General features: G+C 73.1%; 51 protein-coding genes and 2 pseudogenes (1 of these 53 cut by a window edge). 6 read left to right on the top strand and 47 right to left on the bottom strand.

What is annotated here, in order from left to right; genetic code table 11:
- Nucleotides 1–50: 50 nt before the first annotated feature.
- From ACFYPR_RS16625 to pyrR, 10 genes are all read right to left on the bottom strand, one after another.
- A complete protein-coding gene (locus ACFYPR_RS16625; protein WP_354862959.1) occupies nucleotides 51–584 on the bottom strand; it encodes a guanylate kinase in 534 nt (177 codons plus the stop codon).
- A 25-nt stretch (nucleotides 585–609) separates the two neighbouring features.
- Entirely contained in the window at nucleotides 610–927 is a 318-nt protein-coding gene (mihF, locus tag ACFYPR_RS16630) for an integration host factor, actinobacterial type (RefSeq protein ID WP_007458370.1), read from the bottom strand.
- Between the two features lie 178 nt (nucleotides 928–1,105).
- Nucleotides 1,106–1,942 (bottom strand): orotidine-5'-phosphate decarboxylase, encoded by an 837-nt coding sequence (gene pyrF / locus ACFYPR_RS16635; protein ID WP_354862960.1) that lies wholly within the window; start codon nucleotides 1,940–1,942, stop codon nucleotides 1,106–1,108.
- A gap of 65 nt (nucleotides 1,943–2,007) precedes the next feature.
- Nucleotides 2,008–3,282, bottom strand: coding sequence for an adenosylmethionine--8-amino-7-oxononanoate transaminase (locus ACFYPR_RS16640; protein ID WP_354862962.1), 1,275 nt, complete (start codon nucleotides 3,280–3,282; stop codon nucleotides 2,008–2,010).
- A 209-nt stretch (nucleotides 3,283–3,491) separates the two neighbouring features.
- Nucleotides 3,492–4,562 (bottom strand): quinone-dependent dihydroorotate dehydrogenase, encoded by a 1,071-nt coding sequence (locus ACFYPR_RS16645; protein ID WP_387260701.1) that lies wholly within the window; start codon nucleotides 4,560–4,562, stop codon nucleotides 3,492–3,494.
- Nucleotides 4,559–7,906: a carbamoyl-phosphate synthase large subunit gene (gene carB / locus ACFYPR_RS16650; protein ID WP_354862812.1), complete on the bottom strand. Its 3,348-nt coding sequence runs from the start codon at nucleotides 7,904–7,906 to the stop codon at nucleotides 4,559–4,561. The genes ACFYPR_RS16645 and carB overlap by 4 nt, the downstream gene beginning before the upstream one ends.
- Nucleotides 7,899–9,062: a glutamine-hydrolyzing carbamoyl-phosphate synthase small subunit gene (carA, locus tag ACFYPR_RS16655; RefSeq protein ID WP_363938639.1), complete on the bottom strand. Its 1,164-nt coding sequence runs from the start codon at nucleotides 9,060–9,062 to the stop codon at nucleotides 7,899–7,901. The genes carB and carA overlap by 8 nt, the downstream gene beginning before the upstream one ends.
- A complete protein-coding gene (locus ACFYPR_RS16660) occupies nucleotides 9,059–10,336 on the bottom strand; it encodes a dihydroorotase (protein WP_387260704.1) in 1,278 nt (425 codons plus the stop codon). Before ACFYPR_RS16660 ends, carA begins: the two co-directional genes overlap by 4 nt.
- On the bottom strand, nucleotides 10,333–11,259 hold the full coding sequence (locus tag ACFYPR_RS16665; protein WP_007458351.1) for an aspartate carbamoyltransferase catalytic subunit: 927 nt from the start codon (nucleotides 11,257–11,259) through the stop codon (nucleotides 10,333–10,335). The genes ACFYPR_RS16660 and ACFYPR_RS16665 overlap by 4 nt, the downstream gene beginning before the upstream one ends.
- Entirely contained in the window at nucleotides 11,256–11,840 is a 585-nt protein-coding gene (gene pyrR, locus ACFYPR_RS16670) for a bifunctional pyr operon transcriptional regulator/uracil phosphoribosyltransferase PyrR (RefSeq protein ID WP_387260707.1), read from the bottom strand. Before pyrR ends, ACFYPR_RS16665 begins: the two co-directional genes overlap by 4 nt.
- A 289-nt stretch (nucleotides 11,841–12,129) precedes the next feature.
- Between pyrR and ACFYPR_RS16675 the strand changes: the two genes are divergently transcribed.
- A complete protein-coding gene (locus ACFYPR_RS16675; RefSeq protein WP_007458348.1) occupies nucleotides 12,130–12,618 on the top strand; it encodes a transcriptional regulator in 489 nt (162 codons plus the stop codon).
- A gap of 74 nt (nucleotides 12,619–12,692) precedes the next feature.
- Here the strand turns inward: ACFYPR_RS16675 and nusB are convergent, their stop codons facing one another.
- The 5 genes from nusB to ACFYPR_RS16700 form a co-directional block, all read right to left on the bottom strand.
- Nucleotides 12,693–13,103 (bottom strand): transcription antitermination factor NusB, encoded by a 411-nt coding sequence (gene nusB / locus ACFYPR_RS16680; protein WP_193376622.1) that lies wholly within the window; start codon nucleotides 13,101–13,103, stop codon nucleotides 12,693–12,695.
- 23 nt (nucleotides 13,104–13,126) lie between these two features.
- Nucleotides 13,127–13,684: an elongation factor P gene (gene efp, locus ACFYPR_RS16685; RefSeq protein WP_007458344.1), complete on the bottom strand. Its 558-nt coding sequence runs from the start codon at nucleotides 13,682–13,684 to the stop codon at nucleotides 13,127–13,129.
- A gap of 62 nt (nucleotides 13,685–13,746) precedes the next feature.
- Nucleotides 13,747–14,196, bottom strand: coding sequence for a type II 3-dehydroquinate dehydratase (aroQ, locus tag ACFYPR_RS16690; protein ID WP_387260709.1), 450 nt, complete (start codon nucleotides 14,194–14,196; stop codon nucleotides 13,747–13,749).
- A complete protein-coding gene (aroB, locus tag ACFYPR_RS16695) occupies nucleotides 14,193–15,272 on the bottom strand; it encodes a 3-dehydroquinate synthase (protein ID WP_354863182.1) in 1,080 nt (359 codons plus the stop codon). The genes aroQ and aroB overlap by 4 nt, the downstream gene beginning before the upstream one ends.
- A gap of 10 nt (nucleotides 15,273–15,282) precedes the next feature.
- Nucleotides 15,283–16,281 carry a helix-turn-helix transcriptional regulator gene (locus ACFYPR_RS16700; protein WP_387260712.1) on the bottom strand — a complete coding sequence of 333 codons (999 nt, stop codon included), beginning with the start codon at nucleotides 16,279–16,281 and terminating at the stop codon, nucleotides 15,283–15,285.
- Between the two features lie 79 nt (nucleotides 16,282–16,360).
- On the opposite strand from ACFYPR_RS16700, the gene ACFYPR_RS16705 reads away from it, so the two are divergent.
- Nucleotides 16,361–17,089 carry an alpha/beta fold hydrolase gene (locus ACFYPR_RS16705; protein WP_387260714.1) on the top strand — a complete coding sequence of 243 codons (729 nt, stop codon included), beginning with the start codon at nucleotides 16,361–16,363 and terminating at the stop codon, nucleotides 17,087–17,089.
- Between the two features lie 70 nt (nucleotides 17,090–17,159).
- Here ACFYPR_RS16705 and ACFYPR_RS16710 read toward each other — a convergent pair whose 3' ends face one another.
- The 14 genes from ACFYPR_RS16710 to ACFYPR_RS16775 all read right to left on the bottom strand — a co-directional run bounded on the left by ACFYPR_RS16710 (nucleotide 17,160) and on the right by ACFYPR_RS16775 (nucleotide 33,414).
- A complete protein-coding gene (locus ACFYPR_RS16710; protein ID WP_354863179.1) occupies nucleotides 17,160–17,663 on the bottom strand; it encodes a shikimate kinase in 504 nt (167 codons plus the stop codon).
- Nucleotides 17,663–18,841, bottom strand: a complete 1,179-nt coding sequence (aroC, locus tag ACFYPR_RS16715; RefSeq protein ID WP_387260717.1) for a chorismate synthase — start codon at nucleotides 18,839–18,841, stop codon at nucleotides 17,663–17,665. The genes ACFYPR_RS16710 and aroC overlap by 1 nt, the downstream gene beginning before the upstream one ends.
- Nucleotides 18,842–18,944: 103 nt before the next feature.
- Entirely contained in the window at nucleotides 18,945–19,865 is a 921-nt protein-coding gene (locus tag ACFYPR_RS16720; protein ID WP_355067086.1) for a glycosyltransferase family 2 protein, read from the bottom strand.
- Nucleotides 19,862–20,524, bottom strand: a complete 663-nt coding sequence (locus ACFYPR_RS16725; protein WP_354863193.1) for a glycosyltransferase — start codon at nucleotides 20,522–20,524, stop codon at nucleotides 19,862–19,864. The genes ACFYPR_RS16720 and ACFYPR_RS16725 overlap by 4 nt, the downstream gene beginning before the upstream one ends.
- Entirely contained in the window at nucleotides 20,521–20,997 is a 477-nt protein-coding gene (locus ACFYPR_RS16730) for a UDP-N-acetylglucosamine--LPS N-acetylglucosamine transferase (protein ID WP_354863194.1), read from the bottom strand. The genes ACFYPR_RS16725 and ACFYPR_RS16730 overlap by 4 nt, the downstream gene beginning before the upstream one ends.
- Before the next feature lie 215 nt (nucleotides 20,998–21,212).
- Nucleotides 21,213–22,475 carry a hypothetical protein gene (locus tag ACFYPR_RS16735; RefSeq protein WP_387182232.1) on the bottom strand — a complete coding sequence of 421 codons (1,263 nt, stop codon included), beginning with the start codon at nucleotides 22,473–22,475 and terminating at the stop codon, nucleotides 21,213–21,215.
- On the bottom strand, nucleotides 22,472–23,374 hold the full coding sequence (locus tag ACFYPR_RS16740) for a sulfotransferase domain-containing protein (RefSeq protein ID WP_355067124.1): 903 nt from the start codon (nucleotides 23,372–23,374) through the stop codon (nucleotides 22,472–22,474). Before ACFYPR_RS16740 ends, ACFYPR_RS16735 begins: the two co-directional genes overlap by 4 nt.
- Nucleotides 23,375–23,382: 8 nt before the next feature.
- Entirely contained in the window at nucleotides 23,383–25,008 is a 1,626-nt protein-coding gene (locus ACFYPR_RS16745; protein ID WP_387260719.1) for a lipopolysaccharide biosynthesis protein, read from the bottom strand.
- Entirely contained in the window at nucleotides 25,005–26,357 is a 1,353-nt protein-coding gene (locus tag ACFYPR_RS16750) for an O-antigen ligase family protein (protein ID WP_387260721.1), read from the bottom strand. The genes ACFYPR_RS16745 and ACFYPR_RS16750 overlap by 4 nt, the downstream gene beginning before the upstream one ends.
- A 3-nt stretch (nucleotides 26,358–26,360) precedes the next feature.
- A complete protein-coding gene (locus ACFYPR_RS16755; RefSeq protein ID WP_355067082.1) occupies nucleotides 26,361–27,959 on the bottom strand; it encodes a lipopolysaccharide biosynthesis protein in 1,599 nt (532 codons plus the stop codon).
- Entirely contained in the window at nucleotides 27,952–28,503 is a 552-nt protein-coding gene (locus ACFYPR_RS16760; RefSeq protein ID WP_354862968.1) for an acyltransferase, read from the bottom strand. Before ACFYPR_RS16760 ends, ACFYPR_RS16755 begins: the two co-directional genes overlap by 8 nt.
- 95 nt (nucleotides 28,504–28,598) lie before the next feature.
- Nucleotides 28,599–30,566: a hypothetical protein gene (locus ACFYPR_RS16765; RefSeq protein ID WP_387261231.1), complete on the bottom strand. Its 1,968-nt coding sequence runs from the start codon at nucleotides 30,564–30,566 to the stop codon at nucleotides 28,599–28,601.
- A 194-nt stretch (nucleotides 30,567–30,760) separates the two neighbouring features.
- Nucleotides 30,761–32,467, bottom strand: a complete 1,707-nt coding sequence (locus tag ACFYPR_RS16770; RefSeq protein ID WP_387260723.1) for a glycosyl hydrolase — start codon at nucleotides 32,465–32,467, stop codon at nucleotides 30,761–30,763.
- A gap of 98 nt (nucleotides 32,468–32,565) precedes the next feature.
- Nucleotides 32,566–33,414 carry a shikimate dehydrogenase gene (locus ACFYPR_RS16775; protein WP_387260726.1) on the bottom strand — a complete coding sequence of 283 codons (849 nt, stop codon included), beginning with the start codon at nucleotides 33,412–33,414 and terminating at the stop codon, nucleotides 32,566–32,568.
- Between the two features lie 152 nt (nucleotides 33,415–33,566).
- On the opposite strand from ACFYPR_RS16775, the gene ACFYPR_RS16780 reads away from it, so the two are divergent.
- Nucleotides 33,567–34,058: a peptidoglycan-binding domain-containing protein gene (locus ACFYPR_RS16780; protein WP_354862950.1), complete on the top strand. Its 492-nt coding sequence runs from the start codon at nucleotides 33,567–33,569 to the stop codon at nucleotides 34,056–34,058.
- Between the two features lie 199 nt (nucleotides 34,059–34,257).
- Here ACFYPR_RS16780 and ACFYPR_RS16785 read toward each other — a convergent pair whose 3' ends face one another.
- From ACFYPR_RS16785 to ACFYPR_RS16825, 9 genes are all read right to left on the bottom strand, one after another.
- Nucleotides 34,258–34,566 carry a hypothetical protein gene (locus tag ACFYPR_RS16785; protein ID WP_354862949.1) on the bottom strand — a complete coding sequence of 103 codons (309 nt, stop codon included), beginning with the start codon at nucleotides 34,564–34,566 and terminating at the stop codon, nucleotides 34,258–34,260.
- 171 nt (nucleotides 34,567–34,737) lie between these two features.
- Entirely contained in the window at nucleotides 34,738–35,934 is a 1,197-nt protein-coding gene (mltG, locus tag ACFYPR_RS16790; RefSeq protein WP_354862947.1) for an endolytic transglycosylase MltG, read from the bottom strand.
- Entirely contained in the window at nucleotides 35,934–36,392 is a 459-nt protein-coding gene (gene ruvX / locus ACFYPR_RS16795; protein ID WP_354862946.1) for a Holliday junction resolvase RuvX, read from the bottom strand. The genes mltG and ruvX overlap by 1 nt, the downstream gene beginning before the upstream one ends.
- Before the next feature lie 73 nt (nucleotides 36,393–36,465).
- Nucleotides 36,466–39,144: an alanine--tRNA ligase gene (gene alaS / locus ACFYPR_RS16800; protein WP_387260729.1), complete on the bottom strand. Its 2,679-nt coding sequence runs from the start codon at nucleotides 39,142–39,144 to the stop codon at nucleotides 36,466–36,468.
- A complete protein-coding gene (locus ACFYPR_RS16805; protein WP_354862942.1) occupies nucleotides 39,141–39,446 on the bottom strand; it encodes a hypothetical protein in 306 nt (101 codons plus the stop codon). Before ACFYPR_RS16805 ends, alaS begins: the two co-directional genes overlap by 4 nt.
- Nucleotides 39,447–39,475: 29 nt before the next feature.
- Nucleotides 39,476–39,940, bottom strand: a complete 465-nt coding sequence (locus ACFYPR_RS16810) for a DUF948 domain-containing protein (RefSeq protein ID WP_354862941.1) — start codon at nucleotides 39,938–39,940, stop codon at nucleotides 39,476–39,478.
- A gap of 149 nt (nucleotides 39,941–40,089) precedes the next feature.
- Complete coding sequence (locus ACFYPR_RS16815) at nucleotides 40,090–40,785, bottom strand: hypothetical protein (protein WP_354862952.1); 696 nt, start codon at nucleotides 40,783–40,785, stop codon at nucleotides 40,090–40,092.
- Between the two features lie 2,435 nt (nucleotides 40,786–43,220).
- Nucleotides 43,221–44,804, bottom strand: a complete 1,584-nt coding sequence (locus tag ACFYPR_RS16820) for an AAA family ATPase (protein ID WP_355069236.1) — start codon at nucleotides 44,802–44,804, stop codon at nucleotides 43,221–43,223.
- A 75-nt stretch (nucleotides 44,805–44,879) separates the two neighbouring features.
- Nucleotides 44,880–45,092: a hypothetical protein gene (locus tag ACFYPR_RS16825; protein WP_007458297.1), complete on the bottom strand. Its 213-nt coding sequence runs from the start codon at nucleotides 45,090–45,092 to the stop codon at nucleotides 44,880–44,882.
- A gap of 141 nt (nucleotides 45,093–45,233) precedes the next feature.
- Here ACFYPR_RS16825 and ACFYPR_RS16830 point away from each other — a divergent pair, with 141 nt between their 5' ends.
- A complete protein-coding gene (locus ACFYPR_RS16830) occupies nucleotides 45,234–45,974 on the top strand; it encodes a GNAT family N-acetyltransferase (RefSeq protein WP_354856044.1) in 741 nt (246 codons plus the stop codon).
- A 39-nt stretch (nucleotides 45,975–46,013) separates the two neighbouring features.
- On the opposite strand, the gene ACFYPR_RS16835 is transcribed toward ACFYPR_RS16830, so the two are convergent.
- From ACFYPR_RS16835 to aspS, 4 genes are all read right to left on the bottom strand, one after another.
- Nucleotides 46,014–47,297, bottom strand: coding sequence for an MFS transporter (locus ACFYPR_RS16835; RefSeq protein WP_387260732.1), 1,284 nt, complete (start codon nucleotides 47,295–47,297; stop codon nucleotides 46,014–46,016).
- 114 nt (nucleotides 47,298–47,411) lie between these two features.
- Nucleotides 47,412–48,029 (bottom strand): helix-turn-helix domain-containing protein, encoded by a 618-nt coding sequence (locus tag ACFYPR_RS16840; RefSeq protein ID WP_355069233.1) that lies wholly within the window; start codon nucleotides 48,027–48,029, stop codon nucleotides 47,412–47,414.
- Nucleotides 48,030–48,093: 64 nt separating this feature from the next.
- A complete protein-coding gene (locus ACFYPR_RS16845) occupies nucleotides 48,094–48,903 on the bottom strand; it encodes an SDR family oxidoreductase (RefSeq protein WP_387260735.1) in 810 nt (269 codons plus the stop codon).
- A gap of 101 nt (nucleotides 48,904–49,004) precedes the next feature.
- Entirely contained in the window at nucleotides 49,005–50,810 is a 1,806-nt protein-coding gene (gene aspS, locus ACFYPR_RS16850) for an aspartate--tRNA ligase (protein WP_355065763.1), read from the bottom strand.
- Nucleotides 50,811–50,995: 185 nt separating this feature from the next.
- Between aspS and ACFYPR_RS16855 the strand changes: the two genes are divergently transcribed.
- Complete coding sequence (locus ACFYPR_RS16855; protein WP_354856039.1) at nucleotides 50,996–51,712, top strand: DUF998 domain-containing protein; 717 nt, start codon at nucleotides 50,996–50,998, stop codon at nucleotides 51,710–51,712.
- Between the two features lie 90 nt (nucleotides 51,713–51,802).
- Here the strand turns inward: ACFYPR_RS16855 and ACFYPR_RS16860 are convergent, their stop codons facing one another.
- Both ACFYPR_RS16860 and ACFYPR_RS16865 read right to left on the bottom strand, forming a co-directional pair.
- Entirely contained in the window at nucleotides 51,803–52,846 is a 1,044-nt protein-coding gene (locus ACFYPR_RS16860; protein ID WP_354856038.1) for a S1 family peptidase, read from the bottom strand.
- 330 nt (nucleotides 52,847–53,176) lie between these two features.
- Nucleotides 53,177–53,482, bottom strand: a pseudogene (locus tag ACFYPR_RS16865) (winged helix-turn-helix transcriptional regulator); the annotation flags it as partial.
- Between ACFYPR_RS16865 and ACFYPR_RS16870 the strand changes: the two are divergent.
- A pseudogene (locus ACFYPR_RS16870) lies at nucleotides 53,479–53,721 on the top strand (PaaI family thioesterase); the annotation flags it as partial. The pseudogenes ACFYPR_RS16865 and ACFYPR_RS16870 overlap by 4 nt on opposite strands.
- A 141-nt stretch (nucleotides 53,722–53,862) precedes the next feature.
- Here the strand turns inward: ACFYPR_RS16870 and ACFYPR_RS16875 are convergent.
- The 3 genes from ACFYPR_RS16875 to ACFYPR_RS16885 all read right to left on the bottom strand — a co-directional run.
- Nucleotides 53,863–54,804 carry an acyl-ACP desaturase gene (locus ACFYPR_RS16875; RefSeq protein ID WP_354856035.1) on the bottom strand — a complete coding sequence of 314 codons (942 nt, stop codon included), beginning with the start codon at nucleotides 54,802–54,804 and terminating at the stop codon, nucleotides 53,863–53,865.
- Nucleotides 54,805–54,875: 71 nt separating this feature from the next.
- Entirely contained in the window at nucleotides 54,876–56,204 is a 1,329-nt protein-coding gene (gene hisS / locus ACFYPR_RS16880; RefSeq protein ID WP_354856034.1) for a histidine--tRNA ligase, read from the bottom strand.
- Nucleotides 56,205–56,276: 72 nt separating this feature from the next.
- Nucleotides 56,277–56,818, bottom strand: partial view of an MBL fold metallo-hydrolase gene (locus ACFYPR_RS16885; RefSeq protein WP_355065755.1) — the 3' portion only. Its footprint extends 169 nt past the window's final position; the window shows 542 of its 711 coding nt (coding positions 170–711); its start codon lies beyond the right edge, outside the window — the gene reads right to left on this strand; it ends in the stop codon at nucleotides 56,277–56,279.

Raw genomic sequence — 56,818 nt, forward strand, 5'->3', positions numbered from 1 at the left:
GTCTTTCGAGCCGCGCGGACGCGGTGCTGAGTCTCAACGGCGGCCGGCCGTCAGCCGCGTACACGCGACCAGGCCGGATCCGGATAAGAAGAACCGAGTAAGCCTACCAGCTCGTCGGCGACCCGATCGGTGTGGTCGTGCGTCAGGGTGTGCGCGAAGGCGGCGGCCACGGCGGCGTCGGGCCGGTGCCCGGGCGGGATCAGCAGCACCAGCCGCGCGGCGGGCAGTCGCGCCCGCACCAGCCGGGCCCCGGCGACGTCGAGCGGGAGCAGGACCGGCTGCCCGGCGTCGAGCCGGGCGCGCAGCGGCGGGTCGAGGGTGCCCCGGTGGTACGCGCCGATCCGGGACCACTCCAGCAGGTCTCCGGTGGCCACCCGGCGTTCGAACTCGGCCGGGGCGAGGAAGACCCGTTGCTCTCCGTCCACCTCCGGTTCCCGGCGCGGCCTGGTCGTTGCCGGCACCGGGATCCACACGGACGGGAAACGCGCCCGAACGAGCTCGACGACACTCTCCCTGCCGGAACCCGAAGGTCCAGCCAGGACAGTGAGCCGAGCCGCCGGGCGCGCCTCGTCATCCGTGCTCACTGCTTGTTTCTACACGCTGCCAGGTTCAGTTGGCGGCGAACTCTCCAAGCAGTGCCTTGCGCTGCTGCTCGCCGAGGCCACGCAGGCGACGGCTGTCAGCGATCTTGAGCTTCTCCATGATCTGGGTAGCCCGGATCTTGCCGATGCCCGGCATCGCCTGCAGGACGGCCGAAACCTTGAGCTTGCCCACGACGTCGTCGCTCTCGGCCCGCTCGAGGACGGCACCGAGGGTGGTCTTGCCCTGCTTGAGCTGCTCCTTCAGCTCGGCACGGGCCTTGCGGATCTCCGCGGCCTTCTCGAGCGCGGCAGCGCGCTGTTCGGGGGTCAGTGACGGGAGCGGCACCAGTTCTCCTCAGGTCCCTATCGCGGCGGGCGGGGCGCACCGCCGCATCTGTGAAACGTGGTGTCGCTGTGAACCAAGGGGTCCGTGGTTCCCAGCGCGGGGAAAACTAGCGGTCAACGGAGCTTTCGGCAACGTGGGCGCGCGATGATCATCGCAAAGTGACCGAGCCGTCAGTCAGTCACCGGGCAGCCAGAACGGCCCGGCACTCGCCCGCCACCCGGTCCGCGGCGGCCCGCAGGGCGTCCGCGTCCGGTCCCGCCGACAGGACCTCCCGGGAGTACGACGGGAGCACCGAAGCGAGGCTGGAACCGAAGACGGTACGCAGATCGGCGGCACCCGCACCCTGCGCGCCGAGCCCTGGAGCGAGCAGCGGACCCCCCACGCCGGAGAGGTCATGACCGGTGTCACCGATGGTCGCGCCGACCACCAGACCGAAGCTGCCGAGGGGGTCCGCACCCCGGTTGAGCTGGGAAATCTCGTCGATCACGGTCTGCGCGACGGTCCGCCCGTCGGCCGTACGGGCCCGCTGCACGGCCGCGCCCTCGGGGTTCGAGGTGAGGGCCAGCACGAAGACCCCGCCGCCGTGCTGGGCGGCCAACTCGAACATCGGCGCCAGCGAACCTACTCCCAGGTAGGGACTGGCCGTGACCGCGTCGACATACAGCGGGCTGGATGGATCAAGGTACGCGGAGGCGTACGCGCTGACCGTTGAGCCGATGTCGCCACGCTTGACGTCCAGAAGAACGAGCGAACCGGCTTCTCGTAACTGTCGGATAGTTGACTCAAGGATCGCCACACCGCGGGATCCGAATCGCTCGAAAAAGGCCGACTGAGGCTTGACCACCGCAACCCGGTCACCGAGGGCGTCCACCACGGTCCGGGAGAACCGGTCGAGGCCGTCGACGTCGTCCGCGAGGCCCCACCGGGCCAGCAGACCGGGATGCGGGTCGATGCCCACACAGAGCGGCCCGCGCTCGGTGACGGCCCGGTGCAGTCGGGTGCCGAAGCTCTCCATCTGTGCACTTCCCTTCTCGTCCGGGCGGCGGACCGCCTCGGTGCGTACTCGTTGACCGGGACCGCTCAGCCGGCCGCCACCGCCGCCGCCACCCCGGCCGCGATACGGGCCAGGTCGGCGTCGTCGGTGACGTACGGCGGCATCGTGTAGATCAGGTCGCGGAACGGCCGCAGCCAGACGCCCCGCTCGACGGCCGCCGCGGTGGCCGCGCCGAGGTCGACCTCGTGGTCGAGCTGGACCACCCCGATCGCCCCGAGTACCCGCACATCGGCCACGCCCGGGGCGGCGCGCAGCGGCTCCAGGCCGGCGCGCAGGCCGGCGCCGACCCTGGACACCTGCGCCGCCCAGTCCCCGGCCCGCAGCAGCCCGATGGAGGCGTTGGCGACCGCGCAGGCCAGCGGGTTGCCCATGAAGGTGGGCCCGTGGGCCAGCACGCCGTCGGCGGAGATGCCCCGGGCGATCTCGGCGGTGCACAGCGTCGCGGCCAGGGTCAGGTAGCCCCCGGTGAGCGCCTTGCCCACGCACATCACGTCCGGGGCCACCCCGGCGTGCTCGGCGGCGAACATCGCGCCGGTACGGCCGAACCCGGTCGCGATCTCGTCGAAGATCAGCAGCACCCCGTGCGCGCGGGTCACCTCGCGCAGCACCCGCAGGTAACCCGGATGGTGGAACCGCATCCCGCCGGCGCCCTGGACGACAGGCTCGACGATCACCGCGGCCAGCTCGTCGGCGTGCCGCTCGACGGTGTCCACCAACGCCGCCACGTACGCCTCGTCGGGCGGGTCGGTGAAGCCGCCGGGCGGCACCGGGGCGAAGATCTGCCGGGGCAGCACGTCGCCCCAGAGGTGGTGCATCCCGCCCTCCGGGTCGCAGACGCTCATCGGGTGGAACGTGTCGCCGTGGTAGCCACCCCGCCAGGTCGCCAGCCGGCGCCGCTGTGGCCGCCCGATGGCCCGCTGGTACTGCAGGCACATCTTGACCGCCACCTCGACGCTGACCGAGCCGGAGTCGGCCAGGAACACCTGCTCCAGACCCTCCGGGGCCAGCTCGACCAGGGTCCGCGCGAGCTGCACCGCAGGCTCGTGGGTCAGCCCGCCGAACATCACGTGGCTCATCCTGCCGAGCTGGTCGGTCACGGCCGCGTCCAGCACCGGGTGCCGGTAGCCGTGGATCGCCGCCCACCAGGACGACATGCCGTCCACCAGCTCCCGGCCGTCGGCCAGGGTCAGCCGTACGCCCTCGGCGCCGCGCACCACGTACGGCGGGTTCGCCGGTGGCAGCGCGGCGTACGGGTGCCAGACGTGGGCCCGGTCGGTGGCCAGGATCTCCTCGGGCGTCATGCGTGCTCCTTCCAGGCGCCGGTCGTCAGGCCGCCGGTCGGGCCGTTCCTTCTCATCCTTTGCTCTGCTTCAACGGACGCAACGCCCGGTGTCCGGATATCGGACGCCGGCCGTTGCGTGGGTTGAAGCAGAGCAAAGGCCTCGCGGAGGGGGTGGAACCCCCGCCGCAGAGCCGGCGCGGGGCGGGGTCAGCACCGGACCCGGGCCGGTCAACGCCCGGCGACCGGGTCCGGCGCCCCCGCTGTGGCCGCCGCGCGGGCCGCCGCGCGGGCGGCGGCACGGACGGCGGCGCGGACCAGGGCCGGCCCCCGGTAGATGAAGCCGGTGTAGAGCTGCACCAGAGCGGCGCCGGCGTCGACCATCCGCGCCGCGTCGTCCGGGTCCAGCACCCCGCCGACGCCGATGATCGGCAGGGCGCCGGCGGTCTCCCGATGGACGAACGCGACCACGTCCCGGGCGCGGCCGGTCAGTGGCCGGCCGGACAGGCCACCGGCCTGGGCGCCGCGTTCGGAGTCGGCCGGGGCCAGACCGTCGCGGGCCAGGGTGGTGTTGGTGGCGATCACCCCGGCGGCGCCCCGGGCCAGGCACACCTCCAGCAGCTCGGCGATCGCCGCCTCGGTCAGATCTGGTGCGATCTTGACCAGGACCGGCTTCTCCCCCACCAGTGCGGCCAGCAGGGCGTCCAGATGCGCGCGGTCCTGCAACGAGCGCAGGCCCGGGGTGTTCGGCGAGGACACGTTGACCGCGAAGTAGTCGCCGTGCCCGCGCAGCGCCCGGTACGAGGCGAGGTAGTCCTCGACCGCCTCGTCGAGCGGGGTCACCTTGGACTTGCCCAGCGAGATCCCCAGCGGCACCCCGATGGGGCGTGGCAGCGCGTCCAGCCGGGCGGCCAGCGCGGCGGCCCCGGCGTTGTTGAAGCCCATCCGGTTCACCACGGCCTCGCTGGCCGGCAGCCGGAACAGCCGTGGCCGGGGGTTGCCCGGCTGGGCGTGCGCCGTCACCGTGCCGACCTCGACGAAGCCGAAGCCGAGCGCCGGCCAGGCCGCCAGCGCGGCGCCGTCCTTGTCCATGCCGGCGGCCAGCCCGACCGGGTTGGGGAACCGCACGCCGAACACCGTGCGCGGCGCCTGGACGGCGTAGCGGGCCCGCAGGGCCGCCAACGCCACCGGACGCCGCGACAGCCCGGCCAACCGCCGCAGTGTCCACTCGTGCGCGGCCTCGGCATCGCCGCCGCCGAGGCGGAACAACCCCGGCCGCACGACCCGCTCGAACAGGGTCACTGGGCCGCCCGGAGGGTGGCGTGCAGGTCCTGCAGGGGGCGGACCTGCATGTCGCCCCGGATGCGCGCTTCGATGCCCATGACCGCCGCCGCCGCGCCCGGAACAGTGGTGATGCAGGGGATGTCGGCGGTGACGGCGGCGCTGCGGATCTCGTAGCCGTCGGAGCGGGCGCTCGCGCCGGAGCCCTGCGGGGTGTTGACCACCAGGGCCACGTCGCCGCCGAGGATCAGCGACACCGCGTCCTCCCCCTCGCCGGCCTCGTAGTGCTTGCGGATCTGCTCGCAGGCGATCCCGTGCCGGCGCAGCACCTCGGCCGTGCCGGTGGTGGCGACGATCTCGAAGCCCAGGTCGGCCAGCCGCTTGATCGGGAAGATCATGCCGCGCTTGTCCCGGTTGGCCACCGACACGAAGATCTTCCCGGCGGTCGGCAGCGACCCGTACGCGGCCGACTGGCTCTTGGCGAAGGCGTGCCCGAAGTTGGTGTCGATGCCCATCACCTCGCCGGTCGACTTCATCTCCGGCCCGAGCAGCGAGTCGATCCCCTTGCCGGCCCGGGTCCGGAAGCGCTTGAACGGCAGCACCGCCTCCTTGACCGCGATCGGCGCGTCGGCGGGCATCGTGCCGCCGTCGCCCGTCGCCGGGAGCAGGCCCTCGGCGCGCAGCTCGGCGATGGTCGCGCCGAGCGCGATCCGGGCGGCCGCCTTGGCCAGCGGAACGGCCGTCGCCTTCGAGACGAACGGCACGGTCCGCGACGCGCGCGGGTTCGCCTCCAGGACGTAGAGCACGTCGTCCTTGAGCGCGTACTGCACGTTGAGCAGACCGCGCACGCCGACACCGCGGGCGATCGCCTCGGTGTAGCGGCGGACCTCGGCCAGGTGCGACCCCGCGAGGGTGATCGGCGGCAGCGCGCAGGACGAGTCGCCGGAGTGGATCCCGGCCTCCTCGATGTGCTCCATCACGCCACCGATGTAGACCGCGCCGTCGGCGTCGCACAGGGCGTCCACGTCGATCTCGATGGCGTCGTCGAGGAACCGGTCCACCAGCACCGGATGGTCGCCGGAGATGTCGGTGGCCCGACCGATGTAGTCGCGCAGCGTCGGGTCGTCGTAGACGATCTCCATGCCCCGCCCGCCCAGCACGTACGACGGTCGGACCAGCACCGGGTAGCCGATCTCGTCGGCGATCGTCTTGGCCTCGTCGTAGGACGTGGCCATGCCGTGCGCCGGCGCGCGCAGCCCGGCACGGGCCAGCACCGCGCCGAACGCGCCCCGCTCCTCGGCCAGGTGGATCGACTCCGGGGAGGTGCCGACGATCGGCACGCCGGCGTTCTTGAGCCGCTGCGCCAACCCCAGCGGGGTCTGCCCGCCGAGCTGCACGACCACGCCGACCACGCCCGGCCCGCCGGCCGCCCGGCCGGAGGAGTCCTCCGCGTGCCAGACCTCCAGGACGTCCTCGAAGGTCAGCGGTTCGAAGTAGAGCCGGTCGGCCGTGTCGTAGTCGGTGGAGACCGTCTCGGGGTTGCAGTTGACCATGACGGTCTCGTAACCGGCCGACCGCAGCGCCTGCACCGCGTGCACGCACGAGTAGTCGAACTCGATGCCCTGCCCGATCCGGTTCGGGCCGGAGCCCAGGATCAGCACCTTCGGCCGGCCCGACGGCACGACCTCGGTCTCCAGGTCATACGTGGAGTAGTGGTAGGGGGTGGTGGCCTCGAACTCGGCCGCGCAGGTGTCCACGGTCTTGTAGACCGGGCGCACGTCGAGGCGGTGGCGCAGGGTCCGTACGCCGTCCTCGGCCGCCAGCTCCGGACGCAGCGCGGCGAGCTGCCGGTCGGACAGGCCGGCCCGCTTGGCGCGACGCAGCAGCTCGACGTCGAGCACCGGCGCGTCGACGATCTCGGCGCGCAGCTCGATCAGCGCGGCGATCTGGTCCAGGAACCAGGGGTCGATCCCGCCGGACGCCTCGGCGACCTCGGCGATCGACGCGCCGAGACGCAGCGCCCGCTCCACCGTGTAGAGCCGGCCGTCGTGCGGGATGCGCAGCGCGGTGAGGGTGTTCTCCCGCGTCGCGTCGGCCGGGTCGGGCTGCGTCCAGAAGCCGGCGGCCTTGGTTTCCATCGAGCGCATCGCCTTGTTCAGCGCCTCGGTGAAGTTGCGCCCGAGGCTCATCGCCTCGCCCACCGACTTCATGGTGGTGGTCAGTTCCGGGTCCGCGCCGGGGAACTTCTCGAACGCGAACCGGGGGATCTTCACCACCACGTAGTCGAGGGTCGGCTCGAACGCCGCCGGGGTCTTCAGGGTGATGTCGTTGGGGATCTCGTCGAGCGTGTAGCCGATGGCCAGCTTCGCGGCGATCTTCGCGATCGGGAAGCCGGTCGCCTTGGACGCCAGCGCCGAGGAGCGCGACACCCGGGGGTTCATCTCGATCACGACGATCCGGCCGTCGACCGGGTTGACCGCGAACTGGATGTTGCAGCCGCCGGTGTCCACCCCGACCTCGCGCAGCACCGCGATGCCCAGGTCGCGCAGGCGCTGGTACTCCCGGTCGGTGAGCGTCATGGCCGGGGCCACGGTGACGCTGTCGCCGGTGTGCACGCCCATCGGGTCCAGGTTCTCGATCGAGCAGACGACCACCACGTTGTCGTGCCGGTCGCGCATCAGCTCCAGCTCGTACTCCTTCCAGCCGAGCACGCTCTCCTCGATGAGCACCTCGTGCACCGGGCTGGCGGTCAGGCCGTCGCCGGCGATGCGGGCCAGGTCCTCCGGGGTGTGCGCCATGCCGGAGCCCAGGCCACCCATGGTGAACGACGGCCGGATCACCACCGGCAGGCCCAGCTCGGCGACTGTCGCCTCGACCTCGTCCATGGAGTGGCACACCCGGGAGCGGGGCACCAGCCCGGCCGGGTCGTCGACGCCCAGGCGTACGCCGGCCTTCGCCACGATCTCCTTGAACAGCTGGCGGTCCTCGCCCCGGTTGATGGCGTCGATGTTCGCGCCGATCAGCTCGACGCCGTACTTGTCCAGGACGCCGGCCTCGTGCAGGGCGACGGCCGTGTTCAGCGCGGTCTGGCCGCCGAGGGTGGCCAGGATCGCGTCCGGGCGCTCCTTGGCGATGACCAGCTCCACGAACTCCGGGGTGATCGGCTCGACGTACGTGGCGTCGGCGAACTCGGGGTCCGTCATGATCGTGGCGGGGTTGGAGTTGACCAGGCTGACCCGGATGCCCTCGCTGCGCAGCACCCGGCACGCCTGCGTGCCGGAGTAGTCGAACTCGCAGGCCTGCCCGATGACGATCGGCCCGGAGCCGATCACGAGGATGTGCTTGAGATCGGTCCGCTTAGGCATTGCTGCGCCCCTTGCTGTGGGTCCGGCCTTCGATCAGTTCCGCGAAACGGTCGAAGAGGTAGTCGGCGTCGTGCGGGCCGGCCGCCGCCTCCGGGTGGTACTGCACGGTGAAGGCGGGGACGTCCACGGCCCGCAGCCCCTCGACCACGTTGTCATTGAGGCAGACGTGCGACACCCGCACCCCGCCGAAGTCGGTGTCGATCACCTGGTCGGGAACCACCGCGCCCTGCCCCGCACCGGGCACCCGGACCGCGAAGCCGTGGTTGTGGCTGGTCACCTCCACCTTGCCGGTGGCCCGGTCGAGCACCGGCTGGTTGATCCCCCGGTGGCCGTAGCCCAGCTTGTAGGTGCCGAAGCCGAGCGCCCGGCCGAGAATCTGGCTGCCGAAGCAGATGCCGAACAGCGGCACCTCCCGCCGCAGCGCCTCCCGGGCCAGCGCCACCGGGCCGTCGGCCGTCGCCGGGTCGCCGGGGCCGGGCGACAGGAAGACCGCGTCGGCGCCGGTGGCCAGCAGGTCCTCGATGCTCGACGAGGCCGGCAGCACGTGGGTGGTCACCCCGCGCGCGGCCAGTCGGCGCGGCACGTTGCGCTTGATGCCCAGGTCCAGCGCCGCCACGGTGAACCGGTGCTCGCCGAGCGCCTCGACGACGTACGGCTGGGCGGTGGTCACCTCGGCGGACAGGTCCGCGCCGACCATCTGCGGTGACTGCCGGACCCGGGCCAGCAGGCTCTGCGGGTCCTTCTCGACGCTGGAGATGCCCACCCGCATGGCGCCCCGCTCGCGCAGGTGCCGGGTCAACGCCCGGGTGTCCACACCGCTGATGCCCACCACGCCCTCGGTGGCGAGCCGGTCCTCCAGGCTGCCGGTGGCCCGCCAGTTCGAGCCGATCCGGGCCGGGTCGCGGACGACGTAGCCGGCCACCCAGATCCGGCCGGACTCGTCGTCCTCGCCGTTGACGCCGGTGTTGCCGATGTGCGGCGCGGTCTGCACCACCACCTGCCGGTGGTAGGACGGATCGGTAAGCGTCTCCTGGTAACCGGTCATCCCGGTGTTGAAGACCGCCTCGCCGAAGGTCTCACCGACGCTGCCGTACGCCTCGCCGGGGAACGTGCGCCCGTCCTCCAGGACGAGGATCGCGGGTCTGCGCTTGCTCACTTGACAGCCTTTCCGTCCAGGACCGTCGGCTCGCCGCGCAGGAAGGTCGCCACGATGCGACCCGGCAGCGTCATGCGGGCGTACGGGGTGTTGCGACTGCGACTGGCCAGTTCCGCCGGCTCGATGGTGCGGCGGACGGCCGGGTCGATCAGGGTCAGGTTGGCCGGCACACCGGGCGCCGGGTCGACGCCGTGCCCGGTCAGCCCCGCGATCCGGGCGGGGGTGCGGGACATCCGCTCGGCGATCAGGTCCCACTCGGGGCCGAGCACGTCGAGCGCGATGGACAGGGCCGTCTCCAGGCCGAGCATCCCCGGCCGGGCGTACGCCCACTCGCACTCCTTGTCCTCCACGGCGTGCGGGGCGTGGTCGGTGGCGATGACGTCGATGACGCCGTCGGCGAGCGCGGACCGCAGGGCGGTGATGTCCGCGGCCGTGCGCAGCGGCGGGTTCACCTTGAAGACCGGGTCATACGTTGCCGCACGCTCGTCGGTGAGCAGCAGGTGATGCGGGGTGACCTCGGCGGTGACGCGTACGCCACGGGCCTTGGCCTGGCGCAGCACCTCGACGCTGCCGGCGGTGGAGACGTGGCAGACGTGCAGACGGCTGCCCACGTGCTCGGCCAGCAGCACGTCCCGGGCGATGATCGCCTCCTCGGCGACCGCCGGCCAGCCGATCAGCCCCAGCCGGGTGGAGACCTCACCCTCGTGCATCTGGGCGCCCTCGGTGAGGCGGGGCTCCTCGGCGTGCTGGGCGATGATCCCGTCGAACGCCTTGACGTACTCCAGGGCCCGGCGCATCAGCAACGGGTCGGCGACGCAGTGCCCGTCGTCGGAGAAGATCCGCACCCGGGCCGCGGAGTCGGCCATGGCGCCCAGCTCGGCCAGGCGCTCGCCGGCCAGCCCGACGGTGACCGCGCCGACCGGCTGCACGTCGACCAGAGCGGCCTCCCGGCCGAGCCGCCAGACCTGCTCGACGACGCCTGCGGTGTCCGCGACCGGCGAGGTGTTCGCCATCGCGCAGACCGCCGTGTAGCCGCCCAGCGCCGCCGCCCGGGACCCGGACTCGACGGTCTCGGCGTCCTCCCGGCCGGGCTCGCGCAGGTGGGTGTGCAGGTCGACCAGGCCCGGCAGGGCGACCAGCCCGGCGCCGTCGACCACCACGGCGTCCGGCGCGGACAGCCCCGCACCGACCTCGGCGACGACGCCGTCGCGGATCAGCAGGTCGGTCGGCGCGGCGCCGACGATGCTCACGCTGGTGATGAGGTACGCGGTCACCGGTTGTTCCCTCCGAGCAGCAGGTAAAGAACAGCCATCCGCACGGAGACCCCGTTGGTGACCTGTTCGACGATGGTGGAGCGGGGTGAGTCGGCCACCTCGGGGGTGATCTCCATCCCCCGGTTCATCGGGCCCGGGTGCATGACGATCGCGTGCTCGGGCAGGCGGCGCATCCGCGGGCCGTCCAGCCCGTAACGGCGGGAGTACTCGCGCGCGGAGGGGAAGTAGGAGTCCTTCATCCGCTCCCGCTGCACCCGCAGCATCATCACCACGTCGACGTCGGGCAGCACGGCGTCGAGGTCGTAGGACACGTCGGTGCCCGGGGCGAGAGCGCCGGCGATGTCGACGGGGATGAGGGTGGGCGGACCGACCAGGGTGACCTTCGCGCCGAGGGTGGACAGCAGCAGGACGTTGGAGCGGGCCACCCGGGAGTGCAGCACGTCGCCGACCACCGCGACCGACAGGCCGGCCAGCCGGCCCAGCCGGGCCCGCATGGTGTACGCGTCGAGCAGCGCCTGGGTGGGGTGCTCGTGGGTGCCGTCGCCGGCGTTGACCACCGACCCGTCCACCCAGTTGGCGAGCCGGTGCGGGGCGCCGGAGGCGGGGTGCCGCACGACCACCGCGTCGGCGCCCATGGCCTGCAGGGTCAGCGCGGTGTCCTTCAGGCTCTCGCCCTTGGCGACGCTGGACCCCTTCGCGGAAAAGTTGATCACGTCGGCGCTGAGCCGCTTCGCCGCCGCCTCGAACGAGATCCGGGTGCGGGTGGAGTCCTCGTAGAAGAGGTTCACCACCGTCCGGCCGCGCAGCGCGGGCAGCTTCTTGATCTCGCGGCCGGCGACCGTGGCCATCTCGGCGGCGGTGTCCAGGATCTCGGTGGCGGTGTCGGCGTCCAGGTCGGCGCCGGAGAGCAGGTGCCTGATCATGAGGCGGTTCCCCCGTACAACTTGACCTCGTCGGCGCCGTCGGTCTCGGCGAGCGTCACCTTGACGCTCTCGGCGAGCGCCGTCGGGATGTTCTTGCCGACGTAGTCGGCGCGGATCGGCAACTCGCGGTGGCCGCGGTCGACCAGGACGGCGAGCTGCACCGACGCCGGGCGGCCCACGTCGTTGAGCGCGTCGAGCGCGGCGCGCACGGTACGTCCGGAGAAGAGCACGTCGTCGACGAGGATCACCCGCTTGCCGTCGATGCCGCCGCTGGGCACCTGGGTCGGGCCGATCGCGCGGGTGGCGTGCCGGCGCAGGTCGTCGCGGTAGAGGGTGATGTCGAGCACACCGACCGGAACGACGACGTCCTCGAAGGTGCTGATCCGGGAGGCGAGCCGCCGCGCGAGGGGCGCACCCCGGGTGGGAATCCCGAGCAGCACGGTGTCGGCGGCGCCCTGGGTCTTCTCCAGGATCTGGTGGGCGATGCGGTCGACCACGCGCTGCACGTCGGCGCTGGCGAGGATCACCTTCACCGAGGGTTGTCGCGGTGGTGACGAGCGGGCAGCCGGTGGGTATGCCACGGCGGACCTCCTTCCCCGCCTCACGGGACGGGTCGTTAAAGGATGTCGGGCACCTCCGGCCGGCGAGCGCGAGCGAACCCGACCGAGGCTTCACGCCACGTTACCAGTGGTCACCGGGCCGACGGACGGCGGCCGCTGACCACCGGATCAGGCCGACGAAATGGGGATAACTCCCTCGGTGCTCCCCAACGGTAAGGTCACGACCACTTGACCACGTGTCGCATTCCCCGTACCGTCACGCTCCGTAGCGATCGACGGGAGAACCCCGAGCAGCACTGGGAGTGTCCGAATGCCCTCTGAATACGCCAAGTCTCTGGGCGCACGCCTGCGCTCCATCCGCCAGCAGCAGGGCCTCTCCCTGCAGGGTGTGGAGGAGAAGTCGAACGGGCGGTGGAAGGCCGTGGTGGTCGGCTCGTACGAGCGTGGCGACCGGGCCGTGACGGTGTCCCGTCTGGCCGAGCTGGCCGAGTTCTACCGTGTCCCCGTCTCGGAACTGCTGCCGGACGGCAGCGGGGTCCGGCACGAGCCCACCAGCAAGATCGTTCTGGACCTGGAGCGGCTCTACGACGAGGCCTCCGAGGACTTGGCCTACGTCGCCCGCTACGCCCGCGCCATCCAGCAGCAGCGTGGTGACTACAACGGCCGGGTGCTCTCCATCCGCGCCGACGATCTGCGGGCGCTCGCGATCGTCTACGACGCCTCACCGTCGGGTCTGATCGAGCGGCTCACCGAGCACGGCGTGCTGGTGGCCGACCCCCGGGCGTTCTTCGCCTCCTGAGCAGTCGCTGCACCGAAAGAAGGGCCCGTGCCGGATGGCACGGGCCCTTCTCGTCGTGCGGGGTACGCGGCCGCTCAGCGGGTGGCGTACTCGGCGATGCGGCCGAGCACGCCGTTGAGGAACCGCGGCGAATCGTCGGTGGACATCTGCCGGGCCAACTCGACGGCCTCGCTGATCGCCACCGCGTCGTCGATCTCGTCGACGTAGAGCAACTCGTAGACGGCGATCCGGGCCAGGTTGCGGTCGACCACCGGCATCCGCTCCAACGTCCAACCCTCGGCGTAGCTGGCGATCAGCTCGTCGATGCGGTTGAGGTGCTCGGCGACCCCCTCGATCAGGCCCACCGCGTAACCCAGGTGCTCCGGGCGGGGCTGTTCGATGCGCTGGAGGTAGCCGGCCAGGACCTCGACGGGCGGCCGATCCCGCAGGTCGGCCTCGTAGAGGACGTCCAGCGCCCGCTTGCGCGCCTTGCGGCGCGCCGGCATCTGCTGCTTGGGACCCTCAGCCATCAGGCGCGGCCGAGGTAACGGCCGTCGCGGGTGTCGACCTTGATCTTCTCACCGGTGGTGATGAACAGCGGAACCGGAACGGTGGCGCCGGTCTCCACGGTCGCCGGCTTGGTGCCGCCGGTCGAACGGTCGCCCTGCAGGCCGGGCTCGGTGTAGGTGACCTCCAGCACGACGCTGGTGGGCAGCTCGATGTAGAGCGGCACACCCTCGTGCTGGGCGACGGTCGCCTCCGCCTCGGGCAGCAGGTAGTTGGCTGCCTCGCCGACGGTGCCGCCGGGCACGGTGATCTGGTCGAAGGTCTCCAGATCCATGAAGACGAAGTCTTCCCCGTCGGCGTACAAATACTGCATCGTGCGCTTGTCCACGGTCGCGGTTTCGACCTTGGTGCCCGCGTTGAAGGTCTTGTCGACCACCTTCCCGGACAGCACGTTCTTCAGCGTGGTGCGCACAAACGCGCCACCCTTACCGGGCTTGACGTGCTGGAACTCGACGACGGCCCAGAGCTCGCCGTCCAGGTTGAGTACCAGGCCGTTTTTGAGGTCGTTGGTGGAGGCCATTTCCTGCCTTGATCATCAATTGGCGGACAGACCCTAGGAGTCTACTAGCTGCGTCGAATCGCTCAGTCCCCGCTCGGGACGACCCCTGCGCGGGTGGCCAGATGGTGCAGGGCGAGACGGTAGCCGTCGATGCCGAGACCGCAGATCACCCCGGTCGCCACCGCCGAGACCACCGAGTGGTGCCGGAACTCCTCGCGGGCGTGGATGTTGGAGAGGTGCACCTCCACCAGCGGCCCGCGCAGCATGGCGCAGGCGTCGCGCACCGCGTACGAGTAGTGCGACCAGGCGGCCGGGTTGAGCACCACTGCGGCGCCCTCGTCGGCGGCGGCGTGCAGCCAGCCGAGCAGCTCGTGCTCGGCGTCGGTCTGCCGGACCGTCACGTCGAGCCCCAGGTCCCGGCCGGTTGCCTCGCAGAGCGTCACCAGGTCGGCATAGCTGGTCGAGCCGTACACGGCGGGCTCCCGGGTGCCGAGGCGGCCCAGGTTCGGCCCGTTCAACACGTACACCTTCACGGGGTGGCCACCTCGCGGTAGGCGGCCTCCAGCAGCGCGTCGTCCGGGCCCTCCAGCATCGCCGGGCGGGCCAGCGCGTCCAGCACCACGAACCGCAGCCGGCTGCCCCGGGCCTTCTTGTCCACCCGCATCACGGCCAGCAGCCGCTCCCAGGCGTCGGCCGGGTAGCTCACCGGCAGACCGAGCGCGGTCAGGGTACGCCGGTGCCGATCGGCGGTCGACGCGTCCAGCCGGCCGGCGAGCCGGGCCAGCGTGGCCGCGTACACCAGGCCCACGGCCACGGCGTGGCCGTGCCGCCAGCGGTAACCCTCGACCTGCTCGATGGCGTGGGCCAGGGTGTGGCCGTAGTTGAGCACCTCCCGCAGGCCCGACTCGCGCAGGTCGCCGGCGACCACGTCCGCCTTGACCCGGATGGCCCGCTCGATCAGCTCCCGGGTCACCGGCCCGCGCGGGTCGGTGGCCGCCGCCGGGTCACGCTCGACGAGATCCAGGATCACCGGGTCGGCGATGAAGCCGCACTTGACCACCTCGGCCAGCCCGGCCGCCAGGTCGACGGCGGGCAGGCTGTCCAGGGTGGCCAGGTCGGCCAGCACGCCGACCGGCGGGTGGAACGCGCCGACCAGGTTCTTGCCGGCGGCGGTGTTGATCCCGGTCTTGCCGCCCACGGCGGCGTCCACCATGCCCAGCAGCGAGGTGGCCACCGGCACCCAGCGCACGCCCCGCAGCCAGCAGGCCGCGACGAAGCCGGCCAGGTCGGTCACCGCGCCGCCGCCGACGCCGACCACCGCGTCGGTACGGGTGAAACCAGCCGCGCCCAGCCGGTCCCAACAGGCGGCCGCCACCTCGATCTGCTTGCCCGACTCGGCGTCGGGCACCTCGATCGGCAGCGGCTCGACGCCGGCCGCGCGCAGCCGTTCGCCGATCGCGTCGGCCAGGGCCTTGAGCGGGGGCGTGTGCAGCACCGCCGCCCGGGTCGCGCCGGGCAGCAGCCCGGGCAGCGCGTCCAGCAGGTCGCGCCCGACCAGCACGTCGTACGGCCGTTCGCCGCCGACCGGAATCCGGGTCACCTCGTCCATCGCCGGCAGCCTAGTCCAGCGGACGGCGTGGCGACCGCGTCTGTCCACCTGCTGGCCGGGCGGCCCAGTCGGCCAGCAGGCGCGCGTGCTCGGCCACGGCGGTACGCAACGCGTCCGGGTGGCGCACGGTGAACGCGCAGCCCAGCCCGGCGAGCAGCGCCGCCATACCGGGAAGGCTCTCCGCCCGGGCCCGCAGCAGCACCCCGTCGCCGCTGGCGGTCAGCTCGGCCACACTGGCCGGGATGCGCCGCCGGGCGGCGACCAGGTCGGTCTCCAGCAGCACCTCGACCTCGTGCCGGTAGGGCACGCCCGCCAGCGACCGGGTCAGCCACGCCACCGCGTCGAAGCCGTCCGGCACCGTGAACGTCGCCGCGCCGGGCGTCACGGCGCCGATCCGGTCCAGTCGGAACGTGCGCACCTCCCCGCGCCGGTGGTCGTGGCCGGTGACGTACCAGCGGCCGGCGTGGAAGACCAGCCCGTACGGGTCGAGGTCGCGATGCGACAGCTCACCGCGCCACGAGCGGTAGTCCAGGCTCACCCGCTGCCGGTGCCGGGCGGCCGCGGCCAGGGCCAGCAGGGTGCCCGACGCCGGTCGCGCCTGGGGCTCGGGCCGCCGCAGGGTGAAGCCGAGGTGCTCCTGCACGGCGGTCAGCCGGTCGGCCAGCGCCGCCGGCAGCACCCGGCGGATCTTCGCCAGGGCGGTCGCCGTGGCCGGCAGCTCGGTGGCCAGCCCGACCCGTTCGGCGACGACCAGGCCGAGCAGCACGGCCACCGCCTCATCGTCGGTGAGCATCAGCGGCGGCAGCTTGAACCCGGGATGCAGCCGGTAGCCGCCGTGCCGGCCCCGGTCGGCGAGCACCGGGATGCCCAGCTCGACCAGGGTGGCCGCGTAGCGGCGCACCGTCCGTTCGTCCACACCGAGCCGGCTGGCGAGCTCGCCGGCCGTCGCCCGGTGCCGGGCCTGGAGCAGCTCGAGCAGGGCCAGCACCCGACCGGCGGGATGAGACACAGGCCACTCCTTCAAACCGGGCGGATCCTGTCCGGTTTCGATCGTACGGTCGGTCGGTAGCCGAGAGAAGGAGTGACAGATGGCGACGTTCGTACTGGTGCCCGGGTTCTGGTTGGGCGCCTGGGCGTGGCGGGAGGTGACCGGTCTGCTGCGCGCGCAGGGCCACGACGTCCACCCGATGACGCTGACCGGGGTGGCCGAGCGCCACCACCTCGCCGGGCCGCAGGTGACCCTGCAGACGCACACCACAGACATCGTCCGGCTGATCGAGGTCGAGGATCTGCGCGACGTGCTGCTGGTCGGGCACTCGGGCGGCGGCATGCCGGTGGCCCAGGCGGCCGACGTCATCCCGGACCGCATCGCCCGGGTGGTCTACGTGGAGAGCGGGCCGCTGCCGGACGGCACGGCGCAGTTCGACACGGTGCCGCCGCCGGAGCAGCAGCGGCTGCGCGCGGCGATCGGCGACGGGCACCTGCTGCCACCGCCGGCCTGGGACCCGGCGGCCGACCCGACCAACCTGGCCGGCCTGGACGAGCCGACGCTGTCCCTCCTGCGCGAGCGCTGCACCGCGCAGCCCCTGCGGACGGCGACCGATCCGGTACGCCGCACGGGTGGCCGCCCGGTGCCGACCGCACTGGTCGCCAGCACCTTCCCGCTGGCGGTGGTGCGGCAGATGATCGACGAGGGGCACCCGTTCTTCACCGGCCTGGCCGACGGCCAGCTGCACGGACTGCCCACCGGGCACTGGCCGATGCTCAGCGAGCCGAAGGCGCTGGCCGACGTCCTCGACCTGGTCGCTCGCACCTGAGCGGAGGCCCGCACCGGGCGGCGAACGCACCGACCGCCGCCCGGAGGGCCGGTTCCCGGCCGGGCCGGCGTCAGCGCGGAAGCAGGGCGGCGATCTCGGCGACGACCGCCGCCGGGGTCCGGCCGTCGGTGATCACCGTCTCGGTGGCCACCTCGGCGTAGAGCGGCCGGCGCTGATCCATCAGGTGCTTGAGGGTGGCGCGCGGATTGATCGCCAGCAGCGGCCGGCCCGCGCCGAGCCCGACCCGCTTCACCGCGTCGGGCAGCTCCACCGAGAGGTGCACGACCCGATGACCCACCAGGGCCGCCCGGGTCTCCTCGGCCAGCACGGCGCCGCCGCCGAGGGCGAGCACACCGGTGCCGGCGGCGAGCGCCGCCGCCACGGCGGCCCGCTCCAGGGCCCGGAAGTGGTCCTCACCCTCGTCGATGAAGATCTCCGGGATGCTCTTGCCGGCCAGCTGCTCGATGTCGGCGTCGGTGTCCCGGAACTCCACGCCGAGGGTGGCGGCGAGCGCCTGCCCCACGGTGGTCTTGCCGCAGCCGGGCGCCCCGACCAGGACCACGACCGGCGCCATCAGCGGATGACCAACGCGTCGAGGTAGCCGGCCAGGTTGCGGCGGATCTCGGCGACCGAGTCACCGCCGAACTTCTCGGTGGCCGCCTCCGCCAGCACGAGCGCCACCATCGCCTCGGCGACGACCGCGGCGGCGGGCACCGCGCAGACGTCGGAGCGCTGGTTGATGGCGGTCGCCGGCTCGCCCGTGACGACATCCACGGTGGCCAGCGCACGGTTCAGCGAGGAGATCGGCTTCATGGCGGCGCGCACCCGCAGCGGCTCGCCGGTGGTGATGCCACCCTCCAGCCCGCCGGCCCGGTCGGTGACGCGGCGGACGCCGGTGGCCGACGGGATGATCTCGTCGTGCGCCTCGGAGCCACGGGAGCGGGCCTGCTGCCACCCGTCGCCGATCTCCACCCCCTTGATCGCCTGGATCGACATCAGCGCCGTGGCCAACCGGGCGTCGAGTTTGCGGTCCCACTGCACGTGACTGCCCAGGCCCGGCGGCACCCCGTACGCCAGCACCTCCACCACGCCGCCGAGGGTGTCGGCGGCCTTCTTCGCGGCGTCCACCTCGGCGACCATCAGGGCGCTGGCCTCCGGGTCGAGGCAGCGCAGCGGGTCGGCGTCGATGCGGTCGGCGTCGGACGGGGTCGGGCGCAGCCCGGGCTTCGCGGCCACCGGCCCCAGCTCGACGACGTGCGAGACGATCTCGATGCCCAGGGCCTGCCGGATCAGCGCCTTGGCGACGGCGCCGACGGCCACCCGGGCGGCGGTCTCCCGGGCGCTGGCGCGCTCCAGGATCGGCCGGGCATCGTGGTGGCCGTACTTCTGCATGCCGGCCAGGTCGGCGTGGCCGGGCCGGGGGCGGGTCAGCGGCGCGTTGCGGGCCTGCCGGGCCAGCTCGTCGGGGTCGACGGGATCGGCGGCCATCACCGTGCGCCACTTCGGCCACTCGGAGTTGCCCACCCGGATCGCCACCGGGCTGCCCAGGGTCACGCCGTGCCGCAGCCCGCCGATCACCTCGACCTCGTCCTGCTCGAACGACATCCGGGCACCACGGCCGTAGCCCAGCCGACGGCGGGCAAGCTCGCCCGCGATCTCGGTGGTGCTCACGTCGATGCCGGCCGGCACCCCCTCCATCAGCGCGACGAGGGCGGGACCGTGCGATTCACCTGCAGTCAGCCAGCGCAACACAGCGGTCAGTCTGTCACGGCGCGCGACGGGCGCGTCGCGCTGCCCGCCTCGTCCCGCCCTGCGGACGGCCGGGACCGTCCGCAGGGCGGCTCCGCGCGACGGATCAGATGCCCCGGCCGCGCTTGTGCAGGGTGCGCAGCACCGCGTCGGCCCGGACCACCCGACCGGCGACCGCGAGCGCCAGGTAGGCGCGCGGCTCGCGGGGATTGCTGCGCAGGGTGCGTCGGGCCCAGCGCAGCGCGCCCCGGCGGTCACCGGAGGCGGCCTGGGCGAACGCGATCTGCCCGGCGACGCGGGCCGCGCCGGCCGGCTGGGTGGCGAACTCCGGGTAGCGCCGCAGCAGCCACTGCAACGCCTCGGAGATGGTGTCCCAGCGCTGCGCGAAATACGAGCGCTTGTGCCAGCGCACCAGCACCGACGGGGTCGGCAGGTTGATCAGCGGCGCGCTGCGGGCGGCCCGCAGCAGAAATTCGTAGTCCTCCGCGTAACTGCCCGGAATCTCCTCGTCGACCAGGCCGAAGCCCTCGCGCAGCGCCGTCGCGCGGATCAGGAAGGTGGACGGGTGCAGCTCGGTCAACCGGTCCCGCAGGAGGTCGTCGAGGGTGATCCGGTCCTTGTCGAGCACCCGGTCGACGGTGTGCCCGTCGTAGCTGACGCGGATGCCGCAGCAGACGAACTCGGCCGCCGGGTCGGCGGCCAGGGCGTCGACCTGGGCGGCCAGCTTGCCCGGCAGCCACTCGTCGTCGTCGTCGCAGAACGCGATCAGCTCACCCTCGGCGGCGAGGGTGCCGCTGTTGCGCGCCCCGGCCAGCCCCGGCGCGCGCCCGTTGCCGATGACCCGCACCGCCCGGTCCGGCCCGGCGAGGGCCGTCAGCGACTCGTCGGGCGTGGACTGGTCGAACACGACGACCGCCTCGATCCGGCCCGGGTACTCCTGGGCGAGGATCGCCGCGAGGGCGGCGCGCAGCAGCTCGGGGCGGTCCCGGGTGGGCACCACGACGCTGACGCTCGGCTGTCCGGTCATCTGGTCTCCTCCGTACCCTGGCCGGGTCGCGGCCCCCTCCGCCAGCGGGGTCGGCGCCGGGCCGACCGGGCCACCAGGTCATCCACGATCTGCCCGACCCGGGCGACGGCCGCGCGCCGGGCCTCGTGCGCCGCCGGGTCGGCGGCCACCGCGTACCGGGACGGGTCGGCCTGCCCGGCGGCGAGCGCGTCGTGCAGCGCCTCCCGGGTCTCGCAGAGCGCCACCAGCCCGGCCGCGCCGAGCCGACGCGCGAAGAGCTGCTGGTGGTCGTCGACGTGCTCACCGCGCGACGGGTCGCGGGGCACCACGATGGGCAGGTGCCCGTGCCGGCGGGCCTCCAGGATCGTCGCCGGGCCGCCGTGACACACCACCAGGTCCGCGTCGGCCATCGCCTGTTGCAGGGCGTCGTGACCGAGGAAGGGCACCGCGCCCGGCAGGGGCGGCGCCGTGGTGTGGCCGTGCTGCAGGGTCAACCCGACCGGGCCGGACTGCGCGTGCCACTGCGTCAACCAGTCCACGAGCCGGTCGAAGGGGTGCTTGTCGGTGCCGACCGCGACGAGCAGCCGGGTCTGCTCGACGTCGGTGGTGTCGCGCTGGCGCGGCAGCCGGGACGGGTCGGCGACGGTGTCGCGGCGGGCCGTGCCCGTCTCCCCGCTCACAGCAGGGTCCCGACGACGGTGGCCTCCGGGTACTGCCGGCGCTGCTCGTCCCACTGCACGAGCATCGCGGACAGGAACGGCCGGCAGAGCCGGGCGGTCAGCGTCGGGGTGTCGATCCGGTCGTACACCTCGATGTAGACGGTCGGGATGCGACGCAGGCGGGCCAGCACCACGAACGGCACGGCCACCCCGGCGCCGGTGGTGACCACGGCGGCGACCCGCCGGCCCCGCAGCACCCGCCAGGCCAGTCGCGCGTTGCGCAGCAGGTTCGGCACGTTGCGGGTGGTCGGGTGGTGCGCCGGCACCAGATCCTCACCGGCCAGCAGTGACACCGCCTCCGGGGTGTCGAAGGTGACCCAGCAGCGCCGCCACCGTTCGTACCAGGGCCGCAGGGCAAGTAGTTGGGCCAGGTGGCCGCCGCTGGATCCCACCAGCAGCAGCACCGGCGGCTCGTCGTCGTTGTTCGTGTCCACGCGACTCCCCACAAGTCAGCTTGGAATTCCGATTCACGCCAGGCAGAAGCAGATCACAGGTTTTCTGGTCGTTGAATAGCGCGACCGGGCGAGGCGACGATCTCCACTCGGCGTCGTCAGCGCCGCTGTCGGCCCCGCAGCCCATCGATCGTCATCACGACCTGCCATTATGTCGTCACTCTGCGACGCGCACCCGGCGTCGCGTTGTCTCCAGTTCAGTCGCTATGTCGTTTCTCGATGACGTCCAACAGTGCGGGATGCAGCGCGCCGTTCCACCCGGCGCCGGCGTCCGCCAACCGCCACGTCCGCAGCCACATCTCCAGCAGGTACGCGTCGGCCACCAGCCGGCACTGCGCCGGGCCCAGGCCGAGCCGCGCACCATGCCGGCCCAGCTGCCCGTCCACCGCCACGGCGGCCACCGCGGCCGGTTCGGCGCGCAGCACCAGCGACCGCTGGAAGGCGTCGTGCGCCAGGTCGAAGCCGACCGGCACGTCCGGACCACTGTGCTCCCAGTCCCAGGCCACCAGCCGGCCGTCGTACGTGCCCAGGTTCCAGGGCACCCAGTCGCCGTGCCAGTGGCCGAACTCGACGGCCGTGTCGCCGTGCCGGCGGGCCAGCGCGGCGACCGCGGCGACCGCCCGCGCCCCGGCTGGCCCGGCCGCGGCGGCCCGCTCGGCCTGGGCGGCCAACCGGGTCAGGAACGTCGAGGACGCCAGCGGTCGCGGTGCTCCGGCCGGGGCCCCGCGGCGGGCGACCGCGAGCAACGCCGCGATCCGTGGCGGGTCGTCGGCCGGCACGCCGCGTACGTCCGGTGGCAGCGGTTCGATCACCGCGACCGCCTGGCCGGCCCACGCCGTCTCGGTGAGCAGCCCCGGCGGCACCGGATGGTCGACGACGCCGGTCACCGCGCGCAACGCCCGCAGCGCGCTGGCCTCGGCGGTGACCAGCGCCCGGGTGGCGTCGTTCCAGCCGATCTTCGCGTAGCCGCGCGGACGACCGTCGACGGTGAACAGTTGCAGGGTGGGCTTGACGTTCGGGTCCGGTGGACGGACACCGCACGCGGCCAGCAGCGGCGTACCGCCCAGCGCGGCGGCGAGCCGCTCGGTCAGCAGCAGCTCGGTCACGGGCGCCCCCACCGGCACCGAGACGGTCAACGTCGGAAACGGCGCCAGACCCGCCCCGCCGAACCGGGCCAGCCCACCGAGCGCGGCCCGCAGCGCCCGCACCTTCGGCGGCCGCAACGCGTTGTACGCCAGCAACGACGCCGCGCCGGCCCGGGGTGCGCCCAGCGGCACGAGGAACCGCGCCCGGGCCACCGACGGCACCACCGCGTACCGGGCCACCGCCCGATGCCCGGCCGGCAGCGCGCCACCCACCGTCAGGCCGACCCGGTCGTCCGGGAACACCGCGCGGCTCACCCAGCCCAGCCCGTCCACCCGGGACCGGGGATCGGTGGCCGGGGTGACCCCGGTCGTCACGCCGCCCGGTCCGCCCAGTCGAGGTCCAACCCGAGCCGCTCGCGCAGCGCGTCGTTGTACGGGCGGTAGTAGTCGGTCAGCTCGGCGCGGACCGCCGGCTCCAGCGGCGCGGAGCGCCGGTCGTTGTAGACCTTGAAGTTCGGCAGGTCGTACGGGGGCAGCCCGAGGAAGTCGAGGGTGCGCCGGTACGTGGCGCGGGAGTCGCGGTACAGGTCCTCGCTGGGCAGGAAGAGGATCTGCTCGGAGTCGAAGCGTTCCAGCCACGGTTCCAGGTGCTCCAGGTAACGCCCCCGGGCCCGGTACGTGTACCAGTCGTACGCCTCGCTGAACGCCTCCGGCTCGGCGATCAGCCGCTCCCGCTCCCCCGCTGTGCGCTCCGGCTCGGCGGCCAGCGCGGCGGCGAAGTCCAGCGGCTCGATGCCGTGGGTGCGGCGCTCCTTCCAGTGCGAGTACGCCCGCTCGACCGGGTCGCGCAGCAGCACGATCAGCTTCACCGTCGGCAGCAGAGCGGCGACCCGCTGCGCGGCGAGCGGGTGGAACATGTAGAGCGGGGCGGCCTCGCCGACCCGGACCGGCCCGCCGTGCCGCTTCGCGAGGGCCTCGCGCTGCCGCTCGGTCGGGAAGTGCGAGCGGTACCACGCCTCGCCCCGGCCCCAGTGCTCCTCGAAGTAGTGCGCCGACTTGGTGTTCCAGGCGGGAAAGAGCCGGGGCACCAGGGGGTGCTGGATGAGGTAGTTCCACAGGGAGGTGGTGCCGCCCCGCTTGGTGCCGATGATCAGGAAGTCCGGCAGGGGTCGCCGGTCACTGGTGCGGACCCCGTAGTCGACCAGGGACTCTTTCACCCGGGTGGTCACCTGGGTCGGCACCAGCTGCTTGACCCGGTCACGGATGGACGCCACGATGGCCCTCACCTGCCTCTCGTCGATTCCGGGCCGACCCCGGCGGCCGTGGCCGCGTCGTCGGATCCACGGATCTGCCTCATGGTCACCCGGATGCCGGCGCGCACCCGGGGCAACGTCAACAAGCCGACGCAACCGGCCAGCAGCACGCCCAGCGACACCGCCAGGCCCGGCAGGCCGCGGCCCCCGGCCAGCACGCCGATCCCCGCCGCGAGGCCCACACCGCCGAGGGTGGCCGCCGCCGCGCGCAGCGTCGCGGCGTCGACCAGCGGCTCGGCGACCACCGCGCGGGCGAACGCGGCGGCGGTGAGGTTCTCGGTGGCGATGCCGGCGGCCCAGGCGAGCGCCGCGCCCGTCGCGCCGTGCCCGGGGATCAGCCAGAGCCCGAGCGAGACGGTCACGGTGAGCCCGGCCAGCGTGGACACCAGGTGCAGCCCGCTGCGCCCGCCCATCAGCAGCAGGCTCTGCACGTTGCCCACGCCGGTGTTCACCAGCATCGCCAGCGCGAGCACCGTCATCGCCGGCACGCCGGCGGTGAACTCCGGGCCGAACAGTTGCAGGAACGCGAGCGCGAACACCGCGAGCAGCAGGTACACCGGCCAGGACAGCACCAGCCCCCAGGTGGTCAACTGCCGGTGCACGGCCGCCGCGGCGGCCCGCTCACCACGCCCCAGCAGCCGGGACAGCTGCGGTGACACCGCCACCCGCAACCCCTGCATGGCGAGCTGGCCGGCCAGCACGTACCGGCCGACCGCGCCGAACACGCCCGCGTCGGCCGGCCCGGCCAGCACCGACGTCAGCAGCACCCCCACCCACATGCTGCCCGCGTCGATGGCCGCCGAGGCGGCCCGGGGCAGCGCGAAACGCCAGAACGTCGACCAGTCGGCCCGGCCCGGTCGCAGCGCCGCGCCCCGGCCCAGGCCGAGCGGGCCGGCCACCAGGGTGAGACAGGCCAGCAGCGCCAGCGCCGCCGGCACCAGCCAGCCGGTCATCCCGGCGAGCAGGCCGCCGCCGGCCAGCGCGGCCGCGCCGACCAGCGCCGGGCGGGCCACCGGCAGCAGCAGGAACTGCACGCCGACGTACGCGCGGATGGGTCGTACGCAGCGCAGCGCGGCCAGCAGCAGGGTCATCGCCACCACCACCGGCACGGCGGCGAAGGTGAGCGTCAGCAACGCGTCCCCGCCGTCGCCCGAGCCCCGCAGCAGTCGGGGGGCGAGCGCGTCAGCGCTCAGCGCTCCGACGCCGGCGACCACGAGCCCGGCCAGCAGCGGGGGGATCAGCGCCACCGGAAGCACCCGGGCCGCGTCCCCCCGGACTCCGAGACGACGCCGGGGCAGCGCCCACATCAGACCGGTCTCCGCGCCCAGCGTGCAGACCGCGGTGGCCACGGTGACCACGCCGATGGCGGCGAAGAACGCGCCCGCGCCGGCCGTCCCGTACCCCCGGGTGATCACCACGGCCAGCACGAAGCCGAACAGTCCGCTGGTGGCGGCGCCGAGCAGCCCGGCCACGCCGCTGCGGGCGCTGCGGCGCGTCTCCGCCGCGCCGATGTCGACCGTGCCGGCGGCGCCCGCGCCCGAGCGGTGCGGGCCGTCGGGGCCGGCGCCGGCCGGTGGCCGGGTGGCGGCGGTCATGCCGGCACCGCCGTACCCGGCGGGCGTTGCCGCTGCGCGCTCGCCAGCCGTTCCCGTTCGGCGAGCGCCATGGCGAAGGCGACCGCGAAGAACGCGACCGACAGGTTCTGGTTGGCCATGCCGTAGAACGGGACCTGCACGAGGCAGACCACCGGCACCACCGCCAGCCACTGCCCGGCCGCCGAGGTCGCCCGCGCGCAGATCACCGCGGCGGCGACGAACCAGGCCAGAAAACACACCAGCGCCGGTACGCCGTGGCTGAACAACACCATCCACAGCTGCCCCTGGGTGCCGATCGGCGCGGCCGCGGAGACCGTGTCCACGTTCACCGGAGCGCCGTAGCCCAGCCACGGCGAATCCTGCACACGGCGGATCACCTCCGTGTAGAGCGACAGGCGGTCCGTGTTGGTGTCACTGGAATCGACCCGCTGGCTGATCAGGTCGGTGATCGGGATGACCAGGGTGGCCAGCGCGCCGATCACGACCACGCCGACGATGGACGCGGCGACCCGGACGTTGCCGCGCATGCTGGCCCGCACCCCGAGCACCGCGAGCCCGGCGCCCAGGCTGAGGAACATCGCCCGATTCAGCGTGAGGAACGCCGGCGCCAGCGACAGCGGCAGGGACGCCAGCAGCATCCAGCGCAGCAGACCCCGACGGCGCAGCATGGTGTACGCCACCACACAGGGCAGGGTCATGGCGTACGCGCTGCCGTAGTTGTTGGTGTACGAGAACGGCGCGGCCGGCCGGTAGATCGGGTTGAGCGAGCGCTCGCTGTACTCCGCGGTGGTCAGGTGCACCATGTCCTGGATGAACGGGGTACGAGCCACGCCGGCGGGCAGCAGCACCTCCATCGGGGTGGTCATCGCCAGCCGGGGCACCAGCACCCCGAGCCAGCCCAGCACCACCAGAGCGAACCAGAACGCGCAGAGCGGGGTGAGCACCGCCACCAGGTCGGCGCGTTCCCGAGCGGCGGCGTAGACGTAGACCCCGACCACCAGCGCGGTCAGGTAGAAGGCCAACCGCAGGGCGAACGTCAGCAGCGAGGCCGGCGAGGACAGTTGGGTGGCGCTGACGACCACGATGGCCAGGAACAGCAGCCAGCTGCCGGCGGCCGGCGGCAGCGGCACCCGACCCCGGGTGAGCAGCAATGCGAGCAGCAGCGCGCCCAGCAGCGGCCAGCCCAGGTAGAAGGCCCCGAGCGACCACCAGAGCGGCACCAGCCCGAACATCAGCGCCAGCGGCCAGAGCGGCAGCCGGGCGGGGGGCGGAGGCGGTGGCGCCGGCCCGAGGGGGGCGGCGGCGTCGCCGGGTGGCGGCTCGGTCGCCGGGGCGCGGGTGAGCGACACCGGTCAGACCCGGCCGTTGCGGGTGAGCACGAAGCCCAGCGGGGTGACCCCGGCGGCGCGTAGCCGCTCGACGAGCCGCCGCAGGTCACTCTGCCGGGTGCGGTCCCGCTCGATGACCACCACGGCGCTGCCCTGGCGGGCCACCGCCACGCCACGCTCGTCGGACTCCGCAGGTGGGGCGTTGAACAGCACCAGCCCGTGGTCCGCGCCCTGCCGCCAGGTGCCGAAGCGGACGCTGCCCACCCCCACGGTCACCTCGTCCGCCGACGTCGGCCGGCCGTTCTCGGCGTGGCCGGACGTCACCCGGGGCAGGGTCAGCGTGGCGTCCGGGTCGGTGGACGGACGGGCGCCGGGCGGGTGCGGGGAGGGCCGCCGAGGCGCCGGGCTCTCCGCGGTGGCGCCGGCCGGGCTCGGAGCGCCGGCCGGGCGGGGCTTGGGCACCAGCGGCCGGGACGGGTCGACGGGCAGCCGCCCGCGGTCGGCGAGGACGGCGGCGCGCAGGCGCTCCACGCGCCCGCTGTCGTCGGCGACGAAGACCTCCCGGCCGTCGGCGGCGAGCGCCACGGCCAGCCCGGCGGTGAGGGCCGTGGCGTCTTCCCGGGCGGTGACCAGCGCGACCCGGGCCGGTTGGCGGACCCGCTCGGCGACCGCCATCGCCACGTAGCGGATGTCCGCGTCGACGGCCCGGGGGCTGCCCCGAAACGCCGGCCGACGCACCGTGCCGAGCAGCGGCAGGCCGCTGGCGTCCCGACCGTCGTTGACCGAGCGGACCCGCCGGTCGGTCGACTCCCAGGCGTACGCCAGCACGACGCCGATCAGCGCGCCGCCGAGCAGGCCGGCGACCAGGTAGAGCGGCCGGTGCCCGGCGGAGGTGGCCAGTGCCCGCTCGGCGGTCTGGGTGACCCAGCCGGGGTTGACGTCGACCGCGGCGATCTCGGTACGGGCGGCGTTGAGCTGGGTGAGCTGGTTGTTGATGCCGGACAGTTCGGCCAGCGCGGCGTCGCCGGCGGCGGTGCCCTTGGCGCTGCTCACCCGCTTCTGGACGGCGACCTGCTGGGCCGCGACCTTGGTGATGCTGGCGTCGTAGGAGCGCAGCATCTCGGCGCGCTGCTGCTCGTACATGGTGCGCCGCACGTCGAGGTACGCCTGCGCGGCGAGGTTGGCCCCCTGCACCGCCCGCTGCGCGTCGGGCGCCTGGTAGCTGAAGCGCAGGATCTGCCCGCCGGTGGGGACCTCGACCTCGAGGGCGTTGCGGATCTCGCGCGGGTCGCCGCCGGCGGCGTCGGCGAGACGTTGGACCACCTGGGTGCCGGTGGCGAGACCGCTCTCCACGTTCATGTTGACGGCGCGGTCGGCACCCGCACCGCTGGGGGTGAAGGCGTCGGTGACCACCGGGCGGACCGCCACCACCGCGCTCGCGGTCACCGCCGCCGGCACGAGCAGCACGTAGCCGAGGGCGGCGAGCAGGCCGACCAGGGCCACCGCGACCACCAGCCGCAGCCGGTGCATCGGCACCCGCAGCAGGTCGGTGAGCGTGACGGTACGGGCGGTGCCGGCGGACGGGCCGTCCGTCGGCCAGGAGGCGGGCGTCGTGTCAGTCATGGAACTTCTTCACCGTCTGTTGAGGATTGCCGACGACGACGACGCCCGGTGGCACGTCCGCGCGCACCACCGTCGCGGCGCCCACGACGCTGTTCCGGCCGACCCGGACCCCCTTGAGGACCAGTGCGTGCGCGCCGATCCACACGTTGTCCTCGAGGACGATCGGGGCGCGCGTGGCCGGGCCGGGCGGGGCGTGCCGCTGCTCGGGCGGCAGGTTGTGGAAGTCGTTGTCGAGGAGTTCGCAGTCGGACAGGAGGCACCGGTCTCCCACCGTCACCGACGTCCAGGTGCCGATCCAGGTGGCGTTCAGCAGACAGTCGGCGCCGATGCGCACCTCGCCGGGGCCGGCGAAGCGGACCAGTTTGTTGAGGCGGCTCCGGTCGCCGATGCTGACCCGTACGCCCCGGCGCAGCCGGATCCGACCTCGGATCTCCACGTCCCGGCCGAGCGTGAGCCGGCGGTAGCGCAGCCTGTACCACGCGCGTTTGAGCGCGAAGACCAGGTGCACGGCGCGTTTCGCGCGGATGCCAGCGGCGCCGACCAACGACCCCTCCCCCACATCGTGGGGTCGGCGGCGGTGGTCCCGCCGCCGACCCAACGCGAACAATCTACCGATGCTCCGTTACCAACGGTTGACCGTTACTGCACGGAGAAGAACATCGAGGGGGTAGACCAGGACAACTCGGGCGCCGCTGTGGCGATGACCGTCGCCGTGGCGCCGTTGACCACGGCGGTCGGCGCGGCCGTCGGGTCGAACGGCACGCTGCGCAGCGTGCCGTCGGTGGCACCGTAGACGATCCGACCGCCGACCCAGGCCATGCCGCGCACAGCCGACCAGGTGACACCGGTGGTGGGCAGCGCGAACTCGGTGGCGCCCAGATAGTTGCCGTCGATCTCGAAGTAGCGGTAGTAGAGGTTGTTGGTGCCGGTCCGGGTGTAGTAGAGCCGGCCGTCGAGGTAGAAGGCCCCGGTCAGCAGCGCCGGGTTGAACCAGTCGTTGTATCCGGACGCCTCCCACGGCGACCCGATCGCGCCGCCATTGAACAGCGAGACGTCGATCCGGCTGCCGGTGGGCGTACCCGCGACGGTGTGCGCCCAGTAGATCCGGTCGTCGACCCGCCAGGTCGCGCCGGCCGCGGTGTAGGCGGGCTGGCTGACCACGGTCGAGGTGCCCAGCGCGGCGCCGTCGAACGGCACCTTGGTCACGGCGCCCGGGGCGGTGGCCAGGTAGAGGTTGCCGGTGGTCGCCGACGGCGGGTTCTTCGCGGTGAACGTACGCCCGCCGGCGAGCGGGAACATGCCGAGCCGTCCGTGGTACTCCTCGCCCATGCCATCGGAGTTGTGCCCGAAGTAGAGGCCGTCCGAGCCGCGCCAGAGCACCGGCACCGCGGAACCCCAGGCGGTGGTGCCGGCGGGCATCGAGGCGCTGCCGCTGCGGCGCGGGTTCCAGTTCACCGGCAGGCCGGTGGCCGGGGTGACCGCGCCGATGCCGAGCCGGTCGATCGCGCCGTTGCCGGCGGCGTCGTTGGCGTTCGGGTTGTTCAGCCACCGGAAGTGCCCGCCGAGGTAGATGACGTTGTCGGCCACCTCGACCGAGGTGATGGTGTCGTTGCCGGTGAAGTCGACCCAGGTGGCGAGCTGGCCGGCGCCCCGGGCGGGGGTCTCGAAACGGACCAGGGCGTCGCAGTAGGCGGTCGGCCAACCGCCGCCGCCGTTGGAGCCGACCACGAACCAGCTGCCGTCCTCGCCGAACCGCACGTCCTGCACGTAGTGCACGAACGTCGTCGGGGCCGCGCACGGCGGCACGTACTTCTCGGTGCTCCAGTCCAGCACCGTCGGGGTGCCGGTGAGGTCGACAAGCGCGATCTGGTTACGCGGCAGGTCGTTGACGAGCGTGAAGTTGCCGCCCAGCACCAGGGTGCCGCCGTCCGGCGTGACGTCGATCGTCCACACGTACGACGTGGTGCCGTGCCGCCCGACGGTGGCGTCGACGGCGAACGTCGGGTCGATCGCGCCGGTCGTCGCGTTGAGCCGGCCGAGACCGGCGTGCGCGGTGCCGTTGAGCCAGTTGAACGCGCCGGCCACGTAGAGCGAGTTGCCCGACAGGACCAGGTCGCGGACGGTGCCACCGTCGGAGCGCCCGACCCAGCTGTCGATGATCGCGCCGGTCGCGGGGTTCAGCGCGACCAGGTTCTTGCGGGAGACACCGTTGACGTTCTTGAAGGCGCCGCCGACGATCAGCGTCCCGCCGGGGCCGGCGAGCAACGTGTTGACCGCGCCGTCGAGCACCGGCAGGAAGCTCGTGGACATGGTGCCGGTGGTCCGGTCGTACGCGAAGAGGTAGCGCTGCGTGATCCACGCGGAGCTGGCGGTCTGTCGCAGCTGGGTGAAGCTGCCGCCGACGAAGACGGTGTTGCCGACCTGCGCGAAGGCGCGGGTCTCGCCGTCGCGGGCGTGCGGGGTCGTGTCGCTGGGATTCGCGGACACCAGGGTCGCGGTCCCGGGGACCGGCACCACCGCCGCCGAGGACACCGAGGGCACGCTGAGCACCGCGGCGACGACCGCCAGAGCGACCACCCCCGCCCGAGTACGACGTCGTACTGACAAACGCCACAAGTGCGAGAGTTTGGGCACGCTGCGCCTCCAAGATGGATGAGAACCCGAGGTAGCGTGCCTCGCCCAGCCTGGTAGGCGCATCCGCCGATTGGGCGGTGCCTGAATCTGCTAGCCGACAGAACGCCGGAGGATCAGTTGGCTGACCCTCGATGAACGGCGTGCGTCGTCACGGTGTCGTCATCTCGTCAGCGGCTACCTCCGGTGGGCTGGCGCAGGTACGCGTCCTTGCCGGCCTGGGTGAAGCCGGCCACCGCGGAGGCATCGTGGTTCATCGTCATGTCACAGGTCGCCGTGCGGCTGGTCATGCCCGGCGAGTTGAAGTAGATGGCAGCCTTGATCTTCGGGTGGGCCTTCAGGGCCGCCGGGAACTCCTGGAACCAGCGCTGCTTGGCCCCCGGGTCCTTGGCGTCGAAGTTCGTGCCGAACTCGGCGAGCATCCGCGGCTTGCCGGCCCCGATGCCGTTCTCGTCGAGCCAGCGGTAGAAGCCGTCCACTGTGGTGCTCGGGCTCTTCCACACGGTGCTGCCGTTGCAGACGTGGAAGTTGTACGGGTCGTAGGCCACCCAGTCGACATACCGGTCGCCGGGGTAGAGGCCGGCGTACCGGGAGTAGTGCCCGGACCAGCCCATCATCGTCCAGACCCAGACGGCGTTGTCCGCGCCCGCCTTGGCGAACCGCTCGTACACGTACTTCCAGGCCCGGACGAAGTCGGCGTCGCTGCCCTTGCCCGGCTCGTCCTCCGGCTCGTGGTCGAAGCCCAGGAACACCGGCACCTTGGCGTCGCGGATGCGACCGGCGACCGCGTCGATGGTGGCGTCCTGCCGGCCACTGTAGATCTCGGACCACTTCAACGTCGTGCCGGCGGAGAAGTCGCGGGACTCCCAGGCGAAGAACATCAGCCGCCCCTCGCGCATCTGCTGGGTCTCGTACGCGTCGGGGAAGGCGCCGTTGCTGCCGGCGTTGGAGAAGTCGTGGTAGCGGTGCACGATGTCGAACTTGCGCCCGACCTGCGCCTCGACGTCGGTGATCGCCTTGCCGTGGTCCCAGCCGCTGCCCGCGTTGGCCGGTGAGTACATCCCCCACCAGGCGCCGCAGGACGGCACGAGCGTGTCGGACACCTGGCCGCACTTGCCGGACGGGAGGGTGGGGCTCTGGGTCGGGGTCGGCGTACGAGTCGGCGCGACCGTCGGCGTGGGCCGGGGCGCGGCGGTCGTCGGCGCGACCGTCGGCGAGGGCGGCGGCGCCGGTCGGGTGGTCGGCGCCGACGTCGGCCCGCTGCCGAGGTCGTAGCTGATCACCAGGCTGGGTCGCAGCTCCGGGTTGCGGTTCTCGACCGACGCCCAGTAGACGCGGGTCTCCAGACCGGTCTGGGCGAGCGACACCGTCCAGGTGCCGTTGCCGGTGACCAGCTTGGAGACGTCCCACTCGTTGACGCCCTTGGCCACGCCGGCGACGGTGTCCAGCGCGGGGCTCGCCGTCGCTGGGGCCGGGCGCGTCTCGCGGGCGCTCAACGGCGAGGCGTGCGCGGTCACCGTGGCGGCGAACTGCTGCCAGGCGTGCATGCGCAGGGTCGCCCGGACGTTGACGGCGGCGGCCGGCACTGTGGTGACGACGAACTCGACCACCGCCTCGCGGCCACCGCGCGGGTTGCCGTCGCAGCGCGCCGGGCAGGTCGCCAGGGTCGTCTTGGTGGCGTTGTCGCCGTCCTGCGTCACCATCGTCGCGGTGGTGTCCGCAACCGCGCGGATCGACAGGTCGTCGCTGGCCAGCAGCGGCATCATGGTCGCCACGATGCCGGCCACCACCGCACCGCCGACCACGCCGACGGCGATCGCCTTGCGCCGGGGACCGTTACGGAGCCGGGTGATGCGGTGCAGTCCATGCCTGGTCAAGGAGAACTCCCTGTGTCTGCTGCGGTAACCGTGAGCAGCGTATCGACGACCAGGGCATGTCGTGGGCAGGACAGTTTCCCGTAAGCGCGTCTTAACCGTCAGCTAAGGAAGTCGCTCCGGCGGGCCGCCATCAGCGCCTCCCGCATCGCCTCGACCGGCGCGGCAACGCCGGTGAACTGCTCGAACTGGCCGACGGCCTGCGCCAGCAACAGGTCCAATCCGGACACCACCCGCAGGCCGGCAGCGCGGGCGGACGCCGCCATCGGTGTCGGCCACGGGTCGTAGAGCGCGTCGAAACACACCGCAGCCGGCCGCCACGTCACCGCGTCGGCGAGCGGGTCGGCGACCCCCTTCGGGACGGTGGAGACGACCACGTCGGCGGCGGCGAGGTGCCGGGGCGCGTCGGCCCAGGCACCACCCGCCAACGCCACGTCGAGGGCGTCGGCCACCGGGCGAAGCTCGTCGACCGCCTCGACCCGGCGGGCCACCACAGTCACCGAGGAGCACGCCAGCCGTGCGGCGGCGGCGAGCGCGGCGCGGGCCGTTCCCCCCGCGCCGAGGACGGTCAGGGTGGCGCCGGGCGCCACCCCGGCCCCGGTGAGCACATCGACCATGCCGCCGACGTCGGTGTTGTCCGCGTACCAGGAGCCGTCCGGACGGCGTACCAACGTGTTGGCCGCGCCGACCGCGACGGCGACCGGCGACGCGGCGTCGGCCACGGCGAGCGCCGCCTCCTTGCCCGGCATGGTCACCGACAGCCCGGCCCACTCGGGGCCCAGGCCGGCGACCAGGGCCGGCAGCTCCGCGGCCGCGCACTCGACCCGGGTGTACGACCACCCGGCCAGCCCGGCGGCGGCGTAGCCGGCGGTGTGGATCACCGGCGACAGGGAGTGCGCGATGGGTTTGCCCAGCACCGCGGCCCGACGGGCCACCACGGTCCGCGTCATGTCCGCCCCCCGTACACGTCGCCTCGACCCTACCCACCGCACCGACCACCGCACCACCCGTCGCCGACCGCGCCCACGGTGTTCGCTTGACGTTCCATCGACGTCGGTGAAAGCATTCGGCGCAGGACGATCGATCGGAAACAGGGGGGACCATGAACAAACGGATTCTGCGCGTCCTCATCGCGATTGCCGCGGCCTTCAGCCTTTCGTTGATGGCCGCCGCACCCGCGCGTGCGGACAGCGCGGCGGGCAGCTGGTCGGACAACCACGAGCTGTGCGCGTCCAGCTCGTGCGTGCGCGCCGGCAACATTGTGCGCCTCTGGCAGGCCATCATCTGGGCCGACGACCTCAGCGGCACCGTCGGCACCAGCTTCATCGACGGCGAGTACGGCTCCAACACCGCCGCCAAGACCAGGACCTGGCAGGACGTGATGAACATCGGCATCGACGGGTCGGTCGGGCCGCAGACCTGGGGCAAGGCGTACGGCGCGGTCAACCGCAACACCGGCTACGACACGAGCACCCAGACCGGGTACTTCTACTACGGCTACAACCGCACGTTCGCGCTGCGCAAGCAGAACAGCAACGGGGTGTGGACGTTCCTGAACCCGCGCACCGGCTCATGGACCGGCACCAGCCACTGACAATGACGTAAATCGTCTCTCATCAGGGCCAGCGTGAAGGCTCCCTTTCCAAGCCGACACATTATCGGTCACCATTGGAAAGGGAGCCTTCGCACTGTTGCGGGCGGCGCGGGACGGCTGCCGGTACCGTGTCCGCCGTTATCTGAGCCACCGGCCGGACCGCTACCCGTCAACCGGCTTCGGCCGGTTTCTCACCTGGTCAGGGGAGCGTAGCCACCGACGAGCAGTTGCCGATACCGGTGCGGCAGATCCGGTAGGAGTAGCCCGACCGCGCGAAGGCCGCCCAACCTTCCGACGAGGTGCAGATCGAGTTGCCCTTCCACGACCACGAGCTGCTACCCGGGGCGCGCTCCTGCCAACGGGCGCAGTGCCCATCGGTCAGCGGGTCCCGGGCGTAGAGGTCCCAGTCACCATTCTTGATGTAGACGGCCCGACCTGCGGCACCGGTGGTGCTCCTGGTGACCTCAGCGGCCTGTGCCGGCACTGCCGCGAAGGCAAGCAGCACCATAGCCGTCGAGGCGACCGCTCCAGCTCGCGCCGTCCATCTCTTCGTGGTCACAACCATTCCCCCCGTTCTCAAGACTGTCGATACGGACAGCGGCAGTTTAAGAGGCAGAGGAGAAGTACGCTGCCCCGCCAGCGCGGCGTGACGGTGAACCCGAGATGGGAACGGGCGGCATCAGATCACCCCAGCCTCCTTGGCCTTGGCCTCGTTACGCTTCTGCTCCTCGTACGTCTCGGCGAAAGCGGAATGCCCCTGCTTGTCGATCGCCACGAAGTAGAGCCACTTGCCCACCGGCGGGTCCATCGCACCCTCCAGCGCCGGTTTACCGGGGTTGTTGATGGGAGTCGGAATCAGGCCCCTCAGCTTGCGGCTGTACGGGCTCGTGGTGTCGAGCAGTTCCGACTGATTCATCTCGGCCGATGTCTTGGTCGGCTTACCGGTCAACTCCAACCAGTAGTTGACCGTGACGTCCATCTCCAGGCAGTTGCAGTTGAACTCGCCGTACACCCGGTTGTAGGCCACCCGCGCGACCTTGCCCAGGTCGTCCTTGTTGCCGGCCTCGGCCTGGGCCAGCGACGCCACGATCAACGCCTCGTACGGGCTGACGCCACCCCGCTCCTTCTGCACCCGGTCGGCGAACTTCATCTCGCCGGTCACGGAGAGGAAGTTGTCCACCATCAGCTTGAGGATGCTCTCGGCCGTGGCCTTGGGCGGGATCTCGTACGTGTCCGGGTAGAGGAAGCCCTCGATGGACTTGACGACCTTCTTGCCGTCGTCGCGCTTGAACCACCAGTCCGGGACGCCGAGCGCCTCCGGGTCCTTCGCGGCGGCCTCGAACTCCTTGACCGGGATCTTGGTCTTGTCGGAGAGCAGCTTGTAGATGTTCTTGCTGGTGCGGCCCTCGGGGATGGTCAGCCCGTTGACGATCTTGTTCTTCAGGTCGAGCATGGCCGTCACGGCACTCGCGCCGCTCATCTGCTTGCGCAGCTTGTACGTGCCCGGCTGGATGTTCTTGCTGCGCGAGTTGGCCTCGGCGGCCTCGATGAACGCCTTCTGGCTCTTCACCACGTCCGCCGCGACCAGGGCGTCGGCCATGTCGGCCAGCAACGCGCCGTTCTTGATCTCGACGGTGATCTCACCGGACCCGGCACCGTCGTAGTCGGGGGTGACGAAGTAGTTCTGGATCCGGTCGAACCCGTAGAACGCGCCGCCACCGATGCCGCCCAACAGGAGCAGGGCCATCAGCAGCGCCAGGAAGGTCTTGCCCCGGCCACCACCAGAACCGCCCTTGCGCTTACGGAAGCTGCGCCGGTGCCGGCCCTTCTCACCCCGCTCCGGCTCGTCAAACCCAAGATCCAGATCGTCGATCATTACGTCCGCCTCCGCTGCGCGTCCAGCCAGCTCTGCAGGATCTCCACCGCGGCCGCCTGGTCGACAACCGCACGTTGACGTTTACCTCGGACGCCACGTTCGGCAAGCCTACGAGAAGCGACCACGGTCGACATCCTCTCGTCGGTAAGCGTTACCGGTACGGGCGCTATCACATCGACCAATCGGTCAGCGTACGCCTTCACTCCGACCGCCGCGGGACCGTGTTTGCCGGCCAGGTTGACCGGAAGGCCGACGACAACCTCGACCGCTTGATGTTCGGCCACCAGGGCCGCGAGCTGGGCAAGGTCGCTCGGCACCGCGTCCGGCGCGGCGGTGAGATCGCGGGCGAGGGTGACCAGCGGCGTGGCCAGCACCCCGTCCGGATCCGAGCGGGACACCCCGACGCGCACCTGACCGACGTCCACGCCAATACGAACGCCCCGTGTGAAGCCGCTCACCGACGGTCACCCCTCGGCTGTCGACGAACCAGGGCGGACCGATCGGTCCGCCCTGGTCGACCATGACCGTCCATCACGCCTCGGTGATCGCCTTCTCGACGGTGAGCAGCAGGTTCGGCGCCTCGGCCGCCGGCAGGCCGCCGCCCTGGGCCAGGTCGGGGCTACCCCCGCCGCGCCCGGAGAACGCCGCCTTCACCAGGTCCGAGGCGGCCAGACCCCGACTGCGGGCGGCCGCGTTGACCGCCACCACCAGCGACGCCTTGCCGTTCGCGCGGGCCGCCACCGCGACCACCGCCGGCCGCGCCGGGTCGATCTTGCCGCGAATCTCCTGCGCCAGGGTCCGTACGTCGTTACCGGCCGCGCCCTCCGGCGCCTCGGTGCCCACGTACGCCACCCCGCGCACATCCTTGGCCTGCGCCGCGAGCGCCGCCGCGCCACCCAGCACCAACTGGGCGCGCAGCTTCTCCAGCTCCTTCTCCGCGTCCCGCAGCTGGGTCACCGTCTGCTCCACCCGGTCGGCGACCTGGTCGTTGGGCACCCGGTACAGCTCGGCCAGCCGGGAGACCAGCAGGTGCTCCTTGGCCAGGAAGCCGAAGGCGTCCATGCCGACCAGCGCCTCGACCCGGCGGACACCGGAGCCGATGGACGACTCGGAGAGGATCTTCACGAGACCGAGCTGGGCCGAGCGGGCCACGTGCGTGCCGCCGCACAGCTCGCGGGCGTAGTCGCCGACCTCGACGACCCGCACCTCCTCGCCGTACTTCTCGCCGAACAGCGCCATCGCGCCGATCCGCCGCGCCTCGTTAAGCGAGGTGATGAAGGCGTGCACCTCCAGGTCGGCCAGGAGCACCTCGTTGACCTGCTGCTCCACGTCGCGCAGAACGGTAGGCGACACACCCGTCGGGGTGTTGAAGTCGAACCGCAGCCGACCCGGGGCGTTCAGCGAACCCGCCTGGGTGGCCGACTCGCCGAGGAAGTTGCGCATGGTCTGGTGCACCAGGTGGGTGGCCGTGTGCGACCGGGAGATCGCCCGCCGCCGGGTGGTGTCGATCTCGGCGTAGCCGGTGTCGCCGGGGTGCACCTCACCCCGGATGACCCGGGCCCGGTGCACGATCAGGCCGGGCACCGGCTGCTGCACGTCGAGCACCTCGACCTGACCGTCGCCGACGGTGATGATGCCGTGGTCGGGCTGCTGGCCACCGCCCTCGGCGTAGAACGGGGTCGTGTCGAGCACCAACTCGACGGTCTCACCCTCGGTCGCCGCCTGACGCGGGCCGTCGGAGCCCAGCAGCGCCCGCACCCGCGACTCGCGGGCCACCTCGCTGTAGCCGGTGAACGTCACCGGGCCACCCGCGTCGAGCACCGACCGGTACGCCGACACGTCGGTGTGCCCCGTCTTGCGGGCCTGCGCGTCCGCCTTCGCCCGGGTCCGCTGGTCGGCCATCAGCCGGCGGAAGCCCTCGTCGTCGACCGTGAGGCCCTGCTCCGCCGCGATCTCCAGGGTCAGGTCGATCGGGAAGCCGTACGTGTCGTGCAGCTGGAACGCCTTCGCCCCGGACAGCGCCGTGCCGCCCGCCGTGCGGGTCTCGGCGATCGCGGTGTCCAGGATCGTCGTCCCGGCGCGCAGCGTCGACAGGAAGGCTTCCTCCTCGGCGTACGCGTACTGCGCGATCCGGTCGAAGTCGGTCGCCAGCTCCGGGTACGACGGCGCCATGCAGTCCCGCGCGACCGGCAGCAGCTCCGGCAGCGCCCGGTCCTGCCAGCCGAGCAGTCGGATCGACCGGATCGCCCGGCGCATGATCCGGCGCAGCACGTAGCCACGGCCCTCGTTGCTCGGGGTCACGCCGTCGCCGATCAGCATCAGCGCGGTCCGTACGTGGTCGGCGACCACCCGCAGCCGGATGTCGTCCGGGTGCGACTCGCTGGCCACGTGCCCGGAGTGCGCGCCGTAACGCTTGCCGGTCAGCTCGGCCGCCCGGGCGAGGATCGGTCGGACCTCGTCGATCTCGTAGAGGTTGTCGACGCCCTGCAGGATCGAGGCCATCCGCTCCAGGCCCATGCCGGTGTCGATGTTCTGCGCCGGCAGGTCACCCAGGATCGGGTAGTCCTCCTTGGTGGTGCCCGGACCGCGCTCGAACTGCATGAACACGAGGTTCCAGTACTCCATGTAGCGGTCCTCGTCGACCGCCGGGCCGCCCTCGCGGCCGTACTCCGGGCCCCGGTCGTAGAACAGCTCCGACGACGGACCGCACGGCCCGGGAATGCCCATCGACCAGAAGTTGTCCGCCTTGCCCCGGCGGACGATCCGCTCGGCCGGCACACCCACCGACCGCCAGATCTCGTACGCCTCGTCGTCGTCGAGGTAGATCGTCGGCCAGATCCGCTCCGGATCCAGCCCGTAACCACCCTCGGCGATCGGCTTCGTGGACAACTCCCACGCCAGCGGGATCGCGCCGGCCTTGAAGTAGTCACCGAAGGAGAAGTTGCCGTTCATCTGGAAGAACGTGCCGTGCCGGCTGGTCTTGCCGACCTCGTCGATGTCCGGGGTGCGCAGGCACTTCTGCACGCTGACCGCCCGCCGGTACGGCGGGGTCTGCTGGCCCAGGAAGTAGGGCACGAACTGCACCATGCCGGCGTTGACGAACAGCAGGTTCGGGTCGCTGATGGCGGGCAGCGGAGCGGACGGCACCACGGCGTGGCCGTTCGCCTCGAAGTGCGCGAGGTACCGCCGCTTGATCTCCGCCGTCTTCATCGCTGGTGTTCCTCCGGAAAAATGTCTCGATCGCCGATCCGCGGGGACTCCCGCAGCTCGGCGAACTGGTCATCGAACGCCTCACCCTGGGCGAACGCCTGGTGGATCTCCTGCTCGCGCTCGGCCATCCCGATCCGGACGTCCTCCACGAAGCTACGCAGCGATTCCACCAGGCCGCCAGCGGATTCCGACAACGAGCTGGCGATGCCGGCCGGGGTGTACGCCTGCGCGGTCCGGGTCGCCTTGCGGACCACGATCACGCCGACGGCCACGCCGATGCCGAGCCAGAACAACCGCCTCATGTCCTGCTACCTCCTGCTGGCCCGGCCGGTCAGCGGTTGCCGCGCCGGGCGGCCCGCCGCTGCTGCTTGATGGTGTCGCGCACCTCGCGCTCGGTCTCGGCGTGCCGGCGGCCGGCGGCGGCCTTGCGCACGCCGTAGCCGAACGCGGCCACCTTGACCAGCGGGTTCGCGGCCGCGGCGGAGACCACTGTGGCGAGGTTGGCGACGTTGGCGGTGACGTTCTGGGCGTGGCTGGTCATCGTGTCGACCTTCGCCAGCTGCAGGTTCACGCCGTCGAGCGAGGTCTGCACCTGCTCCAGGGCGACGTTGACGTTCTTCACCGTGGTGTTCACGTCGCCGAGCAGCGGCGCCGTCCGATCGTTGAGGTCGTTGATCATGCGCGTGGTGGCGTCCACCGTGTGCCGCAGCCGTAGGATCGGCAGCGTCAGGATGAGCACCAGCACCGCGAACGCGCACGCCGCGATCAGCGCCGCGACCTCTAAAATGTCGCCCACGCGTGTCCCTCCTCAAGCAGATTTCCGCCGGACCCGACGTCCCCGGAACGCACAACCTGGCGCCCACCGAACCCACCGAGCCGTCGCCGGTCGCCGGGCACGGGCGGGCCCGCCAGCCCCAGACCCTACCGTCCGTGATGGAGAGCGGCTCAGGACGGTGAGGGTGTCACGTCGCCCAGCGGATCTCCGCTGACCGTCGGGAACGGGTCCTCTCCGGTCAGTGACGGATCGGTGCTGGGCTGCGGCCTGGTCCGCTCATCGTCGATCGCGTTGCGCACCTTCACCGACACCAACGAGCCGGTGCACTCCCCCGCAGCGGCCGACGGCTCCGGAGACGGCACGATCGCCGGCTCCCCGTCGACCGGCGGCGGTACGCAGGCCGGCGCCCGTACCCACAGGTCGAGGGTCAGCTCGTCCTGACGCCAGCACGTGTAGCTGCCCTTCGTCTCCTGCTCCGGGCAGCGGCTCACCTTCCACGGTCGCCAGCCGTCCTGGCGCAGCGCGTCCTCGTAGACCTTCGCCGTCTCCTCCGGCGACTTCTCCGAGGTGACGGTGCGCTCGCGCAGCCGGCAGTCGAGCAGGCACCAGCGGCTGCCGCTGACGTCGTCGACCGTCTTCGTCGCGGCCCACGCGGGCACGGCGAGCTGGTCCAGGTTGTCGAAGACCGGGTCCCGGCTCAGCGTGCGGACGCCGAAGAAGAGCGGTACCGCGCCGAGCAGCACGACGCTGACCAGCGCCAGGACGGCCACCCGCAGCCGGCGTCGTTCGCGCGACTGCCGGCGTACCTCGGAACGGGCGCCCGGGGCGTCGTCGTCGGCGGACGCGTCCTGGCCGGCCGCGCGCAGTGCGGGCCCGTCGGCCGGTTCGGCGACCGGCGCGGTCGCGGTGGGCACCACGACGGCGGCGCGGGCCACACCGACCGGCTCGCCGGGCCGGCCGGACGGTGGCACGGGAGCGACACCGCTGGGCTCGGGCCGGCCGGCCTCGCGCGGCGGCGGCAGGGCACGGCCCGCGGCGCGGTCCGCCGGTCGCGGGGCGGCGGCACGCGCGGCCACGGGTGACCCGGGGCCGGCGTGCTCGGCGCCCGCCCGGTCGTCGCCGACGGGCGGCTGCCCGACGCCCGGCGGGCGGACGGCGGCGCGAGCCGGACCGTCCGGACCGGCGCCCGGCGGGACGGCCGCACGGGCCGGGCCGTCCGGACGGGGCCGGGCCGAGCCGGGGCGGGGCGGGGCGTCCGGGCCGACGCCCGGGCGCACCGCCGCACGAGCGGGACGATCCGGATCGACGCCCGGCGGCACTGCGGCACGGGCCGGGGCGTCCGGGCCGGCACCTGGGGGCACGGCGGCGCGAGCCGAGCCGTCGGGGCGAGCGGCACCCCGCTCGGGCATGCCGGCGCCGGGACGGGGTGGACCGTCGGGACCACGGCGACCGGCGCCGGAGACCGGCGCCTCGCCGGGCGCGGGTCGGGCCCGCCCCCCGGGCGGTGCGGAGCGGGCGCCCCGGACGGGAGCGGGCCGCCCGCCGCCGGCGGGGCCGGCATACGGGTCGTCGCCGCGGTCGTCGGCCGGCCCGGGACGACCGGTGGGTCCGTCGGGGGCGGAGTCGGCCGGCGGGCGGCGGCGTCGGTTGATCGGATCCGCGGCGGCCCCCGGAGCGGCCCGACGGCCGACGGGCCGCTCGCCGGTGACCGGCGGATGAGGCACGGAACCGCTCGGCTGCTCTCCGGTGGGGTCTGGCCCGCCGGGCCGGGCGGCCCGGCGGCCGGTGGGAGCGTCCGCGCCCGGGTCGGCCGGTGGCCCGACGGGACGACGGCCGGCGGTGCGTTCCGCGGCGGGATCGGGTACGGCGAGTGGGCCACCGGAGCGATCGGTCAGATCACCGGCGGGCGGCGGGGCGGTACGGCGGCCGACGGGGCGGTTCGCGGTCGGGGCCTGCGCATCGCCACCTCTGCGGTTGACCACCGGCAGACCGGGGTCGGTGTGCGGCAGCCGGCCGGCCTGACGCAGCCAGTCGGCCGGCCGCTCCGGGCGGTCCGCCCGCGGCTCACCGCCGGTCGGCACGCGTCGGCCCTGGTCGTCGGGGACCGCTCGACGGCGGCCGGTGCCGTCGGTGGACGTGACGCTGGCGGACCCGGCGCTGGCGGACCCGGCGCTGGTAGGCCCGGCGTTGGTGGGCCCGGCGTTGGTGGGCGCGGTGGACGCCTGCGGCATCGGTGGGGCGTTGCCCGAGCGGGGCACCACCGGCGCGTCCGGTTCGGCGGCACGGCGGTGACCACCTCCGGCCGGGCGGGCGTGACCCGCGGGCTCCGGCGCTCCCGGGTCGACCGGGCCGGGACGACGCCGGGCCGTGCGCGGGTCATTGTCGATCGCGGGGTCGGCGCGCAGCCCGTCGGCGACCTGCGGCGCGACGCCGGGCGGCGGCCCGTCGAACCGGCCCGGACCGGCCGCGGTGGGTGGCCCGGCGGGTCGCGCCGGATCGGGAACGGGTCCCGTCGTATGTCGGCCGGCGGCCAGGCCGTCACCGGTCAGCGGCCGGCCGCTCCCGGTCGGGTCGGGCCGGGGTCGGCGGCCCGGCGGCACGGCGTCCGGCCGGCGCAGTGGCGGCATCGCTTCCGCGCGGCCGGTCGGGGCGGCGGCATCCGGGCGGTGGCCGGCCGGGGCGCCCGCAGCCGCTGGCCCTCCGGGCGGGCCGGACGGTCCCACGGTCGGACGCGGTCGGGCCGGAGCGCCGCTGGACGGGCGGGGCCCGGGAGGGCTCGCCGGGTCACCGCCGCCCGGGCGAGCGAGGGGCGGCGCGGCGGCGCGGGGGCCGGTGCCGGGAACCGGCTGGGCGCCACGCGCCCCCGGCGGGCCCGCGACGGCGCCGGCGGGCCCGGTGGCCCGGACGCGGTCGGCAGGTGGGCGGTCGGAGTGCTCGCGGTCGGCGGGCGGGCGGGCGTCCGGGCGGCGACCCGGCGGGGGCGCCTCTCCCGGCCAGGGGCCGTCGACCGGGCGGCGCGCTCCGGCGGCCTCCGCGTCCGGGCGGCGTGGGCCGGGCGGCGCGTCCGGCGGCGCCGACGCGCCCCCGCGCGGCGGCACGGGCTCGGCCGGGGCCCCGTCCGGGCCCAGCTCGCCGCGTTGCTGCTTGGCCGAGCGCAGGTCGTCGATCCAGCCGAACTCCTCGCCGGCCACCGGCTCCTCCGGCTCGGCCTCGGCTCGGCCTCGACCCCAGCGGCGGCCCTTCGCGCGGGGATCACGCCGCTCGTCCGGGCCCTCGTCGGGACGGTCCGCACCACGCGATCTCACTGTTGACCCTCTCCTGCGGCGTCAGTGCCGCTGTCCTGCTTCGTGCGGGGACCGCCCGCGTCCGTGGCCGGCTTGCCGTTCCGACCGACAAGCGCCGGGGCGGGCTGCGGTGTTACCGGTGACCCGGCGGTCGGGGCCGCCACCGACGGGCCCGCTGTCGCGGGCGAGGAGGCGGTCGGGGTTTCCGGGCGGGCGGGCGGGGCCGGCAGCCCGCGGATGATCCGGCGCAGCACCGGCAGCCGCGTCGACACCGACCGTTCCGCCCCGTGCGGGCTGGGCTGGTAGTAGTCGACGCCCACCAGGTCGTCCGGGACGTACTGCTGGGTGACCACGCCGCGCTGGTCGTCGTGCGGGTAGCGGTACCCGGTGCCGTGGCCCAGCCCTCGGGCGCCGGCGTAGTGCGCGTCCCGCAGCCCACGGGGCACCGAACCACCCCGGCCGGCCCGCACGTCGGCGATGGCAGCGCCGATCGCGGTGGTGGCCGAGTTCGACTTCGGCGCGGTGGCCAGGTGGATCACCGCCTGCGCCAGGTTGAGCTGCGCCTCGGGCAGACCGACGTACTCCACGGCGTGCGCGGCGGCGGTGGCCACGCTCAGCGCGGTGGGGTCGGCCATGCCCACGTCCTCGCTGGCGAAGATGACCAGCCGTCGGGCGATGAACCGGGCGTCCTCCCCCGCCACCAGCATCCGGGCCAGCCAGTGCACGGCGGCGTCCACGTCCGAGCCGCGCATGCTCTTGATGAAGGCGCTGACCACGTCGTAGTGGGCGTCGCCGTCGCGGTCGTAGCGCACCGCCGCCACGTCGACCGCCTGCTCGGCGGTGGCCAGGTCGATGCGCCCGGTGCCGAGCGCCGTGGCCGAGGCCGCCGCCGCCTCCAGCGCGGTCAGCGCCTTGCGGACGTCACCGGCGGCGAGTCGGACCAGGTGGTCCTCGGCGTCGGTGGTCAGGGCGAGCGTGCCGCCCAGGCCGCGCTCGTCGGCGACCGCGCGGCGCAGCAGGCCGCGTACGGCGTCGTCGTCGAGCGGTTGCAGGGTGAGCAGCACGCACCGCGACAGCAGGGGGGAGATGACCGAGAAGTACGGGTTTTCGGTGGTCGCCGCGAGCAGCGTGACAGTGCGGTCCTCGACGGCGGCGAGCAGCGAATCCTGCTGGGTCTTGCTAAACCGGTGCACCTCGTCGATGAACAGCACCGTCTGCGGGCCGCCCGAGCGGCGCTGGCGACGGGCCGTCTCGATCACCGCCCGGACGTCCTTGACCCCGGCCGAGAGCGCCGACATGGCGACGAAGCGGCGGTCGGTGGCGCCGGCCACCAGGTGCGCGATGGTGGTCTTGCCGCTGCCGGGCGGCCCCCAGAGGATGACCGACAGGGGGGCACCGCCGGAGACCAGTTGCCGCAGCGGCGCGCCGGGGGCGAGCAGGTGGTCCTGCCCGATCAGCTCGTCCAGGCTCGCGGGCCGCATGCGGACGGGCAGGGGCGAATCGTCCGCTACCGGAGTGAAGCCGTCGACACCGGCGGGACCCTCGGGCGCGCTGCGCGGCCCGGTGGGCGCACCGAGGGAGAAGAGAGCGTCGGACTCCATCACGAAGACAGTACCGGGCCCGACCCGCGACGCCGGAATCGCGCTGCGGGCCGGGCCACCGCTGATCGGTCTCGGTCAGCCACGGCCGGGACGACGGCCCCGGTACCAGCGGCCGCCGCCACCGCCGCGCGGGCCGCTGCCGACGCCGGCCAGGTAGAGCGAGAGCAGGAGCAGGCCGATGAGCACGAGGGTGTTCCAGTTGAACAGGTCGGGGGCGCCGAAGTCGGTGTTGAGCAGGTCGAGCAGCAGGGCGAAGCCAAAGACGATGGCCGCGAGAATGGCGAGCATGTCGGTCCTCCGGTGGGGGTTCCCAGTAGGTCGGCGCGTGATGTACCCAATCGGTCGACTCGCCAATCTCCACGGTGGAACAGCACGCGGGCTGCCGGACCCGGCGCGGTCGCCCGTACGGCGGCTCCTAGGCTGACCGTCATGATCATCGACGACCAGGCGCTCCACGACCGGGCCGCCATCCTGGCCGCCGCCGGTGACCACCCGTTCGTCCGGCACTCGCTCTCGCCGGGCGTGCCGGCGCGCGGCTACCGGCGCGACGGCGCCGTGCTGTGGTTGCTGCCGCCCGAGCGCGGGCTGGGCGCGGACGCCATCGGCCCCACCGAGCCGGTGCTGGAGATCTGTGCCGCGCTGGTCGCCGACGGGGTGCTGCGGCCGGAGCATCGAATGCACCTGCCCCGGCTCGACCCCGCCCTGGTGGCGGGCCGGCTGGCGGTGGCCGAGTTCGTCGACTGGGACTTCCACTGGACCACCGTGGCGCCGCCGACGCAGCCGGACGAGCAGCGGGTCGTACGTCTCACCGACGCCGACCGCCCGGCGCTTGCGGCGCTGGTCGACGAGGCGTTCCCGGACACCACCACGCGCCCGGGCGATCCACGGGTCATCGACTGGTACGGCATCCGGGCCGGCGACCGGCTGGTGGCGTGCGGCGCGGACCGCAGCCGGGGCGACGTCGGTTTTCTGGCCGGCCTGACCGTCGCCCCCGACCAACGCGGCCGGGGGCTGGGCGCGGCGCTGACCGCCGGCATGACCCGGGCGCTGCTGGCCCGGCACGACACCGTCGGGCTCGGCGTCTACCCGGACAACGTCAAAGCGGTGCGGCTCTACCGCCGGCTCGGCTTCGCCGACACCCTGTCCCGCACCGCGATCCGCCTCGGCTGAGGCCGCTCATCGACACCGGGCGCCGATGAGCGGCCCTCGCTACCGGTCGGCGGGTACGGGGACCACGGTCGGCTCGCTGGAGGGAGCGGGCCGACGGTCGGCCAACCAGGCGGGCAGGTAGAGCGGCGCGGCGACGGCCAGCACCACCGCGCCGACCACCATCGCGGCGCTGACGCTGACGGCGGCGGCGATCGCGGTCAGGACCACCCCGCCGAGGGCGGCGGCCGGCTGCGCCATCATCGAGTTCAGCGAGAGCACGCTGGTCCGGTACGGGCCGTCGACCTGGCGGTGCAACAGACCACTGTGCAGCGGATTCGACGCGCCGTGCACGGCGTAGCAGGCCAGGTAGGCCACCAGCACTCCGACCGGCCCCGCGAACAGCCCCATCCCGACCACCGTGACGCCCTGCAGGATGCGCAGCAGGGCCGCGCCCCAAGGCGCCCCGAACCAGCGCAACAGCAGCGGGGTCAGTGCCGCGCCGGCCGCATTGGCGATCCAGGCCGCCGAACTGGCCGGCCCGAGCAGCGCGGCGGCCCGTTCCGGGTTGCCGATCACCTCGGCGAGCCGCACCGGCAGCAGCGACTCGAAGGTGACCATGCCGAAGCCCCAGAACAACTCCACAGCCACCAGGGCGAGCAGCACCCGGGAACGCCGCAGCAGCCCGAGCGCCTGGCCGATCATCCGGGGCGCCTGGACGACCGATGCGCGCACCGCCGCGACCCCGGTGGCTGGCCGCTCTTCGACCAGCAGGACGAGCAGCGCGGCCAGCGCGGCCGCCTGGGCGACGATCGCGGCCAGCACCGGCACGGTGAGCGCGCTGACCGGCCCGAGCGGGCCCAGCGCGACCAGGCCACCACTGAGCAGCGCGCCGCCGCCGATGGCCACGCCGACGACGGTGCCGGCGTACCCGAGGCCCCGCTCGTACTCGGCCTGCGGGTCGGCGGCCAGGGTGGCGTCGACGTACCAGGATTCCAGCGGGCCGCTGTCCAGTGCCCGGTAGACGCCCTGCAACGCCCAGACCAGGAAGAACAGCGCGAACGAGTCGGCCACCGCGAAGAGCGCCAGCGAGGCGAGGTTGAGCGCTCCGGCGGCGAGCAGGACGGGTCGGCGACCGAGGGCGTCGGCGAAGCCGCCGGTGGGCAGCTCCAGCGCGAGCACCAGCAGCCCCTGCGCGGTGCCGACCAGGCCGATCTGCGGCAGCGACAGGCCGCGCTCCTGCATCAGCAGGATCATCACCGGGATCATCAACCCCGTGGGGAGCCAGCGCAGGCCGTAGAGGGTGAGGTAGCGACGCCGGACCTGGCGTACGGTCAGCGCGCTCACGACGCCACATCCATTCGCGACTGCGGGGCTCGCAAACCCGGCTCACTCCTCGCGCTCACGACGCCACATCCATTCGCGACTGCGGGGCTCGCAAGCCCGGCTCACTCCTCGCGCTCATCGGGGGCCGTCCAGCAGCGGGTAGGCGGCCAGGAAGACCTGTACCGGGCGGGCCTGCGGGTCGGCGGGCTCGGCCGTGTCGACCGGCTCGGCCTCCCGGCGGTACCGCTCCAGCACCTGCCACACCTCCGCCTTGAGCGCCTCCAGCCGCTCGGGCGGGATGGTCATGAAGATGTCGCCCATGCCGAAGGCGTCCCGCCAGGCGGGGGACCATTCGTGCTGGGTGGCGAACCAGCGGTCGGCGTGTTCGACGAGAAGACGCACCTGGTCGCCCTGGATCCACTCGATCGCGGCACGGGCGTCGGGGTCGTCGTCGAAGTCGCTCGGCTCCCAGCTCGTGACGTCGTGCGCGGCCTGCCACCAGCGCTGCCGTCCGCTGCCCCGGTCGGGATCCTCGGTGACCAGCCCGACCTCGGCGAGTTGGCGCAGGTGGTAGCTGGTCGCGCCGGTGTTGGTGCCGAGCAGCTCGGCGAGGGTGGTGGCGGTGGCGGGCCCGTTCACCCGCAGGGCTCCGACCAGCCGCATCCGCAGCGGGTGCGCGAGCACCCGGACCTGCCGCTTGTCGATCCGCACCTCCCGCGGGGTGGGCCGCGGGGTCGCTTCGTCGTTCTTCATGGCTGCACACTATCTCTGCACACTTGCCGTGCACAATAGTTGTGCATAGGAAGTGTGCAGGACATCAGGCCAGGAGTTCGCGCACCCCGCGCAGCCGCGTCCGCAGCAGACCGGCGGCGCGGCCGGAGTCGAGGCGTACGTCGCCGGGCCGGACCACGCCAGCGGCGGCGGCCGTGGTGGTCTTCAGGCCCGTCGCGTCCAGACCGAACCGCTCGGCGACCAGCAGACCCAGCTCGGCCCGGCTGACGGCGTCCGCGCCGGCCACGTTGAGCAGTCCGGCGTACGACGAGCACGCCAGCTCCAGCACGGCGTCGGCCAGGTCGCTGACGTCGATCGGGCAGCGGAACTCGTCGGTGAACAGGACGGCCCGACCGGCGAGCGCCTCGCGGCAGAGCTCGATCTGCTTGCTGCCCTCCCCCAGGATCAGCGAGGTACGCACCAGCGCCGCACCGGGGTCGGTCGCTCGTACGGCGGTCTCCGCCGCCGCCTTCGCGGCCCCGTACGCGTTGACCGGGCTGGGCGGGTCGTCGTCGGCGTACGGCGTGGGACGGCCGCCGTGCAGCGCGTCGCTGGACAGGTGCACCAGCCGGGCCCCCACCTCGGCGGCGGCGAGGGCCACGTGCGCGGCCCCGTCGGCGGTGACCGTCCAGTCGTCGTACCGGTAGGGGGTCGCGACCACGGTGTCCGGCCGCACCTCGCCGACCAGCGCGCGCACGGCGGCGCGGTCGGTCACGTCCAGCCGCCGCCCGACAACACCAGACACCCCGACGGACCCGGAGTGAAACGTCCCCACCACCGAGAACCCGGCGCTGACGCCCCGCCGACAGACCTCCCGACCCAGAAACCCGCTACCCCCGACAACAAGCACCCGCATCCCAGCCCACTCCCCCACCGACGATCAAGAGGTTTGCGTCATCTCGCGGGGCGATGATGACGCAAACCTCTTGATCACCCAAGCAGGGGCCGGGGGTGCGGTCAGACCGGGTCGGCTACCGGGGCTGCCGGGCCGGCCGTGCCGGCGTGGGCCGGCGGCTGCGGCTTGGGCTTGGCGTCGATGCCGGCCTCGGCGCGCTGCTGCGCGGTGATCGGGGTCGGCGCGCCGGTCAACGGGTCGAAGCCGCCCCGGGTCTTCGGGAACGCGATGACCTCACGGATGGAGTCCGCGCCGGCCAGCAGCATGCAGACCCGGTCCCAGCCGAACGCGATGCCGCCGTGCGGCGGTGCGCCGTACTTGAACGCCTCCAGCAGGAAGCCGAACTTGTCCTGCGCCTCCTCGGGGGTGATGCCGAGCAGGTCGAACACCCGCTTCTGCACGTCGCCCCGGTGGATACGGATCGACCCGCCGCCGATCTCGTTGCCGTTGCAGACGATGTCGTACGCGTACGCCAAGGCGCGGTCCGGCGCCTCCTCGAACCGGTCCACCCACTCCGCGTTCGGCGAGGTGAACGGGTGGTGCACAGCCGTCCAGCCACCCTCGTCGGTCTTCTCGAACATCGGCGCGTCGACCACCCAGCAGAACGCCCAGGCGCTCTCGTCGATGAGTCCGGCCCGCTTGGCGATCTCGACGCGGGCCGCGCCCAGCAGCTCCTGCGCCTCACGGGCGTTGGCGCTGGCGGCGAAGAAGACCGCGTCACCCGGCTTGGCGCCGACCGCGTCGGCGAGCCCGCCCAGGTGCTCGGCGGACAGGTTCTTGGCCACCGGGCCGCGCGCCTCGCCGGTCTCGGCGTCCAGCACCACGTACGCCAGGCCCCGCGCGCCGCGCGCCTTCGCCCAGTCCTGCCAGCCGTCCAGCTCCTTGCGGCTCTGCGCCGCGCCACCGGGCATCACCACCGCGCCCACGTAGCCGCCCGCGTCGATCGCCCCGGCGAACACCCGGAACTCGGTGCCGCGCAGGTAGTCGGTCAGCTCGGTCAGCTCCACGCCGTAGCGCAGGTCCGGCTTGTCCGAGCCGTAGCGGGCCATCGCGTCGTGCCAGGTGATCCGCGGGATCGGCCGGCTGATCTCGTGCCCGGCCAGGTCCTTCCACAGCGCCGAGACGATCGCCTCGCCGAGGTCGATCACGTCGTCCTCGGTGACGAACGACATCTCGATGTCGAGCTGGGTGAACTCGGGCTGCCGGTCGGCGCGGAAGTCCTCGTCGCGGTAGCAGCGCGCGATCTGGTAATACCGCTCCATGCCGCCGACCATCAGCAGCTGCTTGAACAGCTGCGGCGACTGCGGCAACGCGTACCAGCTGCCGGGCTGGAGTCGCACGGGCACCAGGAAGTCGCGGGCGCCCTCGGGCGTCGAGCGGGTCAGCGTCGGGGTCTCGATCTCCAGGAAGTCCCGCTCGTGCAGCACCCCCCGGGCGAGGTGGCTGGCGCGCGAGCGCAACCGCAGCGCGTTCGCCGGGCCGCTGCGGCGCAGGTCCAGGTAGCGGTACCGCAGGCGGAGGTCGTCACCGGCCTCGACCTGGTCGTCCACCGGGAGCGGCAGCGGCGCGGCCTCGGAGAGCACCTCCAGCTCGACGGCGGTCACCTCGACGTCGCCGGTGGGCAGCTCCGGGTTCTCGTTGCCGGCCGGCCGGCGGGTCACCTCGCCGGTGACCTTCACGCAGAACTCGTTGCGCAGCGCGTGCGCGTCCTCCTCGCGGAACACCACCTGGACCACGCCGGAGCCGTCGCGCAGGTCGACGAAGATGACGCCGCCGTGGTCACGCCGGCGGGCCACCCACCCGGCGAGCGTCACCGTCGAGCCGGCGTCCGCGGCGCGCAGGCTTCCGGCATTGTGGGTACGGATCACGGCTGGCAACTCCTCATCGTGGAACAGTCCTCACCCGCATTCTGTCAGGGGTGGCCGGCCCCGCTCGGGGGCACCCGGCAGGCCGGCACGATTCGCAGGTGAGCAGGCGGCAGGCCGCGCGCCGCGCCGGTGGGCAGCCTGACGAACCCGGCTCGCCGGGCCGTCGCGCCGGTTAACGTGGCCGAATGCGCGCCGTACCAAACTGGGGCGTCGCCACGGCGGTGGCCGCGCCGGTGCTGCTGGTCGGCGGTTGGACGGTCGCGGGCGCCCGGCAGCCGGCCGGGTACGACCCGGTCCGCGACACCATAAGCGAACTGGCGGGGCACGACGCCACCGACTCCTGGATCATGATCACTTGTCTGCTGCTGCTCGGCTGCTGCTACCTGGCGATCGCCGCGGTGCTGCACGCGGCCGGGCTGCCCAGCCGCTTCCTGCTCGCCGTCGGCGGCGTGGCGACCATCGCGCTTGTCGCCTTTCCCCGGCCGGCGGTCGGCGGCTCCCTCAGTCACGGCGTCGCGGCCACCGTCGCGGTCCTGGCGCTGGCGCTCTGGCCGGCCGGGTCGGCGCTGCGGCTGCCGCGTGGCCCGGACGCCGCACATCCGCGAGTCCCGCAGCCGCCCTGGGCGTTTCGGCGGAGCGTGGCGCTGAGCGCCACGATCGTGCTGCTCGCCCTCTTCGGCTGGTTCGCGTTCGAGGTGACCAGCGGATCCCGGACCGGCCTGGCCGAACGGGTGACGGCGGTGGGCGTGTCACTCTGGCCGCTGCTGGCGGTCCTCTCCGCCCGACGGGCACACCTCGCCTGGGCCACCGACGGCGCCACGCTCGGGCCCGCCCTGCCGACGACCGGTGTCGTACCCCCGGATCCCCTGCTTCCCACGGACGGGCCGGATCGCCTCGCCTGAGGCGGCGCGGGCGCCGGGGCGGACGGCCCACCCCCGGACGCGCGGCGCGGGCCGCCGGAGGGTTCCGGCGACCCGCGGGCGGTGAATCGATCAGAAGACGCTGACGCCGTAGACGCTCAGGGCCTCGGTGACGGGCTGGAAGTAGGTCGTCCCGCCGCTGCTGCAGTTACCGCTACCGCCGGAGGTGAGGCCGAGCGCGGTGCTACCGGAGAAGAGCGAGCCACCGCTGTCGCCACCCTCGGCGCAGACGTTGGTGCGGATCAGGCCGGAGACCGAGCCCTCGGCGTAGTTCACCGTGGCGTTGGTCGCGGACACTGAGCCGCTGCGCAGGCCGGTGGTGCTGCCGGAGCGCTGCACCGACTGGCCGACCGACGCGTTGCCGGCGCCGGTGATGTCCCGGTAGCTGCCGTTGTAGAGGTAGACGTTGCCGGCGGCGTTCGCGGAGTTGTTGTGCCGCACGATGCCGTAGTCGTTGCCCGGGAAGCTGGTGCCGGCACGGGTGCCCAGCAGACTGGTCTGGCTGGAGTTCGAGTACCAGTTGGTGCCGAGGTTGGTGCAGTGCCCGGCGGTCAGGAAGTAGTAGGTGCTGCCGCTGCGCACGTTGAAGCCGAGCGAGCAGCGGTAGCCGCCGGTGTAGATGGCCTGGCCACCCGAGATGCGGGTGCTGAGCACGCCGGCCTCGGCCTCGACGCGTACCGCGCCGTTGGCGCGCGCGGCAGCGGCCTTGACCCGCTCCAGCTTGGCGCCGGTGACGGTGCTGTCGACGGAGACGACCACCTGGTTGGTGATCGGGTCGCTCCACCAGGCGGTGCCCGGGATCTTCGCCGAGCGCTCCAGCTCGGCGGTGGCCCGGTTGAGCTCGGCGGCGCCGCGGGTGACGTACCGGACGCTCGCTCCGGCCTTGCTGACCGTGCGGGCGGCGGCGGCGTCGGTCACCGTGACGACGGTCTTGCCGCTGGCGTCGATGTACGAGCCGGCGGAGCGGTCGCCGAGCTGAGCGGAGAGGGCGGCGGCGGCGTCGGGCGAGGCGGCGGGGGCGGCCTGGGCGGGTGCGCCGATGAGCGAGCCGACGACCAGGGTTCCGCTCACGGCAACAGTCGCCGCAACGCGGAATGAGGACCTCGTGGGTCGCATGTAACAAACCTCCTGGGCGGGGGAGACGGGTCTGGCCGGGGGTGGCTGACCCGAGGGGCGACCCGGCCGATCTGCGAGAACCGGCCGAGTGAACAGAAGTATTCACATACTTAAGATCATTGACAAGACCTGGTTTCGCCCGAATTCGTCGACCCGCGCCAGTCACACCGCCGCAACACCGCGGACACGTTCGCGGGCACCTGCCGTCACACCCCTGAGGACCGCCGGATCCGTTTCGGACACCACTCGCCGACCGACGCCGTTGCCGCCACAACCCCCGCCGCCGGATCACCACGGATCGGGCCGCACGGCGGACGGCGGTGGGCGGCGTCAGAGGGTACGGCGGCGCGCGCCGGGACCCGGGCGGGGCAGCACGTCGCGGGGATCATCCACCGGGTGCCCCTCGGCGCAGCGCAGCTCGACGCGAACCGGGGCGCCGCAGTCGCGATGCCCCACGCTCAACGGCGAGCCCTCGGCGTCGGCCAGGTACCGGTCACCCCACCCGAGCACGGCGACCAGCACCGGCCAGAGGGCCAGACCCTTCTCCGTCAGCCGGTACTCGTGGCGCAGCCGGCTGCCGGGCTCCCGGTACGGCTCACGACGCAGAACGCCCCGCTCGACGAGCACGGCCAGCCGCCGCCTGTGCCGTGCACACCACGCTGCCCGCCGGGGTCGGCTACACCTCGCTGGACCTGAACGTGAAGTTCCTGCGCCCGGTCACCGTCGACAGCGGCACGCTGCGCTGCGAGGGCACGGTGCTGCAACGCGGTCGCCGCACGGCCCTGGCCGAAGCCCGCCTCACCGACGCGAACGCCCGCCTGATCGCCCACGCGACAAGCACCTGCCTCCTGTTCCCCCTCCCCCCAACCCCCTGACCCCCCCAACCGCCCCACCGCCCCAAACGGCGGGTTGATCATGAAGTTATTGCCCGCCTCGTCGGCGTGTCGCGGCAATAACTTCATGATCAACGGAGTGTGGCGGGTGGGGGCGCGGGGTGGGGTGGGGGTGGGGTTGGGTTAGCGGAGGGCTAGGCGGGCTGCTCGGGCGTCGCGCTTTTCTTCGAAGCGAGCCGCCGCGTTCTCCAGGGCCTCCAGCTGGGCCGCGAGCTGTTCGCGGGCGGCTTCGCCGTCGGCGTCGAGGCCGGTCACGTTGAAGACGTCCCACTGGCGCAGCACCGGCTGCAACACCTCGTCGCGGTGCTGGCGCAGGTCGTAGATGCCCGCGAGGGCGATCGCCACCGACTTGCGGGCGAAGCCGTCGATGCCGTTGCCGGGCATCTGGAAGTTGGCCACCACGTCGGCGACCGCCCGCATGGCCTGGCTCGGGGCCAGCTCGAACGCGGCGGCGAGCAGGTTGCGGTAGAAGACCATGTGCAGGTTCTCGTCGGCGGCGACCCGGGCCAGCAGCGCCTCGCAGGCGGGGTCGCCGGTGGCCTTGCCGGTGTTGCGGTGCGAGATGCGGGTGGCCAGCTCCTGGAACGAGACGTACGCCAACGAGTGCAGCACCTCGTCGTCGTGCACGTTGACGTAGCCCGCGGACATGTGGGTCATCCGGGCGCGCTCCAGCGCCACCGGGTCGACCGCCCGGGTGACGGTCAGGTAGTCGCGGATGGCCGTGCCGTGCCGACCCTCCTCCGCGGTCCACCGGTGCACCCAGGTGCCCCACGCGCCGTCGCGGCCGAACAGGGTGGCGATCTCGTGGTGGTACGAGGGCAGGTTGTCCTCGGTCAGCAGGTTGACGATCAGCGCGGTACGGGCGACGTCCGGGATGGTCGAGTCGGTCGGCGACCACGCCTCACCATTGAGCGGCCCGTCGAACGTGCGACCCTCGCTCCACGGCACGTACTCGTGCGGGAACCACTCCTTCGCCAGCGAGAGGTGGCGGTCCAGGTTGCGCGCGACGACCGGCTCCAGCTCGACGAGCAGGGCGGTCTGGCTCAGTGTCGTGCTCACGGTCACGAGTAACTCCCTACGGTGGCGTAACTTACGCTACCGTAGGTCCCCGCGGCCGTCCGCGCCAGTCGTGACACTCAACCGACCTTCGGCTTCAGGTCCTCCCGGGGCGGCGCCCACTCCCTCGCGTCGGCCGTGACCTGCTCACCCGAGCGGATGTCCTTCACCTCGTCCGGAGCGCCGTCGGCCCCCGGGAACCAGACGTACGGGATGCCGCGCCGCTCGGCGTAGCGGATCTGCTTGCCGAACTTCGCCGCGCTCGGCGACACCTCGGTGGCGATGCCCCGCCGGCGCAGCGCCGACGCGATCCGGCCACTGGCCGAGCGCTGCTCCTCGTCGGCCACGGCCACCACGACACAGGTGGGCACCGAACGGGAGACCGACAGCTCCCCCGCGCCGAAGAGCAGCCCGAGCAGCCGGGTCACGCCGATCGAGATGCCCACCCCGGGGTACGAGGTGGCGCCGGCGCTGGCCAGGTTGTCGTACCGGCCGCCGGAGCAGATCGAGCCGAAGCGCTCGTAGCCACGCAGCTGGGTCTCGTAGACGGTGCCCGTGTAGTAATCCAGGCCACGGGCGATGCGCAGGTCCGCCACGCAGAGGCCGGGCGAGTGCTCGGCGGCGGTGTCCACCACCCGGACCAGCTCCTCGACGCCCTCGTCGAGCAGCGGGTCGCTCACCCCGAGCGCCCGGATGGCGTCGGCGAACGAGGCGTCCGGGGCGGAGATCTCGGCCAGCGCCAGGCATGCCTTGGCCTGCGCCTCGCTCGCCCCGGCGGTCTCGGCCAGCAGCTCGGCCACCTTCGCCGGGCCGATCTTGTCGAGCTTGTCGACGGTGCGCAGCGCCGCCTCCGGGTCGGTCACCCCGATGCCGCGGAAGAAGCCCTCCCAGATCTTGCGGTTGTTGACCTGGATGGTCACCGGCGGGATGGGCAGGGCGCGCAGCGCGTCCCCGATGACCAGCGGCATCTCCGCCTCGTGGTGCGGGGCCAGGGTGTCCCGGTCGATGATGTCGATGTCGGCCTGGACGAACTCCCGGTAGCGGCCCTCCTGCGGCCGCTCACCCCGCCACACCTTCTGGATCTGGTAACGACGGAACGGGAAGTGCAGCTTGCCGGCGTTCTCCAACACATACCGGGCGAACGGCACGGTCAGGTCGAAGTGCAGGCCGAGCTGGTCGTCGCCACCGGATCCCTCGGCGTCGGCGTGCAGCCGCCGGACCACGTAGACCTCCTTGGAGGTCTCGCCCTTGCGCAGCAGCTGGTCCAGTGGCTCCACGGCGCGGGTCTCCAGCGGCGCGAACCCGTACAGCTCGAAGGTGTCCTGGATCTTGCCGAGCACGAACTGCTCGATCATCCGCTGGCCGGGGGTCCACTCCGGGAAACCGGAGATGGGCGTGGGCTTGCTCATCGGCGTACTCCTTGCGATCCCGCGCCCGCGGCGCGGTGGTGTCGTGGGTCCGCGCGCGGCGCGGACGAAGAACTAGAGGCCCCGGGTGGGAGCGGCCGGCGCCGCGCCGGCCACCTCGATGAGGTACGGGTTGCTGGCGCGTTCGCGGCCGATGGTGGTGCTGGGGCCGTGCCCGGGCAGCACGACGGTGTCGTCGGCCAGCGGGAGGATCTTGTCGCGCAGGCTGGTGAGCATCGCCGGCATGCTGCCGCCGGGCAGGTCGGTGCGGCCGATCGAGCCGGCGAAGAGGACGTCGCCGGAGAGGCAGATCTCGTCGGCCTCCCACCCCGACCCGGCGCCGGGCAGCCGGAACAGCACCGACCCGCCGGTATGGCCCGGGGCGTGGTCGACGGCGATCTCCAGGCCGGCGAGCGTGAGGGTCGCGCCGTCGGTCAGCTCGGCCACGTCCTCCGGCTCGGTGTAGCTCAGCCGGCCACCGAAGAGCGAGGTCAGATCGGTCGACAGGCCCTTGGCCGGGTCGGCGAGCATCTCCCGGTCGCCGGGGTGCACGTACGCGGTGATTCCGCGCGCACCGCAGACCGGCGCCACCGAGAACGTGTGATCCAGGTGGCCGT

It is taken from the genome of Micromonospora sp. NPDC005254, from assembly GCF_042872525.1.
GTDB lineage: Bacteria > Actinomycetota > Actinomycetes > Mycobacteriales > Micromonosporaceae > Micromonospora.

Excerpts from the sequence above, each read along its gene's own strand:
- ACFYPR_RS16640 (WP_354862962.1), bottom strand. The coding sequence starts at position 3,282 with ATGACGCCCGAGGAGATCCTGGCCACCGACCGGGCCCACGTCTGGCAC.
- pyrF (WP_354862960.1), bottom strand. The coding sequence starts at position 1,942 with ATGGAGAGCTTCGGCACCCGACTGCACCGGGCCGTCACCGAGCGCGGG.
- ACFYPR_RS16825 (WP_007458297.1), bottom strand. The coding sequence starts at position 45,092 with ATGCTCGCCATTCTCGCGGCCATCGTCTTTGGCTTCGCCCTGCTGCTC.
- aroB (WP_354863182.1), bottom strand. The coding sequence starts at position 15,272 with ATGGACGAGGTGACCCGGATTCCGGTCGGCGGCGAACGGCCGTACGAC.
- ACFYPR_RS16820 (WP_355069236.1), bottom strand. The coding sequence starts at position 44,804 with ATGGAGTCCGACGCTCTCTTCTCCCTCGGTGCGCCCACCGGGCCGCGC.
- ACFYPR_RS16845 (WP_387260735.1), bottom strand. The coding sequence starts at position 48,903 with ATGCGGGTGCTTGTTGTCGGGGGTAGCGGGTTTCTGGGTCGGGAGGTC.
- nusB (WP_193376622.1), bottom strand. The coding sequence starts at position 13,103 with ATGCCGGCGCGCCGCAAGGCGCGCAAGCGGGCGCTGGACGTCCTCTAC.
- ACFYPR_RS16805 (WP_354862942.1), bottom strand. The coding sequence starts at position 39,446 with ATGAGGCGGTTGTTCTGGCTCGGCATCGGCGTGGCCGTCGGCGTGATC.
- ACFYPR_RS16855 (WP_354856039.1), top strand. The coding sequence starts at position 50,996 with ATGCGCGCCGTACCAAACTGGGGCGTCGCCACGGCGGTGGCCGCGCCG.
- ACFYPR_RS16860 (WP_354856038.1), bottom strand. The coding sequence starts at position 52,846 with ATGCGACCCACGAGGTCCTCATTCCGCGTTGCGGCGACTGTTGCCGTG.
- ACFYPR_RS16705 (WP_387260714.1), top strand. The coding sequence starts at position 16,361 with ATGGCGACGTTCGTACTGGTGCCCGGGTTCTGGTTGGGCGCCTGGGCG.
- ACFYPR_RS16755 (WP_355067082.1), bottom strand. The coding sequence starts at position 27,959 with ATGACTGACACGACGCCCGCCTCCTGGCCGACGGACGGCCCGTCCGCC.
- ACFYPR_RS16780 (WP_354862950.1), top strand. The coding sequence starts at position 33,567 with ATGAACAAACGGATTCTGCGCGTCCTCATCGCGATTGCCGCGGCCTTC.
- ACFYPR_RS16745 (WP_387260719.1), bottom strand. The coding sequence starts at position 25,008 with ATGACCGCCGCCACCCGGCCACCGGCCGGCGCCGGCCCCGACGGCCCG.
- efp (WP_007458344.1), bottom strand. The coding sequence starts at position 13,684 with ATGGCCTCCACCAACGACCTCAAAAACGGCCTGGTACTCAACCTGGAC.
- ACFYPR_RS16675 (WP_007458348.1), top strand. The coding sequence starts at position 12,130 with ATGCCCTCTGAATACGCCAAGTCTCTGGGCGCACGCCTGCGCTCCATC.
- carB (WP_354862812.1), bottom strand. The coding sequence starts at position 7,906 with ATGCCTAAGCGGACCGATCTCAAGCACATCCTCGTGATCGGCTCCGGG.
- ACFYPR_RS16785 (WP_354862949.1), bottom strand. The coding sequence starts at position 34,566 with ATGGTGCTGCTTGCCTTCGCGGCAGTGCCGGCACAGGCCGCTGAGGTC.
- ACFYPR_RS16775 (WP_387260726.1), bottom strand. The coding sequence starts at position 33,414 with ATGACGCGGACCGTGGTGGCCCGTCGGGCCGCGGTGCTGGGCAAACCC.
- hisS (WP_354856034.1), bottom strand. The coding sequence starts at position 56,204 with ATGAGCAAGCCCACGCCCATCTCCGGTTTCCCGGAGTGGACCCCCGGC.
- ACFYPR_RS16830 (WP_354856044.1), top strand. The coding sequence starts at position 45,234 with ATGATCATCGACGACCAGGCGCTCCACGACCGGGCCGCCATCCTGGCC.
- alaS (WP_387260729.1), bottom strand. The coding sequence starts at position 39,144 with ATGAAGACGGCGGAGATCAAGCGGCGGTACCTCGCGCACTTCGAGGCG.
- ACFYPR_RS16720 (WP_355067086.1), bottom strand. The coding sequence starts at position 19,865 with ATGACCGGACAGCCGAGCGTCAGCGTCGTGGTGCCCACCCGGGACCGC.
- mltG (WP_354862947.1), bottom strand. The coding sequence starts at position 35,934 with ATGATCGACGATCTGGATCTTGGGTTTGACGAGCCGGAGCGGGGTGAG.
- ACFYPR_RS16840 (WP_355069233.1), bottom strand. The coding sequence starts at position 48,029 with ATGAAGAACGACGAAGCGACCCCGCGGCCCACCCCGCGGGAGGTGCGG.
- ACFYPR_RS16710 (WP_354863179.1), bottom strand. The coding sequence starts at position 17,663 with ATGGCGCCGGTCGTGGTCCTGGTCGGGGCGCCCGGCTGCGGCAAGACC.
- ACFYPR_RS16665 (WP_007458351.1), bottom strand. The coding sequence starts at position 11,259 with ATGATCAGGCACCTGCTCTCCGGCGCCGACCTGGACGCCGACACCGCC.